The sequence below is a fragment of the Agrococcus baldri genome, assembly GCA_900114805.1.
GTDB classification, from domain to species: domain Bacteria; phylum Actinomycetota; class Actinomycetes; order Actinomycetales; family Microbacteriaceae; genus Agrococcus; species Agrococcus baldri.
The window spans coordinates 500642-556740 of record FOZN01000002.1 but is presented as its reverse complement, the minus strand read 5'-3'; the positions used below and the strand labels follow the sequence as shown (position 1 = coordinate 556740).

Genomic DNA, 56099 nt, shown 5'->3' with positions numbered 1-56099 from the left:
CACAGAGCCCGTCAGCCACCTGGTCGCGCCACCGCCCGGCACCGGGGGCGGCACCGACACCCAGGCCGTCCGCACCGCGATGGCCACCACGATGTTCCACTGGTCGCTGCACCCGTGGGCGATCTACTCGGTCGTCGGGCTGGCGCTCGCCTACAGCGTCTTCCGCAAGCGTCGCTCGCTGCTGATCTCCTCGGCGTTCACCGCGCTGGTCGGCAAGCGCGTGGTCGAGGGGCCGATGGGGCGCGCGATCGACATCTTCGCGATCTTCGCGACCCTGTTCGGCTCGGCCACCTCGCTGGGCATCGGCGCGCTGCAGATCGGCTCGGGCCTGCAGATCGTCGCCGGCCTCGACGAGGTCACCAACGGCATGCTGATCGGCGTCATCGCGGTGCTGACCGCCGGCTTCGTGGTCTCCGCCGTCTCGGGCGTCTCCCGCGGCATCAAGTGGCTCTCGAACACCAACATGGTGCTCGCCGGCCTGCTGGCGCTGTTCGTGTTCGTGGTCGGGCCCACGATCTTCATCCTCAACCTGCTGCCCACCACGATCGCCGGCTACTTCGAGCAGATCGCGGTGATGTCATCTCGCACCGAGGCGGCGGGCGGCGACGTCGTCGCCGACTGGCTGTCGGGCTGGACCATCTTCTACTGGGCCTGGTGGATCAGCTGGACGCCCTTCGTCGGCATGTTCATCGCCCGCATCTCGCGCGGCCGCACCGTGCGGCAGTTCGTCACCGGCGTGCTGGTGGCGCCGACGCTGGTCTCGCTGGTGTGGTTCGCGATCTTCGGCGGGCTCGGCATCGATCTGTCGCTGCAGGGCATCGACCTGGGCACCGACGGGGCAGAGGAGGCCGTGCTCTTCCGCGCGCTCGCCGAGCTGCCGCTCGGACAGATCACGTCGGTCGTGGTGATGGTGCTGGTGGCGATCTTCTTCGTCTCCGGTGCCGACGCCGCATCCATCGTCATGGGCACGCTCTCGCACCGCGGCTCGCTGCGACCCCACCGAGGCACCGTGGTGCTGTGGGGCGTCACGACGGGCGCCGTGGCGGCGGTCATGCTGCTGCTGGGCGGCGAGGATGCGCTCGACGGCCTGCAGCAGATCACCATCATCGCGGCGCTGCCGTTCGTGGTGGTGATGGTCGGGCTGGCATTCGCGCTCGCGCGCGACCTCTCGCAGGATCCGGTGGTCGTGCGCCGCAAGTACGCGCTCGCGGCGGTCGAGCACGCGGTGGTGGCTGGTGTGACGGAGCACGGCGACGACTTCCAGCTCACCATCGAGCAGTCGCCGCCCGGCGAAGGAGTCGGCGAGCTGGTGCCGACGCTGCCGATCGAGGAGCTGCCGGAGCACGAGCGGCACGAGGCGGCGCTGCCTGACGACGGGGCCCTCGAGCGGCACGGGCAGGGGGCGGATGCGTCGGCCGACGGCGGCGACGACGGTGACGACGGGGCGTCCACCGGCGGGCAGCGGCCGCAGCCTGCGCCATAGGATGGCCTGATGCGCATGCGAGTGGCCGCCTACGCCCTGATCACCAGGGGCGAGGGCGCCGACCGCGAGATCCTGCTGCCGCACTGGCGCGACAGCGGCATGAGCGGCTGGACGCTGCCGGGCGGTGGCGTCGAGCCGGGCGAGCACCCTGCTGACGGCGCCGTGCGCGAGGTCAAGGAGGAGACCGGCTACGACGCGCGGCTCACCGGCCTGCTCGGCGTCGACTCCGCCGTGCTGCCCTCCACCGCGCGCGGCGACGACATGCAGGCGCTGCGCATCCTCTACCGCGCCGAGATCCTCGGCGGCGAGCTCACGGTCGAGGTGGACGGCACGACCGACGACGTCGCGTGGCACCGGGTCGCCGACGTGGCGGACCTGCGGCGCGTGCACGCGGTCGACTGGGCTATCAGCCACATCGACGACGCGGGATCCCCGCTGCGCTGAGCCGCGCATCCGTCGCCATCATGCATCCGCTCATCATCCTCGGCTTCTGCCTCATGGTCGCCTGCTGCGTCGTCAGCGCCGTCGACATCTTCCGCACGATCCGCGAGGGACGTGAACCCGAACGGCGGATGCGCGCCTTCCTGCTCTCCGCGGGCCTGCTGGTCGTCGGGGGCATCCTGGTGCTGATCGGCGTCGTCAACAGCTGAGCGGTCGCTCCCGCCGGCACGGCGAAGGGGGCCCGCCTCGCGGCGAGCCCCCTTCGTGCTTCTTGGTCGAGCGTGGTTCGGTCACGCCTGCGGCGCACCGGCCTCCGGGCCGTCTGCGAGGCCGCCCGAGGGCTGGTCGACCGGCCGCGGGGGAGCGTCGACGGCCGAGTCCTCGGCGTCGGGGATCCACAGGTCGTCGTCGGCGCGCAGCGTCTGCCATGCGGCGTAGGCCGCGCTGGCCACCGCCACCGCGCCCACCCCGATGAGCACCCACTGGAAGGCGTTCGGGCCGCTGCGGTGCGACTTGGCCGGCGAGATCTCCGGCACGGTCGCGTAGCGCTGCACGTTCTTGATCGCGTCCTTGACGCGGTCGTCCTTCGCGACCTGCGCCATGGCGGCGAACGAGCCGAGGCCCGTGGCGATCGCCGGGACGACGGCCTTGTTCCAGCCCTTGGTGGCCCTCGAGAGCGTGTCGCGACCTGCGTCGGCGCCGCGGTGCAGAGCGCGCTCCGCGGCCGGCAGCAGCGACTCGCTGCCGTAGGCGCGCGCCTGATCCTTCGCCTGGCGGGCGATCTCAGCGGCGTGGTTGCTCACCACGCGCTGCTCAGCCCAGAGCTTGTCGGCCTTCTTGCGGAGCTTCTTGATCTCCTTCGCGCGCTTGCGCGTGAGTTCGAGCGACATATCTGTCCTTCCGTGGTCGAAGCCTGGGCGTCATCCTTGCAGGTTTTCCTGTGGGCGTCACTCAGTGTGTACGGGTTTCGCTGTCATCGAACCCGGCTGCCGCAGCCGCGTCGCGGCCCCGCTCCTGTGGGAGGATCGAGGCATGGCTCACCACACTGCTGTCGCAACGATCCGCACGTCTCTCGGCGAGATCAAGGTCAACCTCCTCGGCGACCACGCCCCCACCACCGTCAAGAACTTCGTCGAGCTCGCCACCGGTGCTCGCGAGTGGACGCACCCGGCCACCGGCGAGAAGTCGACCGCCCCGCTCTACGACGGCACGATCTTCCACCGCATCATCCCCGACTTCATGATCCAGGGTGGCGACCCGCTCGGGCAGGGCGTTGGCGGCCCCGGCTACCAGTTCGACGACGAGATCCACCCCGAGCTCACGTTCAACGCCCCGTACGTGCTCGCGATGGCCAATGCCGGCATCCAGATGGGCAAGGGCACGAACGGCTCGCAGTTCTTCATCTCGACGGTCGCCACCCCGTGGCTGCAGGGCAAGCACACGATCTTCGGCCTGGTCGAGGACGAGGCCTCGCAGCGGGTCGTCGACCAGATTCAGGCCGTCGCGACCGACGGCCGCGACAAGCCGCTCGAGGACGTCGTCATCGAGAGCGTCGACATCCAGCAGGTCTGAGCCCTCGGTGACAGCTGCAGCGCCCGCTGACCGGTGCTACCGGCACCCAGACCGCGTCAGCTGGGTGCTGTGCTCGCGCTGCGGCCGCACCGTGTGCGGGCAGTGCCAGCAGCAGGCGCCTGTCGGCGTGCGCTGCCCCGACTGCGTGCGCGAGCTCGCGCAGGAGCAGCGCACGCTGCACCGCGAGACGCGCGTCGCGCACGGCGGCCCCCGCACCGCGGTCGGCTCCCGCGTGCGCCGGTGGTTCGGGCAGCCCGCCCCGGTGACGATGACGATCATCGCCGTGACCGCGATGGTCGGCGTGCTGCAGCTGCTGACCGGCGGCTTCGTGACCAACCTGTTCGCCTACCAGATCGGCGCCGGCATCCTGCAGCCGTGGCGCTTCGTCACCTACGCGCTCGTGCACGCCGGCCTGCTGCACTTTGCCTTCAACATGCTCGTGCTGTGGATGGTGGGGCCGTCGATCGAGCAGCGCATCGGCAGGCTGCCCTTCCTCGCCGCCTACATCGTCAGTGCGGCCGGCGCGGCCGTCGCGGTCGCCTGGCTCACGCCCATGTCGGCGGTGGTGGGCGCCTCGGGCGCGATCTACGCGCTGTTCGGCATGGCCATCGGCATGCAGCGCATGCTCGGCCGCGTGCAGCCGGCGCTGCTGCTGGTGGTCGGCATCAACCTGGTGCTGACCTTCGTGCTCGGCGGCATCTCGTGGTCGGCGCACGTGGGCGGGCTCGCGATCGGCCTGGCGCTCGGGTTCGGCATCGGACTCGCGCACAAGCGGATGCGCGGCGATCAGGCGACTAAGGCCGCCTGGCTGGTCATCGCGGCGGTCGCGCTCGCGCTGGCGGCGCTGTTCGCGCTGCGGGTGGGCACCGCCCTCTAGAGGTTATCCACAGTTCTCTCCACAGCTGGGGAGAACTACACCGGTGTGATTCGCGCTACTTCCACCGCGTGGTCATGATGAAGCCGACGAACATGACGCCGAAGCCGATCACGATGTTCCACGGACCGAGGCTCGCCACCGGCAGCGTCTGCGCGGAGATGTAGTAGACGATCACCCACAGGAATCCGAAGAGCATGAAGCCGAACATGACCGGCTTGAACCAGGCCGGGTTCCGCTGCTCGTCGTGCGGGTTGCGCTCTCGACCCTTGGTGCGGCGCGCGGCCGACGCCTTCTCGACAGACTTCTCGCTGGGGCTCATGGAACCCCATGGTAATGCAGGCGGGGCCTAGAATTGGCCCGTGGCCAGGCAGCAGCGGGAGCGCCGGCGTCGACCGCGGCGCCGTGCCACCTTCGCGAGCGTGCTGGGCGAGCTGCTGCTGACGCTCGGTGTGCTCGCGCTCGGCTATGCCGGCTGGCAGTTCGCGCTCGCCGATGCCGTGATGGGCGAGCGGCAGCAGCAGGCCGCGCAGGCCTTCGCCGCAGAGCTCGGTCCGACGATCGTCGCCCCGGTGGATGCGCAGCTGCGCACCGACGAGCCGCCGGCCGAGAGCGCGGCGGCAGAGGGGGCATCCTTCGCCGTCATGTACATCCCGCGACTGGGCGAGTTCGAGCGCGCGGTCGGTGAGGGCACCAGTCGTGCGGTGCTCGACTCGCTCGAGCAGGGGCTCGCGCACTACAGCGACTCGGCGCTGCCGGGCGAGCTGGGCAACGTCGCGATCGCCGGCCACCGCAACGGCCAGGGCGGCCCCTTCACGCATCTCGATGAGATGCGCATCGGCGACCGCATCTACGTGCAGACGAGCGAGGCCTGGTACGTCTACGAGTTCCGCAACCACGAGTACGTCGCCCCCACCGGCGTCGGCGTGGTTGCGCCGGTGCCGCAGCAGCCGCAGACGCCCGCCGACGGCCGATACCTCACCATCACCACCTGCAATCCCGAGTGGTCGCCCGCCGGCCGCCTGATCGCCTACGCGACGATGGTCGGCTGGCAGAGCGCGGCCGAGGGCATGCCGGCCGAGCTCGCGCAGACGCTGGGCAGGGCCTGATGTACGCGGCCATCTGGCGAGCCCTGCCCGGCCCCTGGCCCGTCAGGCTGCTGCTCGCGCTCGCGCTGCTGGCGGGCATCGTGTACCTGCTGATCTTCCACCTCTACCCGTGGATCATGCAGGAGTTCTTCCCCACCCCCGACCCGGTGCTCGGAGCAGCCGGCGCCGGGCACGCACCGATCGAAGGCACCGCATGACCCGCATCCTCGTCGTCGACAACTTCGACTCGTTCGTCTACACGCTCGCCGGCTATCTGCAGGAGCTGGGCGCCGAGGTCGAGGTGGTGCGCAACGACCGTGTCGACGCATCCGCGATCACCGAGTGGGATGCGGTGCTGCTCTCGCCGGGGCCGGGTGCGCCCGCCGACGCCGGCGTCTCCATCCCGATGGTGCACGCCGCCATCGAGACCGGCACGCCGCTGCTCGGGGTGTGCCTGGGCCACCAGGCGATCGCGGAGGCGCTCGGCGGTGTCGTCACGCACGCGCCGGAGCTCATGCACGGCAAGACCAGCCTGGTCGAGCACGACGACTCGATGGTGTTCGCCGGGCTGCCGAGCCCGCTCACCGCGACCCGGTACCACTCGCTGGCGATCGTCGATGGCACGCTGCCGGATGCGCTGCGCGTCACCGCGCGCACGGTGCCGGATGCGTCGGGCGACGCGGGCGCGCACGCGACCGGCGTGATCATGGCCGTCGAGCACCGTGCGGCCCCGCTGTGGGGCGTGCAGTTCCACCCGGAGTCGGTGCTCACCGAGGGCGGCTACCGGATGCTCGGCAACTGGCTCGAGACCGCCGGTCTCTCCGGCGCTGCGGCCCTGGCTTCAGGCAGGGCACCGCTCATGACGCTGGCGCCGCCGCCCGACCACATCGCGTAGCCCAGGCCACGGGCGGGATCAGCCGTCGTCGCCGCCGCCTCCGCCGCCGCCGTTCCCGCCGCCGTTGCCGCCGCCGTTCCCGTTGCCAGGAGAGCTCGGCTGGGGATCTGGCTCGGGCTCGGGCTCGGGCTCCGGCTCGGGCGGGGGCGGGGGCTGGCCGTTGCAGTAGAGCAGCGTGATGGTGCTGCCCTGCGGGTGGTCGCCGGGTGCGAGCGACTGCTCGACCACGTCGCCGCCCATGCAGCGCAGGGTGTAGCGGCGCTCGACGGTGAGGCCGAGATCCTGCATCGTCGTGGCGGCCGAGGCGATCGGCAGGCTCGTCACGTCGGGGACGGTGACGTTGCCGTTGGAGAGCACGAGATTGATGATCGCGCCCTGCGACACATCGGTGCCGGCGCTCGGCTCGGTGCTGAGCACATGGTCGGCAGCCACGGTCGGGGAGGTGGCGCGGGTCACCTCCCCCACGGTGTAGCCCGCGGCCTCCAGCGCTTGGCGGGCGTGCGCCTCCGTCAGGTTGGAGACGCTCATGAGCGGCTCCGGCGGAGGACCGGTCGAGATCACCAGCTGCACCGGGGCGCCGGGCGCGATGTTGACGCCCGCCTCGGGCTCGGAGCGCAGCACGGTGCCGGCGGGGGCGGCGTCGATCGTGCGGCGCACCTCCACCCGCAAGCCGGCGGCCTCGACCGCGGCGATCGCGTCCTCCTCCTGCATGGAGATGACGTCGGGGACGGGCGTGGAGAGGCCCGCGATCGGCAGGTTGCCGAGGCTGAAGGCCCAGACGCCGGCGCCCACCACCAGCACGGCGATGAGCGCGACAGCCGCCCACAGCCAGGCCAGATGCGGCCTGCGGGTGCGCGCGGGCTGCACCTCGTCGGCGGCGGGATCGTCGGAGGCGAGCGCGGCGAACATCGTGGTCGCCGCGCCGATCTCGAGCGGTGCCGTGTGCGTCTTCACGAGCGGCACGAGCACACCGGCGAGCGCGTCGTCCAGTGCCTGCTTGAACTCGGTGGCCGTCTGGAAGCGGTCGTCGCGCGGCTTCTGCAGCGCCTTCTGCACCACCGAGTCCATCTGCGGCGTGACGCCGGGCGTGACCGACGAGGTGGTCGGCGGCTCCTCGGCGACGTGCTGATAGGCCACCCCGACCGCGGTGTCGGCGCTGAACGGGGGCTCGCCCGTGAGCAGCTCGAAGAGGATGACGCCGGTGGAGTACAGGTCGGTGCGGGCGTCGACCGACTCGCCGCGGGCCTGCTCGGGGGAGAAGTAGCCGGCGGTGCCGAGGATGGTGCCGGTCTGGGCCACGTTGGCGCTGGTCTCGCTGACTGCGCGGGCGATGCCGAAGTCCATCACCTTGATCTGGCCGCCGGGTGTGACCATGACGTTGCCGGGCTTGATGTCGCGATGCACGATGCCGGCGCGGTGGGAGTACTCGAGGGCGGTGAGGATGCCCTTCGTGATGCGCACCGCCTCGGCCTCCGGCAACGGGCCCTCAGCGATGATGTCCTTCACCATGCGGCCGTCGACGTACTCCATGACGATGTACGGCACGGCGGCCGGCTCGCCCTCGGCGTCGACCGCTGGCTCCTCGCCGGCATCGAAGACGCGCACGACGGTGGGATGCGACATCCGGGCCGCCGACTGCGCCTCCTGCCGGAAGCGGGTGCGGAACTCCGGGTCCTTCGAGAGCTCGGGCTTGAGCAGCTTGACCGCCACCTGCCGGTCGAGGCGGGTGTCGCGGGCGAGGTGCACCTCCGCCATGCCGCCCTGGCCGATGAGCTCGCCGATCTCGTAGCGGTCGCCGAGGGTGCGCAGCGACGCGATGATGCTGTCGGTCACCGCCGCTCCTCTCCTCGTCCGTGGTCTCCGGCCAGACCCCGGCGCGAGCAGGGATCGGTCGATTCTACGTCACGCGACCGGTCACGGCCCCTCGGGCGGCTCCACGGGCAGCGTCACCTCGGGCAGCGTCGGTTCCGGATCGGGGGTCGGCTCCGGCGTCGGCTCGGGCTCCACGGCGGTGAGCGTGAGCACGGGCGATGCACCGCTCGTGAGCGTCTGACCGCCCTCGATGGCGCAGTCGTAGCTGTAGGAGAAGTCGTTCTCGCCGACCGGCATCTGCGTGATGTTCAGCTGCGCACCGCCGGTGGGCTCGACCTGCTCTGAGCCGTCCGCCCAGTTGATGGTCACGTCGTAGCCGTCGAGCGCGTAGCCCGCCGGGCACGTGGCCGCATCCCACTCGATGACGTAGGCCGTGCCGGGCTCGAGCGCATCCGGGTCGCCGTCGCCCTGCAGCCGCGGCGCAGTCGTCGGGTCCTCGATCGCAGCGACGGGGGCGTGGATGGTGCCGGTCACGGTCGAACCCTCCGGCACCGAGCCGGTCGGGTCGACGGCGTAGATCGTCGCCACGTCGTCGGGGTTCGTCGCCGGGTCTCCCGTGGTCACCTCCGGCACCAGGCCGAGCGCTTCGACGGCGTTCCGGAACTCGGCCTCGGTCATGCCGATGAAGGCCGACTCGTCGACGGCCACCTCCGCCGGCCCGGTCGGCACCTGCGAGGTGTCGGAGGCCTGCGGCGGCACCTGCTGCTGGTTGAGCAGCATCATGACGATCGCGACGCCTGCCGCCACCAGCAGCACGGCCAGGATCACGACCGGCCAGATCCACGGATTCGTGCGGCGACGCTCGCGGGTGCGAGCCGTCGCGGTCGTCGCTGCGGCAACCGGCAGCGCGGCGGTCGCCGGGCTGGACTGCGTGGTGATGACTCGCGTCGCCGCCTGGGTGGGCGAGTCGATCGTCGCGAACGAGTCGGTCGAGGCGATGCCGGGCACGATCGCCGCGGCACCGGCGATGTCGCCTCGCCGCAGCATGGTCGCTGCGCGCGACAGGTGCGCGGCTGAGGTGGGCCGGTCGGCCGGGGTCTTCGCGATGCAGGAGAGCACCAGGTTGCGCACCGGCTCCGGCACCGAGCCGGGCAGGTCCGGCGGTGCGTCGTTGATGTGCGACATGGCGATGGCGACCTGCGACTCGCCCGTGAAGGGCCGCCGGCCGGCGAGCGCCTCGTAGGCGACGATGCCGAGCGAGTAGATGTCGGTCGACGGCGCCGCCTGCTGGCCAGAGGCCTGCTCGGGCGAGAGGTACTGCACCGTGCCCATCACCTGGCCGGTCGCGGTCAGCGGCACCTGGTCGGCGATGCGAGCGATGCCGAAGTCGGTGATCTTCACCCGGCCCTCAGGCGTGATGAGCAGGTTGCCGGGCTTGATATCGCGGTGCACGAGCCCCGCCTGGTGGGCGGCGTGCAGCGCGGCAGAGGTCTGCGCGACGATGTCGAGCACCTTGTCCGCCGAGAGCGTGCGGTCGCGGTCGAGGATCGCGCTGAGCGGCTCTCCGGGCACGAGCTCCATCACGAGGAAGGCGCTGCCCTCCTCCTCGCCGTAGTCGAACACGTTCGCGATGCCCTCGTGGTTGACGAGCGCGGCGTGCCGGGCCTCGGCGCGGAAGCGCTCGAGGAACCCGGGATCGCCCATGTACTCGTCCTTGAGGATCTTGAGTGCGACGGTCCGACCGATGACCTGGTCGGTCGCCTGCCAGACCTCGCCCATGCCGCCGATGGCGATCCGGCTGGTCAGCTGGTATCGCCCACCGAAGGTGAGTCCGCTGGATGGTCTCATGAGTTCAGCACCGCCTCGATCACTGCTCTCCCGATTGGCGCGGCGATCACGTTTGAAGTGTCACCGACGATGTTCTCATCTGGCACGACCACGACGGCGACTGCCACGCTCTGATCGTCCAGTTCTCCGTATCCCGTGAACCACAGGTTGAACGACCGGCCCTCGCCTCGCTCGGCGGTGCCGGTCTTGCCGCCGACCGTCACGCCGTCGATCTGCGCGTTGGTGGCGAGGCCCTCCTGCACGCCGAGCTCCATCGAGGCGCGCACCTGAGCGGCGACCTCGGCGGAGACGGGATTGCCCAGGATGGTCGGCTCCGGCTCGCTGATCACGTCGAGGTTCGGCGCGAGCACGCGGTCGACCATGTTCGGCTGCATCATCGTGCCGTCGTTCGCGATCGCCGCCGTCGTCATCGCGATCTGCATCGGCGTGACACGAACGTCGTGCTGGCCGAAGCCGGTCAGCATCAGGTTCGGCTCGTTCAGATCGCTCGGATAGCTGCTCGCCTGCACGCGGAGCGGGATGTCGAGCGTCTGCCCGTAGCCGAACGCTGCGGCCTGCTGCGCGATGGCGTCCGCTCCCAGCTGCTGCGCGAGCTGGGCGAAGGGGATGTTGCAGGAGAGGATGAACGCCGTCTCGAGCGTCACCGTCTCGCCCGGCCCGCAGGTCTCGCGGGAGGCATTGCGCACGACGTGCGTCGACTGCGGCAGCTGCAGCTCTGCCGGGTTCTCGAACTCGGAGTCGAGCGTGAACTGCCCCGACTCCAGGGCCGCCGAGAGCATGAGCACCTTGAACACCGAGCCGGGGGTGAACTGGTCGCCCTCGATCGTGCGGTTGTGCAGGGGGTCCTGCGGGTCGGCCAGCAGCCGGTCGTAGACCTCGGTGACGGCCGCGGTGCTGTGGCTCGCGAAGGGGTTCGGGTCGTACGTGGGGCTCGAGTACATCGCGAGCACGTCGCCCGTGTCGGGATCGAGCGCGACGACCGCGCCCACCCGGTCGCCCAGCGCATCCGCCGCCGCCTGCTGCGCCTGCGCGTCGATCGTGAGCTCGACCGACGAGCCCGCGGGGCTCTCGCCCGTCAGGGTCGCGAGCACCTGGTCGAAGAACTGGCTGTTGGCGGTGCCCGTCAGCTCCTCGTTCATGGCGTCCTCGATGCCGCGGCTGCCCTGGCCGAGCGAGTTGTAGCCGGTGACGTGCGCGTAGAGCGGCCCCATCGGGTACTCGCGCTGCCACTCGAACTCGTCGTTCGACGGGGTGGAGAGCGCTACCTGCACGCCGTCGACGACGATCGAGCCGCGCTCGACGGCGAACGAGTCGTAGAGCGTGCGGGTGTTGCGGGGGTCGGCCTGCAGCGCATCGGCCTGCACGGCCTGGATCATCGTGGACGAGCCGAACAGCCCGACGAACATGATCAGCAGCAGCGTGCTCACGCGCCGGATGGGCCGGCGCATGCTCTGCTCCCTTGAGGCGTCGGTCATACGATCCCCCTTCCCCGCACCGAGTCGCTCAACCGCAGCAGCAGCGCCACGATGAGCCAGTTGGCCAGCAGCGATGAACCGCCGGCGGCCAGGAACGGGGTCGTCAGGCCGGTGAGCGGGATGAGCCGGGTGACGCCGCCGACGACGATGAACACCTGCAGGCCGATGACGAACGCGAGCCCCACGCCCAGCAGCTTGGTGAAGTCATCCGGGCCCTGGAAGCCGATGCGGATGCCGCGCGAGACCAGGATCAGGTAGAGGCCGAGGATCGCGAAGATGCCGGCGAGGCCGAGCTCCTCGCCGAGCGAGGGGATGATGTAGTCGCTGTTGGCGTAGGGCGTGATATCCGGCCTGCCGAGGCCCAGCCCGGTGCCCAGCAGCCCCCCCTGCCCCATGCCGAACACGCCCTGCACGATCTGGAACGAGCCGCCCTGTGCCTCGTAGACGCTCTGGTCGAAGGCGTGGATCCAGGCGTCGATGCGGCGCTGCACGTAGCCGAGCGAGAGGTAGGCGGCGACGCCGCCGAGCGCGACCAGACCGACGCCGATGACCATCCACGAGCGGCGGCCGGTGGCGACGTAGATCATCACCAGGAACAGGCCGAAGTAGAGCACCGAGGTGCCGAGGTCGCGCTGGAAGACCAGCACGAGCATGCACATCGCCCAGACCACCAGGATCGGGCCGAGGTCGCGCAGCCGCGGGAAGCGCACGCCGAGCACCTTCCTGCCCACCACCGAGAGCGAGTCGCGCGCAGTCATCAAGTAGCCCGCGAAGAAGATCGCCAGCGCGATCTTGGCGAGCTCGCCGGGCTGGAAGGAGAACGGGCCGATGCCGATCCAGACCGTCGCGCCATTGATCGTGCGCCCGATGCCGGGCATCAGCGGCAGGATCAGCAGCAGGAAGGCGATCGCCATCGCGAGGTACCGGAAGCGGGCGAGCACGCGGTGGTTGCGCACCACGATGATCGCGACGATCGCGATGATCAGGGCGACGCCCGTCCAGGCGATCTGCCGCATCGAGGCGGCGTCCCAGCCGGTCACGCCGTCAGCGATGTCGATCCGGTAGATCATCGCGATGCCGAGCCCGTTGAGCGCGGTCGCGACGGGCAGGATGATCGCGTCGGCCTCGCGCGCGACCACCCGCAGCGCGACGTGCAGCGCGAGCGTCAGGACGCCGAGCCCCGCGGCGAGCTGCAGCGGGAAGAGGTCGACGGTCTGCAGCGCGCCCAGCTGCACGAGCACCATGGCGCTGCCCGCGATCACCCACGCGACGATGAGCAGGAACAGCTCGAGGTTGCGCAGCTTCGCGGGGTTGCGGATGCGCACCTTGATGGCCTCGGTCACGTCGCGCAGCTGCACGATGCCGGTCTGGAGCGCGTTGCTGGGAGCGGCCTGGTCGCGCGGCGCCGCCTGGTGCGTCACGGCGACGGCTCCAATCGCTCGACGATGGCCTGCGCGGCGGCCAGGGAGCCGGCGGAGATGGTCTGCTCGACGTTGCGCTGGTTGAACGGCGTGAGGTCGTCGATCGCGATGTCGGTCTCCTCCACCTGGGTGGCGAGCACGATCGGTCCGATCTGCTGCTGGATGCCCTGGTAGATGGCGACGTTGCCGGCATCGTTGACGCCCACGAAGTAGCGATCCTGGGTCCAGGTGTAGAACACCGCGGAGAGCACCACGATGGCGATGATCGCCAGGCTCGCCCCGATGCCCCAGGTGATGCGGCGCATGCGGCGCATGCGGCGCTGCTCGGCGAGCAGCTCCTGCAGGAACTCCTCGCTCTCGGGCTCGAAGTGCTCGAACGCCGGCTGCATGCGCGACTGCCGCGGGTGCAGCAGCAGCTGGCCGAGGCTCACCGAGGTGCGCTCGGGCTCGACGGCCTCGTAGCTGATGGGCGCGGCGGCGGAGCCGACAGTGGTGGGCTCGATCGAGGACGAGTGCCGCTCGTCGATGTCGCAGATCACGACGGTGACGTTGTCGGGGGCGCCGCGCGAGAGCGACTCGTTGACCAGCCGCTGCACGGTGGAGGGGGTGTCGAGCCCCTGGGCGAGGATGGCGCGGATGCGGTCCTCGTCCACGTAGCTCGAGAGCCCGTCGGAGCAGACGAGCCAGCGGTCGCCGGGCAGCGTCTGCTCGATCAGGATGTCGATCTCGGGGTTGGTCTCGACGTTGCCGAGCACGCGCATGACCACGTTGCGCCGCGGGTGGTGCTCGGCCTCCTCGCGGGTGATGCGACCGGCGTCGACCAGCTTCTGCACGAACGTGTGGTCGGTGGAGATCTGCTCGAGCGCGCCCACCCGGTACCGGTAGATGCGGCTGTCGCCGATGTGCGCGATGCCCATCTGGTCGCCGACCCGGATGATGCCGGAGCCGGTCGTGCCCATGCCCGTCAGCTCGGGGTGCTCGAGCATCGCCTGCTGCAGGGCGTCGTTGCCCTCGCGCAGCGCGGTCGCGAGCGCCTCAGCCGCCGCCTGCGGCGTCTCGTACTCCCCGTCGGCCTCGCGGGCCCTGCGTGTGACGATGGCGCTCGCGACATCACCGCCCGCGTGCCCGCCCATCCCGTCAGCCACGAAGCACAGGGTCGCTCCCGCGTAGCCGGAGTCCTGGTTCTCCGTGCGGATCCGGCCGACGTGACTGATCGCGGCCGCGAGCGGTGTGCTCAAGCTCAGCGCCTCAGCTCGAACGTGGTGGTGCCGATGCGCACGGCTGACCCGACCCGCACGGGCGTGGACTCGCTGATGCGTGCGCCCTCGACGAAGGTGCCGTTGGTCGAGCCGAGGTCCTGCACGACCCACTGGTCGCGCCAGCGCACGATCTTGGCGTGCTGGTTCGAGGTGTAGTCGTCCTTGATCTGCAACCCACTGCCGGAGGAGCGGCCGATCGTGAGGCCGGTCTGCGGCAGGTCGAGCTCCAGGCCCGATCGTGGGCCGGAGGTGATGACGATGCGGGTCGCATCACCCGATCGAGCGGATGCGTTGCTCGCGCTCGCGCGCTCGGTCACGGTGGTCGGCGCATCGGCCGACTCCGACGGGGCGGTGGGCGTCGCGCCGCTCTCGCGCGACCTGGCGCTCTGCACCGCCACCCGCTGCAGCGGGGTGAGCTTCGGGCCGAACAGGTCGCTGCGCAGCGAGTACAGGACGATGAAGATGAACAGCCACAGCACGGCGAGGAAGCCGATCCTGATGACGATGAGGGTCAGCTCGCTCACGCTTGCTCCTTCGACTGTGCCAGCACGCGGTAGACGATGCGTGTGGCACCGATGTCGATGATCGAGTCGGGCTCCAGCAGCGCGCTCCCCAGCGCCCTGCCGTTGAGCGTGGTGCCGTTGGTGGAGCCGAGGTCGCTCACCTGGGCACGGGTGCCGTCCCAGATGATCTCGGCGTGCTTACGGGAGGCGCCGGCGTCGTCGACGGTGATGTCGGCGTCCGAGCCGCGACCGATGACGGTGCTGCCCTTGCGCAGCCGGTAGCGCTTTCCCTTGATGTCGACGACCGCCGACCACACGACCTCGCCGGCGGCGGAGTCGGAGGAGATGTCGAGCATCCCCGTGGTCATGCCCTCATCGGGCTCGAGACCGAGGTCGATGGGGCCGGGGAAGGAGTAGCCCGACTGGCGCGCGTGCGTCTGCAGCGTGCCGGTGAGCTCGTCGAGCAGCGAGTCGCCGAGCCGGCGCAGGCGCTCGAAGTCGGCGGGCGCGAGACGCACGGTGAGCCGGTTCGGCACCAGGATGCGGTCGCGGGAGACGACGCTGGCCTGGGTGTCGAGCTCGCGCTTGAGCGCACTGGCGATCTCGACCGGTTCTACGCCGGATCGGAACGTCTTCGCGAAGGCGCCGTTGACGGCCTTCTCAATGCCGCGCTCGATCGAGTCGAGGAATCCCATGTGCGTGCTCACCTCCCATCAGCCGCCGTTAGCGTACCCGGCGAGGCTAGGAACCTGATATTCTCGTTGAGTTGCCCGCTCACCGGCGGGCTTCGCGCGAGTGGCGGAATTGGCAGACGCGCTGGCTTCAGGTGCCAGTGTTCGCAAGAACGTGGGGGTTCAAGTCCCCCCTCGCGCACGATCGGCCCCGGGCTCCACCCCGGGGCCGTTCCTCATTTCCGGGTGCGGGCCCACGGGCCTTGCGCCGATGACCGGCCCCGCGTCGCGAGCGGAGGAGGGAATCGCGATCCGTCCCGAGACGAGGACGAATCGTCCTCATCCTGCGACGCGTCCTCTTTCCGGGACATCGAGCTGAACATGCCGTGGGCCTGGCGGCAGCGGCACGGATGCTGGCGGCAGGGTGGCGAGGCCACGGTGCGCGCGCGCTGTCAGGTGCGATCACGGCGAACGTCGCTGCGACGGCGGCGAGTCTGCGGCTTCTCAAGCTACTCGGGGGCTCGATCCGGGCCGGGCGGCGTCTCGACGTCCTGTCGTGCAGCGTGGTCGCGCTCGCTCGAGCGCACGCGGAACGAGCCGGGTGCCTCGGGGGCGGCGCCGGCCAAGCGCTCGACGTCGTGCTGCTTCGCCAGCCACAGCTCGCGAGCCAGCCGGATGGCGGGCTTGAGCGCGAAGCAGATCGAGCCGAGCAGGAACCCCCACGTGGCGATGCGCATCGTCGACTCGAAGAAGAAGAGGATGCTGCCGACGATGAACAGCGTTGCGGCGGTGAAGTCGGCCACGGTGTGCAGCACCTCGTACAGCGCGTAGCGGCGCGCCGCCGCCGGGCTGATGTCGCGGTCGCGCGGATCGAACAGCGGCCTGCGGGCCTCGCCGCTCACGGCTCGAGCACGACCTTGATGCAGCCGTCGCCCTTCTTCTGGAAGAGCTCGTACATCTCGGGCGCACGATCCAGCGGCACCCGGTGGGTGACGAGGTCCTCGACGCCCAGCGGGTCGGAGGGGTCCTCGACCAACGGCAGCAGCGCATCCCGCCATGACTGCACGTTGCACTGGCCCATCCGGATCGAGACCTGCTTGTCGAACAGCGTCATCATCGGGATCGGGTCGGCCGTGCCGACGTAGACGCCGCTGAGCGACACCGTGCCGCCACGGCGCACGGCATCGAAGGCGGTCATGAGCGCGCTGAGCCGGTCGAGCCCGGCCTGCTGCATCATCGGCCGGGCGAGCGCGTCGGGCAGCAGCCCGACCACGGCCTGCGCTGCCGCCGCACCGGGTGCGCCGTGCGCCTCCATGCCGACCGCATCGACCACCGCATCCGGGCCGCGGCCGTCGGTGGCGTCGCGGAGCGCAGCGACCGCGTCGTCGACCAGGTCGAGCGTCTCGACGCCGTGCCGCTCGGCCATCGCCCGCCGCTCGGGCACCGGGTCGACCGCGATCACGCGGTGGCCGAGGTGGCGGCCGATGCGGGCGGCGAACTGGCCGACCGGCCCGAGCCCGAGCACGGCGAGCGAGCCGCCCTCGGGAACCTGCGCGTACTGCACGCCCTGCCACGCAGTGGGGAGGATGTCGCTGAGGAAGAGGTAGCGGTCGTCGGGCAGCTCGTGCCCGACCTTGGTGGCGTTGAAGTCGGCGAGCGGCACGCGCAGGCGCTCGGCCTGCCCGCCCGGCACCGAGCCGTAGAGGGAGGTGTAGCCGTAGAGGGAGGCGCCGGTGCCCTGCTCGCGGTTCTGCGTCGTCTCGCACTGGGTCGTGAGCCCGCGCGCGCACATGAAGCAGTCGCCGCATGCGATGACGAAGGGGATCACGACGCGATCGCCGGGCGTCAGCCGCGTCACCTCCGAGCCCACCTCCTCGACGATGCCCATCGTCTCGTGGCCGAGCACGTCGCCCTTGGTCAGGAAGGGACCGAAGAGCTCGTAGAGGTGCAGGTCGGAGCCGCAGATCGCCGTCGAGGTGACGCGGATGACGACGTCGGAGGGCTGCTCGATGCGGGGCGAGGGGACATCCTCGACGGTGACGGTGCGCTTGGACTGCCAGGTGAGTGCTCGCATGGCCGCGACGCTACGGCAGGACCGCGCGTAGCAGAACCCTCGATCCGGAGACTCACACCGCGCACCGCATCCATCGAAAGGTTGAGACCAGGTGCAACCGTGCTCACGATGCCCCGGATGCGCGATCTCGATGGGATGGATGCATGACTTCCGTTCGTGGGCGCGTGCCCCTCTCCGATCGCCTCACCTCCCGCCGCGGAGCCTGGGTGAGCCTCGGCCTCGTGCTCGTCGGCTTCGCCCTGCTGCTCGGCCTCTTCGGCCGTGCCGAGCTGCCCGCCGGCAGCGACACGGCACCGGCCGACTCCGAGTCGGTGCAGGTGGCCGAGCTGCTCGAGCGGTTCCCGAACGCCGACCAGCAGTCGGTGCTGGTGGTCGCCTCGCGCGACGACGCGGGCGCGCTGACGGCCGGCGATCAGGCCGCCCTGACGGCGCTCCTGCCGGTGCTGGACGCCGAGACGGACACCGACGCATCCGGCCCCCTGCTGAGCGACGACGGCCGAGCCGCGCTGCTCGTCACGCCGATCACGGTGGGGGAGAGCAACGGCGAGACCGCCGAGGTCGTCACGGGCCTGCGCGAGGCGATGGCGGCCAACGCGATCGACGGCGTGCAGCTGCTGGTGACCGGCGGCCCGGCCTTCGGCGCCGATGTCGCCTCCTCGTTCGAGGGCGCCGACTTCACGCTCCTGGTCGTGACCATCCTGATCGTCGCCGTGCTGCTGATCGTGACGTATCGCTCGCCGATCCTCTGGCTCATCCCGCTCGCGGTGGTCGCCTTCGCCGACCAGCTGGCCGGCAAGGCCACCGCAGCGCTCGGCTCTGCCATGGGGCTGCAGTTCGACGCCGGCATCATCAGCGTGCTCGTCTTCGGCGCCGGCACCAACTATGCGCTGCTGCTCATCTCGCGCTACCGCGAGGAGCTGCTGCGCACCGATGACCACCGGCGTGCGCTGAGCACCGCGTGGCGGCACACCGCACCCGCGATCCTGGCCTCGAACGTCACCGTGGTGCTGGCGCTGCTGACCCTCGTGCTCGCCGTCATCCCCGGCACCCGCGGCCTGGGGCTCTCCTCGGCGCTCGGCCTGCTGATCGCGCTCGCCGCCGTACTGCTCGCGCTGCCGCCCGCGCTCGCGCTGCTCGGCCGCCGCGCGTTCTGGCCGTTCGTGCCGCGACCCGGCACCGCCGCGTCGCACGGCCGCGCCTGGAAGGGGATCGCGACCCGCGTGATGCGCCGGCCGGCGCTCAGCCTGGCGGCAGGGCTGGCCGTGCTCGCCGTCATGGCCGGCGGACTGCTCGGCACCTCGATCGGGCTCGACCAGCTCGAGCGCTTCCGCGTGCAGTCCGAGTCGGCGGCCGGCCTCGAAGTGCTCGCGCAGCACTTCCCCGCCGGCGAGGCGCAGCCGACCTTCGTGGTGGCGGATGCGGACCACGCGGACGCCGTGGTCGCCGCGGTCGCGGGGCTCGAGGGCGTCGTGCGCGCGCACCCGGTCGCCGAGACCGCCGACGGCGCGCTCACGAAGATCATGGTGACCGGGGAGTACGCGCCCGGCACCGAGGAGTCCCTCGCGCTCACCGAGCAGCTGCGCGCGGCAGTGCACGAGGTGCGGGGGGCGGATGCGCTGGTCGGCGGCGCCGTCGCGACCGACCTGGATGCACGGGCCGGCAACCTGCAGGACCTGCTGCTGATCGCGCCGCTCGTGCTCGCTGTGAGCTTCATCGTGCTGCTGGTGCTGCTGCGCTCGATCGTCGCGCCCGTGCTGCTGCTGCTCGTGAACCTGGCCAGCGCGCTCGCCGCCATCGGCGCCGGCTCGTGGCTGAGCCGGGTGCTGCTCGACCAGCCCGCGCTCGATCTGCAGGTGCCCCTGCTGGCGTTCCTGTTCCTCGTCGCGCTCGGCATCGACTACACGATCTTCCTCGTGCACCGGGCGCGCGCCGAGTCGCGGGTGCACGGCACGCGTGACGGGATGGTGCGAGCGGTCGCGTCGACGGGCGGCGTGATCACGAGCGCCGGCATCGTGCTGGCGGCGGTCTTCGCGGCGCTCGGCGTGCTCCCGCTCGTGACGCTCGGCCAGCTCGGCCTCATCGTCGGGCTCGGCGTCGTGGTCGACACGCTGGTCGTGCGCACCGTGATCGTGCCCTCGCTGTTCGGCATCCTGGGGGATCGCATCTGGTGGCCGGGAAAGATTCGTGTCGAGAGCGGAGAATCGAGCCATGAGCATCGTGAACCTGCCGCTGTCTCGGCCTGAGCACGGCGAACCGTCTCGCGGCGGCTCCCGCATCGGCTCACTCCGCCTGGTCTCCGTGGCGCGCGCCATGGCGATCGGGCAGCACGTGATGGCCGCCGCGCTGACCGGCATCGGCGTGATCCGCGCGATCGGCGCAGGCACCCCGGCTGCCGCGGCCGTCGCTGCCGGCCTGGCCATCCTCGCCTGGCACACCGCCGGCGCCATCCTGATCGCCAGGACGGGCTCGCGGCAGGCCACCACCTTGTGGCTGCTCGGCTTCGTGGTGATCTGGATCGCCGCCGTCGCGGTCTCCTCAGAATTCGTCTGGGTCGCGTTCCTGCTGTGGCTGCTCGCCGGCCACCTGCTGCCGGGCGGCTGGGCGATCGTCTTCTCGGTCGCGGTCTTCGCGGTCGTGGCGCTCGCCCCGTTCGTCCACCACGGCGGCACGACCTACGCGAACGTCTTCGGGCCGCTCATCGGCGGTGTCTTCGCACTCGGCATCTCCCGCGGCTACCTCGAGCTGCTGCGCGAGGCCGCCTCGCGCGAGCGACTGGTCGACTCGCTCGCGAAGGCGCAGCGCGAGATGTCCGACCTGCAGGGCGAGCTCGCGCTCGCCCAGCGCCACTCTGGCGCGATCGCCGAGCGCACGCGGCTCTCGCGAGACATCCACGACACGATCGCGCAGTCGCTCGCCTCCATCCACCTGATCGCGCACGCCGCGCACGAGCGCACCGCAGACCCCTCGGCGTCGCGCACGCTCGAGCAGGTCGAGACGCTCGCGAGCGAGAGCCTCGCCGACGTGCGCCGGATCGTGGCCGCGCTCGCGCCCGCCGAGCTCGACGACGCGCTCGCTGCCGCGATCGGCCGCCTGCTCGAGCGCCTCGGCGATGAGACCGGCATCACCACGCAGCTGCACGTCGACCCGTCGCTGCCGCTGCTGCCGACGCCGGTCGAGGTCGCGCTGCTGCGCACGGCTCAGTCGGCGCTCGCGAACGTGCGCCAGCACGCGTCGGCGGCGCGCGTCGTCGTCAGTCTCATCGACGCCGGCGACGTCGTGCGGCTCGACATCATCGATGACGGGCAGGGCATGGATGCGGTGGCCTGGGAGGCCGACGGCGCCGGATCGTCGAGCTACGGCCTACGGTTCATGCGCGCCCGGCTGCGCGAGCTCGGCGGCGGTCTCGACATCGAGAGCGCGCCGGGAGACGGCATGGCGCTCTCCGCGCACCTCCCGCTGCACGTCGCAGACGACGCCCCCGCAGATCGGCCAAGCACCGAGGGACGGCCATGACCATCGACATCCTGCTCGTCGACGACCACCCCGTCGTCCGCAGCGGCCTGCGCGCCGTGCTGGAGGCATCCGCCGGTCTCCGCGTCGTCGGCGAGGCTGCGGCCGGTGAGGAGGCCGTCGTGCTCGCCGAGCACCTGCGACCCGCCGTGGTGCTGTGCGACCTGCGGCTCGGCGCCGGCATGGACGGCATCGCCACGACCGCCGCGCTGCGCGCGCTGCAGCCCGCGCCCGCCGTGCTCATCCTCACGACCTTCGACCGCGATGCCGAGATCATCGGCGCCATCGAGGCAGGAGCGGCCGGCTACCTGCTCAAGGACGTCGCGCCCGCCGCGATCGTCGACGCGATAGGGCGGGCGGCCCGGGGTGACACCGTGCTCGGGCCGGACATCGCAGCCCGGGTGATCCAGGGCATCCGGAACCCCTTGCCGAAGCTCACCGAGCGCGAGCACGACGTGCTGCGGCTGCTCGCCACCGGCGCCGGCAACCGCGAGATGGGCAAGGCGCTGTTCGTCACCGAGGCGACGATCAAGAGCCACCTCGTGCACATCTTCTCGAAGCTCGACGTCGACAGCCGCTCGCGCGCCGTGCACGTCGCGCGCGAGCGCGGCCTGCTCTGACGGGCGCTCGCGGGCGCGACTCCCCGGCCGCGGCGCAGACGACGGATGCTGTCCCGCGGGGGTGCGGGACGGCATCCGTCGGTGTCGCGCCGGTCAGTCGATCGTGCGGTTCGGCCCCGTGCCGTTCGCGCGCGCCTGCACCGCCTCGAGCTCGTTGTTCGGGTCGTGCACCTTGCCGATCAGGTCCTGGCCGATCGCGACCCGGTCGAGGTCGTCCTCGCCCGGCACGACGTCGCCGCGCAGGCTGCGGCCGGCGGTCTCGTTGAAGGTCCAGATGGCGATCAGGCCGATGATGCCGGCGACCGTCATGTAGAAGCCCGGCACCAGCGTCGAACCGGTCCTGTCGATGAGTGCCTCATTGATCAGGCCGGCCGGGCCGCCCAGCAGCGAGGTCGCGACGTTGTAGCCCAGCGCGAAGCCCGCGTAGCGGACCGTGGTCGGGAACAGCGCGGGCAGCGTCGCCGAGATGTTGCACAGCAGCATCACCAGGAAGATGCCGAAGATCGCCAGGCCCAGGATCTGCAGCGCGATCACGCCGGTGTCGAGCAGCATGATCGCCGGGATCGAGAAGAGCGTGAACCCGGCCGCAGCGGTCAGCAGCACCGGTCGCCTGCCGATGCGGTCGGTGAGCGCGCCCAGCGGAATGATGACGACCATCATGATCAGCTGCACGGCGACCAGCATCATGCCCGCCTGCGTCGCATCCATGTCGAGGGATGTGTTGAGGTACGTGGGCATGTAGGTCAGCACCAGGTAGAAGCCGGTGTTGATGAGCACCGTGATGCCCATGATCTTCAGCAGCTGCTTCGGCTGCTGCGTCACGAGGTCGCGCAGCGTCTGCCAGGCGCTCGTGCGGGTGTCCGTCTCCTGCGCCTCCTTGAAGGTGTCGGAGTCGTGCAGGTTCTTGCGCATCAGCAGCGCGACGATGCCCAGCGGCAGGGTGAGCAGGAACGGCAGGCGCCACCAGCCGGCCTCCATGCCGTCGGAGCCGACGATGAACTCGAGCGCGGTGACGAGGATCGCCGCCATCGAGAAGCCCAGCAGGGTGCCGAACTCGAGGAACGAGCCCCAGAAGCCGCGCCGGTCGTCGGGCGCGTGCTCAGCCATGTAGACCGCGGCGCCGGCGTACTCGCCGCCGGCCGAGAAGCCCTGGATGATGCGCAGCAGGAAGAGCAGAGCCGGCGACAGCCAGCCCACCATGTCCCAGGTCGGCAGGATGCCGATGCAGGCGGTGGAGACGGAGATCAGCAGGATGGTGAACACGAGCACCTTCTGGCGCCCGATGCGGTCGCCGAGGGGCCCGAGCACCGCACCGCCGATGGGGCGGATCAGGAACGAGATCGCGAAGCCGAACAGCGCCCACAGCACCGAGTTCTCGGAGCCGCCGAAGATCTGGTTCGACAGGTGCACCGTGAGGTAGCCGTAGATGCCGTAGTCGAACCATTCGATGGCGTTGCCGGCCATCGCGCCCATCACCGACTTCTTGACGGTCTTCCGCTGGATGGACGAGAGGTCGTTCTCACGGGTGATGGGGGGCGGCTCGTGCGCTGGTCGCGCCCCTCCTGCTGCGTGCTCGGTCATGGCCGTGTCCCTTCTGGATGGTGCCTGGGGGTCGTGCTTCAGGATCGTGCTTCAGGTTCGTTCAGCTCGTGCTTCCGGTCGTGCTGCTGGTGCTGTGGAGCTGTATAAGCATGCGAGTGTACGCGCGTGCGGCTGTGGCGAGGTCGGCGATGCGGACGCGCTCGTCGGGCTGATGGGCCTGCGCGGTGATGTCGCCGGGGCCGAGGATGATCGTGGGGCAGCCGTGGTGGCGCGCGATGAAGCCGCCCTCGCACGCGGCCGTCCACGCCTCCACCGGCGCCTCGGCGCCTTCTGCGGTGAGCGCTCCCACGGCAGTTCGGACAAGCGGATGCGTCGGCTCGGTCTCGAACCCGGGCATCTCCATCTGCAGCCTGGCCTGCGCGGTGCAGCCGGGGATGCCCGGCAGCCCGGCGATGCCGGTCTCGAGCTGCGCGAGTGCCTGCTCGCCCGTCTCGTCCGGCATCAGCCGCCGGTCGACCAGCAGCGTGCAGCGGTCCGGCACGATGGAGGTGCCGTGGCCGCCCTCGATGCGTCCGACGCTCCAGGTGGCGGAGCCGAGCAGCCCGCCGGCGCCCGCGCGCATCCGGTCGTGGTCGTCGGCGATCCAGCTGGCGATGCGCGCGGCGGTGGTGATGGCGCTCGCGCCGTCCTCGGGCCGGCCGGCGTGCGCGGCGCGGCCGGTGACCTCGACCAGCAGGTTGGCGGCACCGCGGCAGGCGATCACGACGGCGAGGTCGGTGGGCTCGGCGACGATGCAGGCGAGGTAGTGGCCGGGCGGCTCTGCGATGTGGGCCTGGATGCCCGTCGCGAGATCCTCCTCGTCGACGGTGACGAGCAGCTCGAGCGGCAGCTCGGGCAGCACCTGGTGCACGGCGCCCATCGCCTGCAGCGCGGCGGCGATGCCGCCCTTCATGTCGGTGGCGCCGCGGCCGGTCAGCCAGCCGTCGGCGACGCGCGGGTTGAAGGGGTTCGCCGTCCACCCCTCGCCCGCCGGCACCACATCGCTGTGGCCGAGCATGAGCACCGCCGGTCGCTGGGCGGTCGCATCCGGGCCGAAGCGGATCGACAGGTTGGGGCGATCGGGCGCCACCGTCGTGCGCGCGGTGCGGCCGCCCAGGCGCGAGGCGATCGACTCCAGCACCCGCACCGTGTGCAGCTCGGTGCCGCCGGGGTTCTCGCTCGCCGCGAGGATGAGCGAGGAGGCGTCGGCGACGATCGTGGCATCCTCGACGAGCTCGAGCGCCCGTCGCAGGTCGTCCGCGACGTCCGCGGCCGCGGGGCTCTGTCGTGCATCCGTCACTTTCACTCCTTCACGATGAGCTCGCGCGGCGCGGAGGTGAGCACCTCGGCGCCGGCCTCGGTGACCGCCACCGATTCGCTGATCTCGCAGCCGTACCCCGACATCCACATGCCGGCGATCACGTGCAGGCACATGCCCGCCTCGATGATGTTCTGGTCGTCGCCGCGGATCGAGACCGTGCGCTCGCCCCAGTCGGGCGGGTAGCCGATGCCGATCGAGTAGCCGAGCCGTGAGGACTTCTCGACGCCCTCCTTGGCGATGTGCGACTGCCACAGCCCGTGCACCTCGGCCACCGTGCGGCCAGGCCGCAGACCGTCGAGCACGAGCTGCAGGCCTTCGGCGGCGACCTCGGCGATGCGCTGCAACCGCGGCTCCGGGCGGCCGAGCGACAGGGTGCGCGCGAGCGGTGCGTGGTAGCGGCGGTGGGCGCCGGCGAGCTCGATCGAGACGGTCTCGCCGGCATCGAGGCGGCGGGAACTGAAGGTCATGTGGGGGGTGTCGGCGCTCTCGCCGGCCGGCAACATCGGCACGATCGCCGGGTAGTCGCCCTCGGCTCCCTCGACGCCGGTGGCCTGCGCGAACTGGATGGCGGCGGCGATGTCGTTGAGCCGCGCGCCGCCCGCGACGGCGTCGATGCCAGCCCGCATGGCGGCGGAGGCGACCTTGCCGGCGGCGCGCATGAGGTCGAGCTCATACGGGCTCTTGACCAGCCGCACCCAGTTGACGAGGTCGTGCGCGTCGACCAGCTGCCACTCGGGCATGCCGCGCTGCAGCGCCAGGAACGAGCGCACTGACAGGAAGTGCGCCTCGCCCTCGTAGCCGACCCGGCCGCGCTTGCCGAAGCCGCGGGCGCGCAGCTGCTCGCAGGCCCAGTCGAAGGGATGCACGTTGCGCTGGTGCACGAGCGACTCGGGGTAGCCCAGGATGCGCTCGGCGGGCATGGTGTCGGCGGTGCGGTGGGCGCCGCCGGCGTCCATCTCGCGCATGATGAGGAAGGTGTCGCCGTGCAGCGGCACGAACAGCAGCTGCGGCATGTAGAACGACCAGGCGTCGTAGCCGGTGAGGTAGTGCAGGTTCGCCGGATCGACGATCACGAGGCCGTCGAGGCCGTTGCGGATCATCCGCGCGCGGGTGCGCGCGAGACGTGCCTCGAACTCCTCGGCGGTCGCGGGCATCCGGCCTCCTCACATCCGTTCGCACACCCTACGACAGCGAGCCCGCGCGGGAGCCGTTCGCGAGCGGGCGCACACGGTGCGTCTTCGCGCTCGATCCGCACGGTGTACGCCATCTCGAGCGCAGGCTCGACCGGACCGCGGTGAGGCCGCTCACTCGCGCAGCGGCACGAAGGCGTATCCGGTGCCGTCGATGCGGTTGCGCGCTGCGCCGCCGTGCATGTCGATCACCTGCATCGCGCCGGCGACCGGCGCCACCATGCGCCCGCCCTCGGCCAGCTGCGCCACGAGCGCGTCGGGTGTGCGCCCGAAGTCGGCCGAGACGAGGATGCGGTCCCACGGCCCCTCCTCGGGCAGGCCGAGCACGCCTGGGATGGCCGGGCGGATGCGCGCGGTGGTCCCGCCCGTCGGCGGGCCTGAGGAGCGCCGGGTGGCCGCGTGGTCGGCGAGGTTGGCGTTGCCCCGCTCGACCAGCTGCGGCACGAGCTCGACGCCCACCACCTCGGCGCCGAGCTCCGCGAGGATCGCGGTGGTCCAGCCGGAGCCCGCGCCCACGTCGAGCACCCGCTGCCCCGCCCGCACGTCGAGCAGCTCGAGCATGCGCGCGACGGTGGAGGGCTGGGAGTTGGTGGCGTCCCAGCCGATGCCGACCGGCCGATCGACGCCGGCGAGCCGCCGCACGCTCGCGGGCAGGAACGTGCGGCGGTCGGCGGCGCGCATGGCGGCGCGCACGCGGTCGGCTGCGTCCGGGGCGACGGGCAGCTCTCGCATGCCCCGGACGCTACGCCAGAGCTCAGGCGAGCGACACCCTGCGGTTCCAGGAGTGCACCGTGCGCCACAGCAGCAGCGGGATAGCCAGCGCCATCGCCGGCAGGAATCCCACCGGCATGACGTTCGCCGAGGTGTTCTGCAGCATCGCCGTCAGCATGTCCACCGGCACGACGCCGAACTCGCCGGAGGCATCCACTCCGAGCCCGAAGGGGATCGCGAGCACCGCCACGAACATCACGACCTGCACGATCGCGTAGAGCACGAACCACACCAGCACCGGGCCGCCCCATCCGAGCCGCTGCAGCCGGCGCTCCGAGCCGATCGACGCCGCGGCGAACAGCATGACGAGGTTGAACCCGTACATGACGATGCTGATCACGGGTGCTCCGACCGCGACCAGCAGCGGCGCGGCCTGGTACGCGGCGGCGAGCACATCGCCTACCTGCCCCAGCAGCATCGTCGGCGTGGTGGCGAACAGGCTCTGGGCGCTCGCGACCATGACGAGCAGCCAGAGCACGACGGTCAGCACCAGGCCGACCAGCAGCATGAGCGACGCCCAGGCGAACTTCGTCCAGAAGATGCGCGAGCCTCGCACCGGCAGCGTCTGCGTGAAGTAGCCGACGCGGCCGTAGCTCGTGCGCCAGTAGTCGACCGCCGAGGCGAGCAGCATCGCGGGGACCAGCCCGAACGCGCCGATGAACCCGAGCACGGTGCCGAAGACCGCCAGCACGGGCCAGCCGGTGATGGCCATCAGTGAGCCGACGGCACCCAGCGCGACCGCCGCGCCGAGGATGACGAGGAGGAACCCTCGGGTGCGGATCGCCTCGTGCTTCATGAGGATGGCAGTCATCGGTGGACCTCCCGGAACAGCTGGTCGAGCGACATGCCGTGCTCGGCGCGCAGGTCGTCGACCTGCCCGGCGAGCACGACCCGTCCGCGGCGCATGAAGACGGCGCTGTCGAGGATGGGCTCGAGATCGTGGATCAGATGGGTGGAGACGACGAGCAGCGATTCCTCGTCGATGGCGCGCAGCACGCCCTGCAGGATGACGTCGCGAGCTGCCGGATCGACGCCGGAGATGGGCTCGTCCAGCAAGTGCACGCGGGCGCGGCGCGCCATGGCGAGCGAGATCTGCACCTTCTCGCGCATGCCCTTCGACATCTCGCGCAGCCGCTGCGATGCATCGAGGCCGAAGAAGCCGATCAGATCGCGCGCCCGTTCGGCGTCGAAGTCGCTGAAGCAGTCGTCGTAGAGCCCGATGCAGTAGCTCGCCCTGGCGCCGTCGGGCAGGAACGAGACGTCGGGGAGGAAGGAGACGCTTGCCTTCGACTCCGGTCCGGGTGCGTGGCCGGCGACGCGCACATCACCGGTGTAGTCGGCGAGCACGCCCGCCAGCACCTTCAGCAGGGTGGTCTTGCCGCAGCCGTTCTCGCCCAGCAGGCCCACGACCTGCCCGTAGGGCAGCTGCAGGTCGAGCCCGTCGATGGCGCGGAGCGGTCCGTAGGTCTTCGTCAGGCCGCGGACGTCGATGGCGCGTGTCACGGTGTCATCCCTCCGCTCGGTGGCTGACGTGGGTGTCGTGCTCGTCAGGGTTTTCGTGGTCATGCTCGCTCCATCGCTCTGCCAGAAGTGCCTGGGCGTCGGCAAGTGGGAGGCCGACTCCTGCGGCGCGCCTGGCGTAGGCATCGGCCGCATCGGCGACGAGGCGCCGCCGGAGGGTGCGGATCAGCGTCGCGTCGTCGGTGACGAAGCGGCCGCTCGTGCGCTCGGAGCGCACCAGCCGATCGCGCTCCAGCTCGCCGAAGGCGCGCTGGACGGTGTTCGGGTTGACCTGCAGCTCGGCCGCCAGGTCGCGCACCGCGGGGATGCGCGCGCCCGGCCGCCACTCACCGGCGCCGATGCGCCGCGAGAACTCGCCGACCAGCTGGAGCCAGATCGGCTGCGTGCTGTCGAAGTCCACGCCGCCCCCTTATCTCACTGTACTAAGTACGTAACACAATAAGACAGACGGATGCGTTGCGCAAGGTGTGCGCGGGTGACGCTTCGACACCGTGTGCGGCCGCGCCGCGCACCGGCTCAGCGAGCGGGGTGGGCTCCTGCGCGGCTCCGCGCGCGAGTTTGGTCCCTGAGCCGCTCCACGCGGAGCGCTGAGCGTGTCGAGGGGCAGAGAAGAAGCGATGCGGACTGGCTCAGTGGCGCTTGCTCAAGTGCAAGAACTGGTGAAGGCGCCTGGTCGGTCCGCATCGCTTGCTTGCCCGGAACTGTACGCCGGGCCCGACGCATCCGCAATGGTCGGGCGGGTGCCTGTGGACAACCTGCGCCAGCGGCGCGGATTCACTCCGCCAGCGCCACCTGCGGCTTGCGGATGCCGGGGTGCGCCTTCGGGATGGCCGCGAACAGCACCCAGCCGGAGACGGCGATGCAGGCGATGATCAGCGGATAGGTGAGCGCGGCGCGCATGATCGCCAGCCAGGTCGTCTCGTTCAGCAGATAGAGCACGGTGAAGACGACGACGCGGATCACGTACTGCAGCACCCAGACCCACGAGGCGCGCTGGTAGGCGCGCAGCAGCGCGGGGTCCCGGTGCCAGCGCGTCTTGGTGCCGATCAGGCCGCCCACGATGAGCCCGAGGAACGGCCAGCCGATCACGATCGAGACCATCCACGCGAGTGCGCTCGCGGCGTTCGAGAGCAGCTGGATGAGGAAGAAGTTGCGCGCCTCGCCCGTGTAGTAGGCGATCATCGCCGCGATCACGGTCATGAGCATGCCGATGAGCACGGCGCGCGGCTTGCGGCGCTGCACGAGCGCGACGACGAGCGTCGCGGCGCTCGCGGCCAGCGACCAGATCGCGGCGGTGAGCAGATCGCCGCCGCTCGCGAGCCAGCCGATGAGGAACGCCACCGGCGGCACGCTGCCCTCGATGGCGGCCCTGCCGCCGCCGAGCAGCCGTGCCAGGGACTCCTCGCGGGTCGGGTCGCCGTCGGCGTCGTAGCGGCCGTCGACGAAGGCGGCGGGTGCGAGGCCCTCGGTGTCGTCGTCGTGCTGGCTCGGCACCGCGCCGGTGTGCGCGCCCACGGTCATGCCACCATCGCCGCCTCGTCGGCCAGCGACGCGTGCACGGCGTGCGAGGCGGCGTAGGCGCGCGCCGCCTCGTCGAGCAGCGCGAGCTCGGCGGCAGAGTCGAGCCCTGCGGCATCGAGCTTCGCCCGGTACTGCTGCTTGAACGCGTCGAGGTCGTCGATCGCGAAGCGGTAGAAGCTCGTCGTCGTCGCGCCGAAGCGGCGCGAGAGCGCTCGCCCGATGTGCTGGCCGCCCGAGAGGTCGCCGAGGTAGCGGGTGTAGTGGTGCGCCGCGAGCCGCACCGGGTCGGCGGCGAGGCCGGCGAGGAGCTGAGCGTAGGCGACCGTCGCCGGGGTCGGCTCGACCGGCCCGCCGAGGGCGGCGAGATCGGCCTCGATGGCTGTGACGCGCTCGAGCGCCGGGTCGTGCAGGCTCGCAGCCAGGCCGTCGCCGCTCGCGGCGACGGCCGTCTCGAGCGCACGGTAGATGACGAGGTGCTGCGAGGCGAGGCGCGCGTAGTAGTGCACGCCCCGCTCGCCGCGCAGCAGTCCCTTGAGGAACGCGTCGCCCGCGGCGGCCTGATGCGCCGACCAGGTCGCAGCGCGGAGGCGGGCGGCGAGATCGGGCGAATGGGGCATGAAGTAAGGCTACCCTTACCGCGTCGCGCCGCGCCAGCGGATGCGAGGGATCGTCAGTCGGTGTTCTCTCGCGGCATGAGCGCCACCACCGCCCTGCGGATGTCGGCGCGCTCCGCGATCGGCATCGGCCACGCCACGGTCACGCGCTCGGTGACCAGCTCGGGACCCTCCGGCACCTCGACGTCGAAGCCCAGCCCATCCGCCCCCAGCGTCACGAGCGTGGCGGATGCTGCGTCGGGCCGAGCATGCTCGCGGACGATGGCGAGCTGGTCATCGCCGTGGTCGCCGTTCATGTGATGCACGACGGCCTCGATCACGTCGTCGGTGTAGCGGAAGGTCATTCGGGGGCTCCTGGGCTCGGTCTGCGATGCGCGTCGTGGACAAGGGTGCACGGCGAGCCTTGGGAATCGCCGCGACCTCAGCAGCGGCGGGCCGCGGCGCTCAGCTCGTGCGCCACCCGGCGGGGCCGGAGGAGCCGGCCGGGTACTCGTCGAGCGGCACCGTGCCGGCGGTCCAGGCCTCCAGCACCGGCTCGACGATGCGCCAGCACTCCTCGGCGGCGTCGCCGCGCACCGCCAGCCGCGGATCGCCGTCGAGGATGGAGGCGAGCACCTCGCCGTAGGGCTCGAGCTGCGCACCGCCGAGCTCGCCGCGCAGCACGGTCTGCTCGAACGTGAAGGGGTCGCCCCGGCCGTTCGTCGTCAGGTGCAGCTCGAAGCCGTCGGGCCGGAAGTCGATCACCAGCCGGTCGCCGGTGTCGCGGCCCCCGAAGCCCTCCGGGATGTGGGCCGGCGGCCTGAAGTGCACGATCGCCTGCTTGCGGATGGCCCCCATCGCCTTGCCCGATCGCAGCACGAACGGCACGCCCGCCCACCGGTGGTTGGCGACCTCGACCTGCACCTGCGCGAGCGTCTCGGTGCCGCGCTCGGGCTGCACGCCCTGCTCGGCGACGTAGTCGGGCACCTCCCGCCCGTCGATGGCGCCTGCCGTGTAGCGGCCGCGCCGGGTGTCGCGCACGGGGTCGACCACGCGGGCCGAGCGCAGCACCGCGCCGATGGCGTCGCGCAGGTCGCGCTCGTGGATCGAGCGGATCGGGTCCATCGCGATCATCGCCATGATCTGCAGCAGGTGCGACTGGATCATGTCGCGCAGCGCCCCTGCCGTGTCGTAGTAGCCGCGACCCTCGAGCGTGACCGTCTCGTCGTAGAGGATCTCGACCCGCTCGATGGAGTCGCGATCCCACACCGGCTGCAGCAGCCGATTGGCGAAGCGCAGCCCGATCAGGTTGAGCACCGTGTAGAGCCCCAGGAAGTGGTCGATGCGGAACACCTGCTCCTCGGGCACGATGCGGGTGACGAGCGCGTTGAGCTCGCGAGCGCGCTCGAGGCTGTCGCCGAAGGGCTTCTCGAGCGCGAGGATCGTGCCCTCGGGCGCCCCGACCTGCTCGAGCGTCGCGCAGACGAGGGCGGTCACCGTCGGCGGCAGGGCGAAGTAGATCACGAGCCGCTCGCAGTCGATCGAGTCGATCAGCGCACGCAGCTGCTTCGCGTCGGTGGCGTCGCCGGCCACGTAGCGAGTGGTGCGCAGCACCTCCGTGGCAGCAGCGCCCTCCGGGTCGCCGGCTGCCATCGCCGTCTCGACGCGCGAGCGCCACTCGTCGTCGTCGAGCTCGCGCAGGTCGGTGCCGACGATCTCGACGCGTCTGGCCGGGTCAGCCGCCAGCAGCGTCGCGATGCCCGGCAGCAGCAGCCTGCTGGTCAGGTCGCCGGAAGCGCCGATGATGAGCAGGGTCGTGGAGGGGGCTGCCATGCCCTCGATACTCGCACCCCTGCCCGGCCCGTGGGACCCCCGGCCCGTGGCGCACTCCCCGTGCCGTGCCGACGCATCCGCCCACAGACGGACCGCGGACCGGTCGTAGATTGGGGGCATGCTCGCCCGCGCCACCCGCCTGATCCTGCCGGCCGTCTGGCTCGGCCTCATCATCGGCATCTCGCTGATCGAGACGCCGCTGAAGTTCCAGGCGCCGGGCATCACCATCCCGCTCGGGCTCGGCATCGGCCGGCTCGTCTTCGCGGCGATGAACATCGTCGAGGGGGTGCTCGCGGTGCTGCTGCTGCTCGCCGTCTTCCGCTCGCGCGCGCGGCGGCCCGAGCGCGCGCTCGCCATCGCCCTGGCCGTCGTGCTGGCGCTCAAGGCGCTGGTGATCCGGCCGATGCTGCACGGCACGACGGATGCGGTGGTCACCGGCGCGAGCGAGGGCGGCTCGGGGCTGCACTACCTCTACATCGCCGCCGACGGGCTGCTGCTCGTGGGGCTCGTGGCGATGCTGGTGCTGGCGGCGCGGTCGTTGCTGGGCGACCGCAGCGTCACCAGATGACGCCGCCGCCGATCGAGATGCCGCCGTAGGTCAGCAGCACGAACACCGCGGCCAGGATGGCCGGCGCGATGCCGCGCCCGCCGGCGTGCCGCGACTTGAACAGTGCGATGACGGCGAGGATCGCGGCGATCGCGCCGAGGCCGCCGCCGAGGATCAGGCCGATGAAGAGCGGGATCGGCATGAGGATCAGGCCCAGGAGGCCGACCCAGAACGCCCACCACGCCCAGGGGTTGGAGCGCTTCGTCTGCATGGCTCCATTCTCGCAGGCGCGGGCTTCGAGCCCGCTGATGCGTGATTCCTGCAGGCTTGCTCAGCATCGTCATAGCAAAGGAAGCGCTGTTCCATAACCTTGTCAGAGTTTCCGCCGGGCACCTTGCGCCAGTGGTGTCGCAAGGCTTTATCTGATCGGCAAGGTGCGTGAGCAGTCCCGCAGTCCGGAGCGGATCGGCGCCCCCAGCCGTCACGGCGGTGCATGCACGAGGAGCTGACCATGGACGGGCGGGCGAAGCACCACAGGGCGTCGATGCCGGCGGCACGACGCATCGCAGCGATGACCGCCGCGCTTGCGCTCGGCTTGTTCGCTCCGCTCATCGCGCTGCCCGCCGCACATGCGACGACGGTCGACACCTCCACAACCACTTCCGAGGTCGGCGATCCCACGACCGAGCTCGACGATGTCACGACTGAGGTCGAGGACGTCGCGCCGGCGGGCGAGGACGTCGCGCCAGTCGTCGAGGAGGTCGTGCCCCAAGTCGAGGAGCCCGCGCCGGCGGTCGAGGAGGCCGCGCCCGCGGTCGTGACGCCCGCGGTCGAGGCCGTCACGACTCAGGCCGCGCCGGCCACGACGGGGCCGGTCCATGGCGCCGACGGGCAGGATCGCTGCGAGGACGGCGACCGGCCGGACTCGCAAGCCGCCACGAGCGGGGACCACCGAGGCGGCGGCGGTGGTGACGACGGCGACCGCTGCGATGACGCGGAGGATCCCTGCTATCCCGGCCACGGGTCGGACTCGTATGTTGCCACTGGCGACGACCGGTGCGATGACGGTGACGATCCTTGCTACCTGGTCCACGGTTCGGATTCGTATGTCGCGACGGGCAGCGACCGCTGCGACGACGGGCAGGAGCCCTGCTACCCGGGTCACGGTTCGGACTCGCATGCCTCCACCAGCGGTGACCGCGGTTGGGGCGGCGACGGCGACGGTGACCGCTGTGACGACGGCGAGGAGCCGTGCGTCCCGGGTCACGGTTCGGACTCGCATATGACCACGAGCGGTGACCGCGGTTGGGGCGGCGGCGGCGATGACCGCTGCGATGACGGCGAGGAGCCGTGCTCCTCGGGCCATGGCGACCGGTGCGATGACGATGAGGAGCCTTGTGTCCCAAGGCATGGCGACCGGTGCGACGATGACGAGGAGCCTTGCGTCCCCGGTCATGGCGACCGGTGTGATGACGATGAGGAGCCCTGCGACGACGACCACGGCGACAACGGCGACGAGTGTGACCGCGGCGCGACGCTGACCTTGGACAAGATCGTCGTCAACAACAATGGGGGCACCGCGACAGCGGCTGACTTCAGGCTGACGGCCAGCAGGAGCAGTGGCGCCGCGCTCACCGGCTTCGACACGATCTCCGGCGTGGGCAGTTCGCTCACCGGTTCCATTCCGGCCGGCTCCTACACGCTCCACGAGACCAGCCTCGACGGCTACAGCGCGAGCAGCTGGACGTGCACCGGCGGGAAGGTCGTCGGCAGTGTCGTCACGATCGCGAAGGGCGCGACAGTGGTCTGCTCGATCACGAACGACGACAGCCCTGCGCACCTCACGCTGCTCAAGCGCCTCGTCGCCGACAACGGCGGCAGCGCTGTCGACACCGACTTCACGCTGACGGCGACCGGCCCGACCTCGCTGAGCGGCGTCGAGGGCAGTGCCGCGGTGACGAACGTCGCCGTCTCGGCCGGCACCTACACTCTCGGAGAGGTCGCGGTGGCCGGCTGGGCGCTGACCGGCATCGCCTGCTGGTCCGACGCGAACGGCCAGCAACCGATCAGCATCCTGAACGCGCAGATCGAGCTCAGCAACGGCGACCGCGCGTACTGCGAGCTGACGAACGACGACCAAGCGGGCTCGCTCACGCTCATCAAGAACGTCATCGTGGGCGACGGCGGCACGGCGACGGCGAGCGACTGGACGCTCTCCGCCGCCGGCCCGACGCCGGGCATCTCCGGCGCAGGTGGTGTCGCAGCCGTGCCGGTGATCCCCGGCGACTATGTGCTCTCGGAGTCCGCTGGTCCTGCCGGCTACGCGGCGAGCGAGTGGGTCTGCGACGGCGCGTTCGATCCTGCCACCGACACGGTCACCGTTCCCCGCGGCGTGCACGTCACCTGCACGATCACCAACGATGACATCGCGCCACGACTGACGCTGCGGAAGGTCGTCGTCAACGACGACGGCGGCAACGCAGCGGACGTCGGCTGGACGCTGACGGCCGCTGGCCCCACCGTTGGCGTCACCGGCACGCACGGTGCCGACGCGATCACGAATCGCGCGGTCAGGGCCGGCGTCTACCAGCTCTCCGAGTCGGGCGGCCCGACCGGCTACACAGCCAGCGGCTGGGTCTGCGATGGCGGTGCGCTGCAGGGAGGTGCGCTCACTCTGGGGGTGGGCGACGAAGCGACCTGCACCATCGAGAACAATGACGCGCCGGTCGACCTTGCGCTCGACAAGGATGACGGTGGCGCCATCGCAGGCCCAGGCGCGCAGTTCGACTACACGATCACCGTGACGAACGTCGGCGATCGAGATGTCGACGGCGGCGAGCCGGTGACGGTGACCGATCAGCTGCCCGCCGGCCTGACCTACGTGAGCGGCCCCGCCGGCTGTGCGGCTTCGGGCCAGACGGTCACCTGCTCCGTGAACCCCCTCGCTCTCACCGCCGGCGCCAGTGTGGTGCTGGTGCTGAAGGTGAGCGTGAACGCGGATGCCGAGCCCGGCGTGCGCGTCAACCTCGCCACGGTCACCACCGAGGACGACCTCGCCCCGACCGACGGCACCTGTGAGACCGACACCAACAACATCGACTGCGAGGAGACGCCACTCGTCAGCGGCAGCCTCGCGGCCGAGAAGTCGGTCTTCGAGTGGGTGAACGGCGGATGGGTCGCGAGCGACGGAGTCGTCGACTACGGCAACACCGTGCAGTACCGCGTCGTGGTCACCGCGGGTGGCACAGCCGCGACGACGGGTGTGGTCGTGACCGACACGCTGCGCGACGGCCTGATGCCCGACGGCCTCGCCACGTGCTCGGTGACCTGCACGGCGACGCTCAACGGGCTCGTGCACCGCATCGAGATCGCCTCGATGGCGCCGGGCGAGATGGTGACGATCACCTTCACCGCGAAGGTGCCGGCTGCTCCGGCGCACGCGCCCGGCACCACCGTGAGCGACGTCTTCGCGAACACGGCGGCGGTCGCCGGCGATGGCTCGCCAGAGACGCCCACCAACACGGTGACGGTATCGGCGACGCACGTGCTCCCGGTGCCCGGTGTGGTCACGCCGCCCACGGTGGTGACGCCGCCCGGCGTGACGGCGCCGACGCCGACCCTGCCACGCACGGGCGGTGAGCTCCCGATGTCCATGATCGCGGCCGGGCTCGCGCTCCTCGCCGCCGGTGGGCTGCTCCTCGTCAGGCGCCGCGAGCGCGACGCCTGATCCCTCATCCCCGCGCCCCCGCCTGTCGTGACCAGGCGGGGGCGCGGCCCTGCGCGGCCGCAGTCGGACGTGGTCGCGGAGGACGCGGCGTGGCACCCTGGAGCCATGACGCGCGAACTCCACATCACGGGCGACGAGGCCGCCGACCGACTGCGCTCCGACGACGACTTCGCGCTGCTGACGGGCATGCTGCTCGACCAGCAGGTGCGCTGACCGTGGGTACAACACCTGCCACTACTTGCGTGCATCTTGTACAAGTTGTAACGTCTAGGCATGGCTTCCATCACCCTTTCTGAGTTCCGTGCACGGCAAAGCGACTACATCGCTGCAGCACAGCGCGAGCCCGTCGAGATCACGTCTCGTGGTGTCGGCCGCCGGGCTGTCGTTGTGTCACCGGATTTCTTCGACCGGGCACTGCAAGCCCTGGAGGATCAGGCAGATATCCGGGCCGCCGACGCGGCCCGGAACGAGGCCGAGCCGCGCGTGGCGCACTCCGATGTGATGGCCGAGTTCGGGCTCTGACCGCGGCCCGTGCAGTACGAGATCACCTACGCGCAGTCTGCCCTCAAGGCAGTGCGAAAACTCGACCGTGGGATTGCGCGCCGCATCCTGATCGCAATCGACGCACTCGCAAGCGACCCGAGACCTCACGGTTGCAAGCAGCTCAAAGGCGGCAGCGGCGAGATGCGCATCCGTGTCGGCGACTACCGCGTGATCTACGACGTCAATGATGGCGAGGTTGTGATCCTCGTGCTGGCGATCGGTCAACGTCGCGAGGTCTACCGCTGAGCCCCCACACGAACGGACACACAACAGGGTGAAAGAACACACGCTCTCGGGTGGGAACGCGACTGACCGGGTCCTGCGCGTCGGAGAGACCGTGCGCAAGCCATGGACTGCCGCCACACCCAGCGTGACGGCATTCGTCCGGGCAGTTCGTGCGGCTGGTGTGGATGCTCCCGTACCTCTCGGGCAGGACGAGGACGGACGCTCGGTTCAAGAGTTCATTCATGGGTGAGCGCCATGGAACTTGGCCCTCTGTCCCGCGGCGACTTGAGGCGAGCCGGATCGATCGTGCGTGCCATCCACGTTGCGAGCGCGCGGTTCACACCGCCCGAGAATGCACAGTGGGAGAGCGCCGTACCCGCGCCGGGGAGTGATCTTGTGTGCCACAACGACCTCGCACCGTGGAACCTCATCATCGGCGAGCGCTGGGTCTTCATCGATTGGGATGCCGCGGCTCCCAGCACACGCCTGTGGGACCTGGCGTATGCGGCACAGTCCTTCACCCTGAACGATCCGAGTCACTCGCCGCATGCCGCCGCTCGCAACCTTGCCGCGTTCGTCGATGGCTACAGTGCGGACAAGGCAACTCGAACGGCACTGCCAGCGGAGATGGGTCGACGAGCAGCGGCGATGCACGCACTGTTGGAGGATGCCGCCTCCGCTGGCCGGGAGCCGTGGGCATCCATGCACGTCAATGGTCACGGCGCGCACTGGGCGGCAGCAACACGCGTCGTCAAGGCACATCAGGACGCCTGGCGGAACGCAATGGCAAACTGAACTCATGCACGAGCTGCACATCACTGGCGACGAGGCCGCCGACCGACTGCTCTCCGACGACGACTTCGCGCTGCTGACGGGCATGCTGCTCGACCAGCAGGTGCCGATGGAGACCGCCTTCGCCGGGCCCGCGAAGCTGCGCGACCGGCTCGACGGCCTCGACGCATCCGCCATCGCCCGCATGGATCCGCAGCGTTTCGCCGCCGCCTTCGCCGCGAAGCCCGCAGTGCACCGCTTCCCCGGCTCGATGGCGAAGCGCGTGCAGGAGCTCGCGGGCGTGATCGTGCAGGAGTGGGGCGGCGACGCCGGCGCCATCTGGCGACAGGCCGACGCCGACGGCAAGGCGCCCAGCGGTGCGGAGGTGCTGCGCAGGCTCAAGGCGCTGCCGGGCTTCGGCGAGCAGAAGGCGAAGATCTTCCTCGCGCTGCTCGGCAAGCAGGCCGGCTTCGACGGCGCGGGGTGGGCGGATGCGTCGGCTCCGTACGGCGAGCAGGGCGCGAAGCGGTCGGTGGCCGACATCGTCGACCCGGCGTCGCTCGCCGAGGTGCGGGCCGCGAAGCAGGCCGCCAAGGCCGCCGCGAAGGCCGCGAAGGCCGCGAAGGGCTGAGGGGCAGGCGCAGCGAGTCATCCCGCAGGCTGACGCCGGCGCGATGGCGCACGGCTAGCGTGAGGCCATGAGCTCGCTGCCCGCCCGCGCCATCGCGCCGCTGCGACCGCTGCCTGCGCCCGCCGACCCGGTCGCGCTCGAGCGGCTGCAGGCGGATCGCCGACGCAGTGCGCTCGGCTGGCTCGCCGGTGGCGTTGCCGCGGCGCACCTCGCCGGGCTCGCACTGCCCTGGGCGAGCGCGTCGGGCGCACGGGTGCTGCCGGGTGGGATCGCGCTCGCGCTGATCGTGCTCGTCGGGCTCGGCATGCTGCTGGCAGGGTGCGCGCAGTTGGTGCTGCTCGTGCGCGCGCAGCCTCGGCGGCTGGGCTCGGCGCTGGGGGTCGGCGCCCTGGTCGCACTCGGTCTCCTGCTGGCGCCGGCTGCGGGACTGCTGGCGATCGTGTTCGGCCTCGCTCACCTGCTCGCGCCGGTGGCCGCTGCGGCGCTGGGCATCGTGCTGCTCTCGTTCGACCCGTCCATGCGCGCGGGAATGCCGCGCCCGCGGCTCGGCACGGCGCTGGGCGCGACGGCCGCGCTGCTGGCGATCGCGGTCGGCGTGCTCGACGCGCTCGTGCTGCTGCCGATGACGCTGATGCCGGGCATGCCGCTATCGGAGCTCTACGCGGGGCTCGCCGCGGCGAACGAGGATGGCGGGGTGTGGGTGCCGCTGGCCTGGGCGGGCCTCTGGGTCGTCGGCATCGCGCTGCTCGCACTGGGGCTGCTGCGCAACCGCCGCGATCAGCGCGAGGCGGCCGGCATGCTGCTCGCCGCGGCATTCTTCGCGCTGCTCGCCGTGCCGATGACGCAGTTCTCGATCGGCATGGGCGTGGCCGACACGTTCATGACCGGCGGCGGGCTCTCGGCGGCGTTCCCGGCGCTCATGCTGGCGGCCGCGCTCGCGGTGGTGCTCGGGACCGGCCTGCTCATCGGCGCCGCGCGCCGCTAGGACTCAACCGCTCTCGCGGCGGGATGTGGCGTGACCGATCGCCTACGCCGCCGCGCCGATCGATCGGAGGAAGGCGGCCACCGCCGAGCTCGCATGCGTGCGGCGCTTCGCCGGGGTGGGGATCGCCTCGTCGCCCAGCAGCATCGCGGCGTTGAGCGGACCGCCCATCACGAGCCAGTTGTACTGCTGCGCGGCCGCCTGCACATCGTGCGCCGGCAGCGCCCCGCGCTCCACCCAGGTCGTCAGCCGCTGCTCGACGCCCTCGATCGCCCGCGCCGGACCGTGCTCGAACAGCGCCCTCCCGTCGAGATCGCGAGCTAAGCCCCGCGGCGCTTCGCCCGCCCGCGCGGCAGCAGCTGCGCCGTGGGCAGCCGCGGTGCGGCGAGCGGCGGGTTCACGTCGTCGACGACCGTGCCGAAGCGCGGCCGGGCGTCCGCGCCCGAGTCGCGCTCGCGCATCCACTCGTCTCGTGCCGCGGAGACCTCGTCGTGGTCGGTGCCGATGAAGTTCCAGAACATCACGACCTCCTCGGCGAACGGCTCGCCGCCGATGAGGATGGCGACGGCATCCTGCGCCGCCGAGACGATGACCGCCTCGCGACCAGGAGCCGCGTAGGCCATCGAGCCGCGACCGGCCGGCACGTCCTCGACCGCGATGCCGTCGGTGAGGGCCAGCACGCCGTGCTCGAAGCCCGCCTGCAGCTCGAGCTGCGCCTCGCTGCCGCCGCGCATGCGCAGCTCGACGCCCAGCAGCGGCGTGTAGGCGCCGACCTGGCTCGAGGCGCCGGCGTGCTCGCCGACGAAGACGCTCGCGGTCACGCCGGGCGCGAGCTCGACCGTCGGCACCGAGTCGAGCCCGTCGAACCACGGGTCGCGGTCGCGCTCGCCGCTCGGCAGCACCGTCCACAGCTGGACCCCGTGCAGCACCTCGGTGTCGGCGGTCGAGTACTCCGAGTGGGAGATGCCGCGGCCGGAGGTCATGATGTTGAGCCCGCCGGGGCGCACCGTGTGCGAGAAGCCCGCCGAGTCGCGGTGCTCGATCGCGCCGTCGACGAGCCAGCTCCAGGTCTGCAGACCGGTGTGCGGATGCGGCGGCACGTCCATGCCCGGCCGCCCGACCAGCGAGGTGGGCCCGAAGGCATCCGCGAAGCACCAGGCGCCGATGAAGTGGCGGTGCTTGTTGGGCAGCACGCGCTGCACGGGCATCGCCCGCGGGCCGCCGAGCGGCACGTCGCGCGGCAGCAGCAGCTCGAGGCCGGCGGCGGCCGCCTCGTCGTGACAGGCCTGCTCGCTGTTCTCGACGATGGTCGCCTCGTCGTTGCTCATGGACCCACGCTAGCCGTCGGCGACTCGCTCGGGCGGGCGGCGTCATAGCCGCGCGCCGTACGATCGAGGGGTGAACGAGCAGCCTGCCGGGTGGTACCCCGATCCCTTCGCCGCCGTCCCCGGCGCAACCCGCTACTGGGACGGCGCCCGCTGGACGACCCAGGCGCAGGAGCCGGCACCCGAGCCGCAGCCGATGCTGCGAGCGGATGCGGGGCACGGTCTGGGCGCGCCGGACGCGGCTGGCCCGCCTGCGGTTGCGGGCGGAACCGGCTGGGGCACGGCCGGCCAGCACGGCGCCGCGCAGCAGGTCTCCGGTCACCCGGAGGGCATGCCCTTCGCCCGCCCCGACCGCAGCGGCGAGCTCGCCAGCTGGGGCGCACGGCTGGGCGCCTACGCGATCGACGTGATCCCGGTGGTGGTGGTCACGATGGTGCTGCTGTGGATGACGGGCGTCTCCGACGCGATGAGCGCAGCGCTGGCGGCGCAGGACCCCGCAGCGATCGACGCGGCGAGCGCGATGATGGCCCCCACGCATCCCGCCGGCTTGGCCATCACGCTCGCCAACCTCGTGTTCGTCGCGCTCTACAACATCGGCTTCCACACCTCGCGGGGCCAGACACCGGGCAAGATGCTGGTCGGCATCCGCGTGCGCCGGGTCGACGAGGATCGCAACCCCGACCTGCGGGGCGCCGGCCTGCGCTGGCTGGTGCAGTTCGGCCCCAACCTGGTCAGCGGCGTGGCGCTGCTGGGCATGCTCGCGAGCATGTTCTCGATCGCCGACCACCTGTGGCCGATGTGGGATCAGCGCAACCAGGCCTTCCACGACAAGGCAGGCCGCACGGTGGTGGTGCGGGCGCGCTGAGTCAGCCGCCGAAGATGGCGTCGCCGAAGACGATCACGACGATGCCGCCGAGCGCCAGCAGCACGCACACCAGCATGAGTGCGGCGCTGACGGCGTTCGAGCCTGGGCGGCCGCTCTCACGCGAGCGCACGCCGAGCGCGTAGATCAGCGGGATGCCGGCGCCCAGCAGCAGGCCGACGCCCAGTACCGAGCCGACGGCCACGAGCAGCACTTCGAGGTCGAACATCACTTGCCTCGCTTCCGACCGTTCTTGCCGCGCTTCTTCTTGCGCTTGCGGGGGCGCGAGATGGGCGCGATGTGCGAGGCGACCGCGCTGAGCTCGCGGTCGATCGTGCGCTTGTGCTCGCCCTTCGGCGCCTCCCAGTCGTCGGCGACGTTGTGGTGGCCGACGGGGTCGAGGCGCGAGCGCAGCCACATCGCGGTGCACGCGACGACGAGGATGGTCGTCACGACGACCGCACCCCAGAAGTGGTCGAAGAGGTTGGTGAGCAGCAGGCAGGCGGCGCCCACTGCGCCGGCGGCAGGCAGGGTGATGATCCAGGCGATCAGCATGCGCCGCGCGACCGACCAGCGCACCTTCACGTCGTCGCGGGCGAGGCCCGATCCGATCACCGAGCCGCTCGCCACGTGCGTGGTCGACAGCGGCAGGCCCAGGTGGCTGGAGGTGAGGATGATGGATGCGCTGGAGAAGTCGGCCGACATGCCCTGGCGCGGGGAGATGTCGACGATGCCCTTGCCGAGCGTGCGGATCACGCGCCAGCCGCCCATGTAGGTGCCGGCGGCGATCGCGAGCGCGCACGTGACGCGCACCCACAGCGGCATGTCGGCGTCGGGGTCGATCGTGCCGTGCGCGACGAGGGCGAGGAAGATGACGCCCATCGTCTTCTGCGCGTCGTTGGTGCCATGCGCGAGCGACATGAGCGATGCCGCCCCGATCTGGCCCCAGCGGAAGCTGCGCTTCTCTGCCCGCTCGCTGATGTTGCGGGTCACGCGGTGCACGAGCCAGGTGCCGATGAACGCGACGAAGCCCGCGATCACGGGAGCGAAGAGCGCCGGGATGAGGATCTTCTGGCTCACGCCGCCCCACAGCACGCCGCTGAGGCCGAGCGCGGCGATGGTGGCGCCGATGAGCCCGCCGAACAGCGCGTGGCTGGAGGAGGAGGGCAGGCCGAACAGCCAGGTCAGCACGTTCCAGACGATCGCGCCGGTCAGGCCGCACAGCACGATGAGCATCAGCTGCTCGCCGTCGACACCCGTGAGGTCGACGATGCCGCTGCCGACCGTGCGGGCGACCTCGATCGACAGGAAGGCTCCCACCAGGTTGAGCGAGGCCGAGAGCGCGACCGCCGGCTTCGGCTTCAGCGCGCCGGTGGCGACCGATGGCGCCATGGCATTGGCCGTGTCGTGGAAGCCGTTGGTGAAGTCGAACGCGAGCGCGACGATCACGACGATCACGAGAATGGCGAGTTCCACCGCGCCAGTCTGCCACCTCGCGGGCCCGGCGCCCTACTGCGGGCTCAACCCCAGCCAGTAGAAGGACTGCGTGCCGAAGGTGAGCGAGAAGCGGCCATCCGCAGCGATGGTCGGGAATTCGCCGCCCCCGAACAGGTCGTTCAGGCGGGATCCGGCGAACTGCGGCGCGTCGAGCGTCACGTGCACGGGGTTGTGGCTGAACGAGAACACGCACAGCACCTGCTCGGGCCGCGCGCCGCCGTAGCTGCCGTCGCCCTCGTAGGAGCGCACGAACGCGAGCACCGCGTCGTTGTCGGTGTCGAGCACCGTGAGACGTCCGAGCCCGAACACCGGGTGCTGCCGCCGCGCGTGCAGCACCGAGCGCATCCAGTTGAGCAGGCTCGAGGCCTGCGCCATCTGCGACTCGACGTTGACGGATGCGTAGTTGTAGACCAGCGACTGCACCACCGGCAGGTAGAGCTTGCCGGGGTCGGCGCTGGAGAAGCCGGCGTTGCGGTCGGGCGTCCACTGCATGGGTGTGCGTGAGGCGTCGCGGTCGTCGAGCCAGATGTTGTCGCCCATCCCGATCTCGTCGCCGTAGTACAGAAAGGGCGATCCCGGCAGCGACAGCAGGAGCGCGTTGGCGAGCTCGAGCTCGGCGCGCGAGTTGTCGAGCAGCGACGCGAGACGGCGGCGGATGCCGACGTTCGAGCGCATCCGCGGGTCGTACGCGTACCAGCCGTACATCGCCTGCCGGTACTCCTCGCTGACCATCTCGAGCGTGAGCTCGTCATGGTTGCGCAGGAACACGCCCCACGCCGCGCCCGGCGGCACCTCCACCTGCTCGGCGAGGATGCGCTTGAGCTCGAGCGCGTTCTGCGCCCGCAGCGAGTAGAAGATGCGCGGCATGGTCGGGAAGTCGAAGGCCATGTGGCACTCGGGCTGCTCGGCGGAGCCGAAGTAGGCGGCGGTCTCCGCCGGCCACTGGTTCGCCTCGGCGATCAGCACCCGGCCCGGATACTCGTCGTCGACGATGCGGCGCAGCGTGCGGAGGTAGGCGTGCGTGGCGGGCTCCGACTCGCCGTTGCCGTCCTCCGACTCGTACAGGTAGGGGATGGCGTCCAGCCGGATGGCGTCGACGCCCATGTCGAGCCAGAAGCGCAGCACGGCCTCGATCGCCTCGTGCACGGCCGGGTTCTCGTAGTTGAGGTCGGGCTGGTGCGAGAAGAAGCGGTGCCAGTAGAACTGCCGGCGCACCGAGTCGAAGGCCCAGTTCGACTCCTCCGTGTCGACGAAGATGATGCGCACGTTCGGGTAGCCGTCGTCCGTGTCGCGCCAGACGTAGAAGTCGCCGTAGGGGCCCTCCGGATCCTCGCGGGAGGCGAGGAACCACGGGTGCTGGTCGCTGGTGTGGTTGATCGGCAGGTCGATCATGACCCGCATGTTGCGCGCGTGCGCCTGCGCGACGAAGTGGCTGAAGTCGTCGATGGTGCCGTACTCGGGCAGCACGCCGGTGAAGTCGCTCACGTCGTAGCCGCCGTCGCGCAGCGGCGACGGGTAGAACGGCGGCACCCAGACGCCGTCGACGCCCAGCCACTGCAGGTAGTCGAGCTTCGAGGTGAGGCCGTCGAAGTCGCCGAAGCCGTCGCCGTTCGAGTCGACGAACGAGCGCACCATCACCTCGTAGAACACGCTCTTGCGGTGCCAGTCGCGGTCGAGCGACAGCCCGGGGGCATGCGAGGGCTGCATCGGGATGGGCGAGGTGAAGCTCACGTGCGCTCCTTGACGGGGGCGGATGCGATGGGTCGCGTCGACCGTCCGGCCACGCTACCGGGCGGGCGGGTCACGGGCGCGGCGGGGCGGTCGAGGCGCGCACCACGAGCTCTGGCGCGTAGCCGGTGTGGCTGCGGTCGGGCTGGCTCGCATCGCCCCCGCGCCGCCCGCGCGAGCGCATCGCACCCATGATCCAGGCGACGACGTCCTCGCCGTGCTGGGCTGGATCCTGCCGGATGGTGGTGAGGCCGAAGGGCGCGGCGCTGGGCACGTCGTCGACGCCGACGACGCTCAGCTCCTCCGGCACGCGGATGCCGAGCTGGTGCGCCGCGAGCATGACGCCGAGCGCCACCTCGTCGGTGCCGGCGACGATGCCGGTCGGGCGATCGGGCCGGTCGAGGAAGTGGAGCGCGACGGCGTGCGCGCCCTCCAGGGTGGTCGGCACGGTGCGCACCGGACGCATCCGCAGCCCGTGCTCGGCCGAGACGGCCTCGAACGCGCGCTTGCGGCGGTCGGAGGAGGAGGCGTCGAAGGGCTGCACCTCGGTCTGGCTCGCGATGTGCAGCAGGTCGGTGTGGCCGAGCTGCACCAGGTGCTCGGTGGCCTGCGCGCCGGCGGCGTCGTCGTCGAGGCAGAACGAGCGCGTGTGGGGGGTCGGCTCACCCACCGTCGCGACCGGGATGCCGAGCTCGGCCAGCCGCGTGAGGTCACCGCCGACGAGGCTCCAGGTGATGGTGACGAGGCCGTCGACCTCGCCGCGGCGCATGAAGCGCTCGAACTTCTCGTGGCCGCCGTGCCCGAAGGCGCCCAGATCGTAGAGCAGCACGTCGTGCTCGTGGAGGTCGGCGGCGTGCGCGATGCCGTGCAGCACGCTGCCGAAGTACCAGCGGTCGACGGAGGGGGTGAGCACGCCGATGGTGCGGGTGAGTCCGGTCGCGAGCCGCCGGGCGGCACCGGAGGCGCGGAAGCCGAGCTCGTCGGCCACGCGCTGCACCTTCGTCCTGGTGGCGGGCGAGACGCCGTCAGCGCCCGAGAGCGCGCGGGACGCGGTCGCCTTCGAGACGCCGGCGGCGCGGGCGACATCGTCGAGCCGTGGCATCGTGCCTCCTCGCGCCGGGGCGGGCGGGTGCGCCGCCGGTCCATCGTTGGAACCGGTTCCGAGCGTAGGCCCTGGAGACCCCCCGGCCAAGACGCCCGTGCTGGGATCGTTGCACAATCGCAACCTGATGCCCGATGGCAAACCGGTGCGCGGTGCGCTAGCGTCGCTGGCAATGGAACCGGTTCCGGTTTCGAGTTCGGCACGACGCTGTGCGCCTCGCCTGCGGCACGTGCCCAATGCACTGAGCGAAGGAGTTCACGTGAAGCACGCACGCAGGATCGCGATGCCGCTGGGCATCGCGGGTGTCGCAGCGCTCGCCCTCACGGGCTGCGTCGGCGACGCACCGGCCGACCCCTCTGCCGAGCCGGGCGGCTCCGAGGCCCCCACGGCCGCGGGCTGCGAGGCCTACGCCGACTACGGCACCTTCGACGGTGAGGAGGTCGACCTGTACGGCACGATCCTCGACGTCGAGGCCGATCGTCTCAACGAGTCGTGGGCCGAGTTCGAGGACTGCACCGGCATCGACGTGGTCTACGAGGGCTCCGGCGAGTTCGAGGCCCAGATCAACGTCCGCGTCCAGGGCGGCAACCCGCCCGACCTCGCGATCTTCCCGCAGCCGGGTCTGCTGGCGTCCGTCGCCGGCACCGGCTCCATCCTGCCGGCGCCCGAGTCGGTCGCCGCGAACGCGCAGGAGTTCTGGAGCGAGGACTGGCAGAACTACGGCACCGTCGACGGCGAGTTCCTCGCCGCGCCGCTCATGGCCAGCATCAAGGGCTACGTCTGGTACTCCCCCTCGGTCTGGGAGGAGAACGGCTGGGAGGTGCCGACCACGCTCGACGAGCTCGATGAGCTGACGGCGACCATCGCCTCCTCCGACACCATGAAGCCCTGGTGCGTCGGCTTTGGCTCAGGTGAGGCGACCGGCTGGCCGGGCACCGACTGGGTGGAGGATTACGTGCTCCGCACGGCGGGACCTGACGTCTATGACCAGTGGATCACGCACGAGATCCCGTTCGACGACCCGGCGATCGTCGATGCGATGAACCGCGTCGGCGACCTGATCAAGAACCCCGACTACGTCAACGGCGGCTTCGGCGACGTCTCGACCATCGCGACCCAGGACTTCGGCCAGGCCGGCTGGCCCGTCACCGAGGGCGAGTGCGCGATGCACCACCAGGCGTCGTTCTACGAGGGCCTCTTCCCGGAGGGCACGACGGTCGCTGAGGACGGCGACGTGTGGGCCTTCATCCTGCCCGGCACCGAGGCGGGCGCGCCCGCCGTCACCGGTGGCGGCGAGTTCGTCGGCGCGTTCAGCGACGACGAGGCGGTCGTGGCGGTGCAGACGTTCCTCTCGAGCGCGGAGTGGGCCAACAGCCGCGTCTCGCTCGGCGGCGTGCTCTCGGCCAACAGCGGGCTCGACCCGGCGAACGCCTCCAGCCCGCTGCTGGTCTCGGCTGCCGAGACCCTGCAGGACCCGAACACCACCTTCCGGTTCGACGGGTCCGACCTGATGCCCGGCGCTGTCGGCGCAGGCACGTTCTGGGTGGCGATGGTCGACTGGATCTCGGGGGCCGACACGGAGACCGTGCTCGGCCAGGTCGAGTCCAGCTGGCCGTAACAGTTCGCTGATGCCTGATGTGGGGGCCGCACGCGCGGCCCCCACATCAGCATCCACCGGAGGTGACGAATGACCACGATGGATCTGCTCGGCAAGCTGCTGCAGGGAGTCGTAGGGCTCGGAGCGTTCGGCGTCGTGATGGCGCTGCTGCTGGCCTTCCTCGACCGACCCGATGACCAGCCGGGGGGCTGGCGCGGTTCGATGAAGCAGGGGCTGCGTCCCCGCCTGATCATCATCGGCGTGCTCGTGCTGCTCGCGCTGCTCGCCAGGCTGCTCTACGGCGCCGTGCCGTGGATGACGCAGGGGATGACCAACGCGCTGATCATCCTGGCCGTCGCCGGCATCGCGGTCGTCGTGCTCCAGTGGCTGCTCGACAGGCTGCTGCGGCCCGCGACACCAGCCGTCCGCAGCGCCGTCCTTCGACTGGTCGGCGCGGCCATCGCGGTCGCGATCGTGCTCGTCGCGCAGGTCGCCGAGAGCATCCCGTCGCTCGAGTGGGTCACCCCCGCGCTCGTCCTCGCGGGCGTCATCGTCGGCTGGCCCGTCGTGGGCGTGCTGCTGGCGACGGCGGCGCTCGCATTCGCGCCCCACCGCATCCGTCGTCAGGGCCGCCTGCTCGTCTGGCTGCTGGCCGCCGTCGCGGTGGTCGTCATCGCGCTCGTGCTCGAGCAGGGGCGGGAGCAGCCGATCGGCGTCTGGCCGTGGACCGGCGCGCTCGCGCTGAGCGTCATCGGCGTGCTCGGCTACCTCGCCGATCGCGACGACGACTCGAAGCCGATGCTCGTCTTCCTCATGCCGGCGGCGCTGCTGCTGACGGTCGGCCTCATCTACCCCGCGATCCGCACGACGATGCTCGCGTTCACCGGCCGCGCGGGGGAGTACGTCGGCATGGAGAACTTCGTCTGGATGTTCACCCAGCGCGAGGCGCTCATCACGCTCGGCAACACGATCGCGTGGGTCATCCTCGTGCCGCTGCTCTCGACCGCGGTCGGCCTCGCCTACGCGGTCTTCATCGACAAGAGCCGCGGCGAGCGCGTCTACAAGATGCTCGTGTTCATGCCGATGGCGATCTCGTTCGTGGGCGCCAGCATCATCTGGAACTTCATGTACGCCTACCGCGGTCCGGAGCAGGATCAGATCGGCCTGATCAATCAGCTGATCGTGCTGGTCGGCGGCGAGCCGCAGCAGATCCTGCAGAACAGCCCGTGGAACACGCTCGCCCTCATCATCGTCATGATCTGGATCCAGACCGGCTTCGCGATGGTGGTGCTCTCGGCGGCGATCAAGGGCGTGCCGACCGAGCAGCTCGAGGCGGCCGAGATCGACGGCGCCAACCCCTGGCAGCGGTTCCGCAACGTGACCGTGCCGAGCATCCGCACCTCGATCGTGGTGGTCGTGACGACCATCTCGATCGCGACGCTCAAGGTGTTCGACATCGTGCGCACCATGACCGCAGGCAACTTCGACACATCCGTCATCGCCAACGAGATGTACACGCAGGCGTTCCGCTCCGGCGAGCCCGGGCGCGGTGCCGCACTGGCGCTCGTCCTGTTCGTCATGGTGCTGCCGATCGTCGTCTACAACATCCGCGTCCTGAACCAGCAGAAGGCGATCCGATGAGTCAGAGTCAAGCCGCAGTCACCCCTGATCCCGAGGTCGACCCGGACACCGCGGCGCCGGCTGTCACGACACGCGCCGACCGCGTCAAGCGACGGCTCACGAGCCCGTGGGCGACGATGGCCGCGCTGGTGATCGCCGTGCTGTGGACGATCCCCACCTTCGGGCTGCTCCTGTCGTCGTTCCGGCCGGCCGACCAGATCGCCTCGACCGGCTGGTGGACGTTCTTCTCGAACCCCGAGCTGACGCTCGACAACTACACCGAGGTGCTCTTCTCGGGCTCGGACACGTCCGCGCAGCTGGGCGAGTACTTCGTGAACTCGCTCATGATCGCCATCCCGGGCTCGATCATCCCGCTCGTGCTCGCGTCGCTCGCGGCCTACGCCTTCGCGTGGGTGAAGTTCCGCGGCTCGTCGACGCTGTTCGTGATCGTGTTCGCGCTGCAGATCGTGCCGCTGCAGATGGCGCTCATCCCGCTGCTGCAGCTGTTCGTCACGTTCGTGCACCCGTTCCAGCGCGCGCTGCACGAGGCGGTGCCGTTCATCAGCGACCAGCAGTTCCCGCCGGTCTGGATCGCGCACGCCATCTTCGGCCTGCCGCTGGCGATCTTCCTGCTGCACAACTTCATCTCGCAGATCCCCGGCGAGGTGATCGAGGCCGCGCGCGTCGACGGCGCCGGGCACGGGCAGATCTTCTTCCGCATCATCCTGCCGCTCGCGATGCCCGCGATCGCGTCGTTCGGCATCTTCCAGTTCCTCTGGGTGTGGAACGACCTGCTGGTGGCGCTGGTGTTCTCGTCTGGCACTCCCGATACCGCGCCGATCACGCAGCGGCTGGCAGAGCTCGCAGGATCCCGCGGCGAGAACTGGGCTCGACTGACCGCGGGCGCGTTCGTGTCGCTCATCGTGCCGCTCATCGTGTTCTTCGGCCTGCAGCGCTACTTCGTGCGAGGGCTGCTGGCGGGGTCGACGAAGGGCTAGGGCTCCTGCGGCGCGGGCGCGCTCGTCACCAGGCGCAGGTGCGCCCGCCCGCGGGGCTCGGGGTGTGCGCGCGCCTGCGCGTTGATCTCGATCGGCTCGGGTGCGCTCGGCGGCACAGCCGTGAGCAGCCGCTCGGTCTCCCTCGGCGGCTCGGCGCCGGCCGCAGCAGTCAGGGCCATCGAGACGGGCACGACGGATGCGGCGCTCCAGGCCCGCAGGCTGCAGGCACCCGGGTAGGGGATCGGCGTGGGCGTCTCGTCGAGCCCGAAGCCGCTGTAGAGCTCCGGCATGCGGCCGCCGAACGCATCCGCCGCCCGCTCCAGCTGCTCGGCGAGCGCGCGCGCCTCCGCGCGGAAGCCGGAGCGCAGCAGCCCCTCGATGGCGATCGCCGTCTCGTGCGGCCGGATCGCGCCGCAGTCGTGCACGAGCGGCCAGTAGCGCTCGGCATCGGTCGCCATGGTGCGCAGCCCGAAGCCGGAGGAGAGCCGCTCGTCGAGCAGCAGCCGCGCCACCTCGGCCTCCTCGACGCGGCTGAGCAGCGTCGTGCCGATCAGCTGGCCGACGCCGCCGACGAGGGTCGCATCGGGGTCGTCGTCGGCATCGAGCGCCATGGCGGGGTAGCGGATGCCGCCCCGCTCGACCCAGAAGCGCTCGCGGAACCGGGTGCGCAGCTGCCCGGCCCAGGTCAGCCAGCCACTGCCGTCGTCTCCCAGCGCATCCAGCAGCGCCGCACCCGCCACCGCTGCGCGGCAGGCGAGGCCCTGCGCCTGCGCGGTCGCCGTGCCGGATCCCTCCTGCCCGGCCTCGTCGGGGCACCGGAGGAACCCGTCGCCGGTGTGCGCACGCAGCCAGAACAGCGCTGCGTGCAGCGCCATGCGCAGCTCCCGCACCGCGTCGATCGGCAGGCCGGCCCGCCAGGCGTCGTGCAGCAGCACGATCCACAGCGGTGTCGGCTCCATCGACCCGGCGTAGACCGGTGGCGCCTCGACGCCGGGACGCAGCGCATCCGTCGCGCCCTGCCGCATCGCGTGCAGGATCCGACCGGGCTCCTCGCCCGTCGCTGATTCGAACTGCACGCCCTGCCTGGCCGCGAGGGTGCGCAGCGTGCCCTCGGCGATCCGCCCGCCCAGCGGCAGCAGCAGCCGGCACGTGATCAGCGCATCGCGCGCGACCATCGTCATGTGCCAGGGGCCGCCGGCGGCCGGAAAGGCACCGTGTCCGGCATCCAGCATGAGCTGCTCGAGGTCGTCCATCGCGCGTGCCGTCCAGCGGTCGAGCGCCGGTCGCCCGCTCGGCTGCAGCTCGTCGCACGGGCGCTCATGCTCGGCGCCGCGCACGGCGAGCGTCGGGTCGTCGATGTCGAGCGCGAGCGTGATGCCGCCCCAGTCGTCGGGCACGACGTGCACCTGCTGCGACACGATCACCCGATCGCGGTCGATGCGCACGCGCGCGCCGCGGCCGCTCGCGCGCAGGGTGCGGGTGCCGTCGGTCGCGACCGCCCCGTCGCCCTCGAGCGCGAGCGCGATCGCCGCCGGCTCCGCCTCGCCGGTGCGCACCGCCGAGACGGGCGCGAGCTCGATCTCGCACACGAGCTCGAGCACACAGTCGATCGGCTCGTCGCCGCTGTTGATGAGCGTCACCCGCTCGACCATCCCGCCCGGGTGGACCCCACGCATCCGCTCGACCCAGACGCGGGGGATGGGCCGGCCCGTCGCCGGGTCGAGGACGACGGCGCGGGCGACGGTGCCCTCGGGTTCGTCGGCAGTCGAGATGTACGCGGTGGGCACCCCGTCGAGCAGCAGATCGATGCCCCGCACGTAGCGCCAGTCGCCGTGGAAGAGCCCGTGCGAGCCGCCGACCGGCATCGTGCCGTCCTGGGCGCACCACACCTGCGTGGGGGCGGCCAGGCCGACGAGCTCTGTGTGGGGGAGCGGCCGCTGGGTGGCGTTCCTCCGAGGCTCATCGTGCATCGATGCACTCCGATCGTTCACTGGACGCCATTCACGCTAGCCCGCGAGCCGCGGGACGCCCGCAAGGCGGCCTGAGCCTTGCCTCACAGGAGGCTCAGCCCGCGGCGAGTCCTCCTGTCAGGAAGCTGTGCCTGCCGCTACGGCGTGGGCGTCCTCGCGTCGTAGTCGAGGAAGGTGCGCTGCGCGCGCGTGAGCACCGCGATCAGCACGATGATGACGAGGCCGCCGAACAGCGGCGGCGCCCAGAGCGCGATGAGGGTGGCGGCGGCACCCGCGTACAGGTCGCCGATGCGCGGGCCGCCGGCCACCACCACCATGAACAGGCCCTGCGTGCGCCCGCGCATGTCGTCGGGCGCCGCGGTCAGCATCATGGTGGAGCGGAAGATCGCGCTGATCTCGTCGCTCGCGCCCATGCCTGCGAAGGCGAGGCACGCCACGCCCAGCGCCACCCATGACACCTGCGACCAGTCCTGGCCGACCGGCCCTCCCCAGCCGAGGGTCATCGCCAGGATGACCAGGCCCAGCAGGGCGACGAAGCCGCCGTAGACGGTGATCGCGCGCGAGACCGCCAGGCCGTGCCGGTGCACGTGCGCGACGGGTCCCGAGAACAGGCTCGCGAGCAGCGTGCCCATCGCCGCCGCCGCGGTGAGGACGCCGACCGTCACCGGGCCGCCGCCGATGGCGACCGCGCCGACGGCCGGCAGCAGCGCGAACGGGCGGCCGAACGTCATGGCGACGATGTCGACGATGAACGACATGCGGATGTTCGGCGCCTGCCGCATGAAGGCGACGCCGTCGAGCAGTGAGGCCAGGCCCGGGCGCGCGACCGTGCCCAGCGGCGGCAGCTTCGGCAGGCCGACGATGCCGAGGAAGCCGGCGGTGAAGAGCACCGCGTCGACCGCGAAGGTGATCGGCAGGCCGATGGTCGCCACCAGCACGCCGGCGGCGGCGGGGCCGACCGTCAGCATCACGCCCATCGCGATGCCGTTGAGGGCGGCTGCGCGCGAGATGAGATGCGTGGGGAGGATGCGCGGGGTGACGGCGCTGCGGGTGGCGCCCGAGATGGTGGCGGCGACCGTGTTGATCGTCGTCAGCACGTAGAACGGCCACACCTCGGCGCGCTGGCCGTCGGCGATGAGCGCGGCATCCCAGCTGGACAGCGCGAACAGCCCCAGCACCGCCAGCCAGCCGGTGAGGCTCGAGAGCATCAGCACCAGTCGCCGGTCGAAGGCGTCGGCGAGCATCCCGCCCCACAGGCCCGCGACCACCATCGGCAGCAGCGCGACGCCGCCCACGAGCGCGACCATCATCGTGCTGGCGGTCATGTCGAAGACCTGCAGGCCGACCGCCACGATGGTCATCTGCGCGCCGATGCCGCTGATGGCGTTGCCGATCCACAGGCGCGCGAACGCCGGGGAGGCCGTCAGCGGTGCCAGGTCGACGAAGCGGCGCTTCTTGCCGGGTGCCGCGTGCGGATCGGTGCCGCCACCGATGGGCGGCAGGATGCCGTGCGCGCCGGTGGTGGGGTCGCCGCCCGATTCGAGCTGCGGCTCCGTCACGCGACGTCGTCGGCGGCGATGCCGTAGAGCGCGTCGATCGCCGACAGGAAGTCGTCGTGGCGGCCCTCGGCGGCGAGCTCCCGGGCGCGCACGGTCGGCTTGTGCAGCAGCACGCCGGCGAAATGGCGCAGTGCCTGCTCGGCGAGTCGGCGCTCATCCTCGGTGCCGCGCTTGCCGATGCGCTCGAGCTCTGCCTCCATGGCCTCCTGCACGTGCTGGCGCAGCGCCGCGATGGCAGGCCCGACCTGTCGCTCGGCGGTGCCGCGCTCGAAGCGCTCCGCCGCCTTGCGCACCAGGTCGCGGGCATCAGTGGTGGCGGTGAGGTGCTCGAGCGGGGCGTGCAGGCGGATGGTCTCCAGGTCGAGCACCTCGACGCCGTGCACGGTCGCCACATCGGGGTCGACGTTGCGCGGCATCCCCATGTCGACGATCAGCTGCGCCGAGCGGCCGTGCTCGACGGGGCAGCGCGGCTCGTCGGTGATCGCGGCGTGCATGGGGCAGCCGGCGGGAGCGGACAGTGCCGGTGTGGACAGAGCCGGTGCGGACAGTGCCGGTGCGGGTGCGGCAACGGCGCTCGGCGCGGCCCCGGTGTGCGCGCCCAGATGCACCGGGCATCCGGCCGCGCGGGAGGCGTCGGGCTCCGAGCCCGGGAAGGCGTGGGTGGCGGCCAGCTGCTGGCGGCCGGCGCGCAGGAGGGCCGCGTCGACCACGAACTCCTCGGTGCTCGTGCAGGTGACGATGATGTCGGCGCTCGCGGCGGCCAGCGCGGCGTCGCGGCCGTCGACGTGACCGATCGCGTGGCTGCGGGCGAAGCCGTTGCCGCGGCCGGAGGGGCTCCAGACCTCGACGTGCCGGGCTCCGCGGCGGCGCAGCTCGGCGAGCGAGACGCCGGCGAAGCGGCCGGTGCCGACGAGCAGCACGCGCGCGTCGGCGATGTCGATGCGGGCGCTCGCCAGATCGAGCCCGAGCCGCACGATCGAGCGGCCCGCCTCGCCGAGGCCCGTGCGGTTCTTGATGCCGCGCTGCGTCTCGGAGGCGCGCTGGAACAGGCGCTCGAGGTGCGCGCTGGTGGTGCCCGCCTCCTGCGCGATCGAGAGCGCGCGCCGCACCTGACCGGCTATCTCACCCTCGCCGACCACGACCGACTCGAGCCCGGCGGCGACCGCGAACAGGTGCTCGGCGGCGCGAACCTCGGTGAGCGGCTCGAGCGACTCCGGGTGGTGGAAGCCGAGCGCATCCGCCGCTGCGGTCTGCGCGATGCCCGCCGCCGAGCGCTCGTCGGCCTGCACGTCGAGGTAGACCTCGAAGCGGTTGCAGGTGGAGACCACGACCGCGCCGTCGACCGCCGGATGGGCGGCGAACGCGATGGGCAGCTGTGCCGCGTCTGCCGTCGACAAGGCCTCGAGGGCGGTAAAGTCGGCGTTCTTGTGACTCGCCGTGAGGCAGATCAGCACTGACCCATCCTACCGTGTCCCCCGTCCCTCTCGGGCTCCCAGCGGGCGATCGCGGCGGGCTGGCCGATGGGGCCGGGGAAAGTGGGAGAATGGGGGCGATGCCTGCGCTCCGTGAAGACCACCCGCTCAACTCGCGCACCAGCGACTCCCGCCTGGTGCGCGCGTACCGCGGCGACCGCCCCGAGGTCACCCCCGTCTGGTTCATGCGGCAGGCCGGTCGGTCGCTGCCCGAGTACCGCGAGCTGCGCGCCCGCACCGACTCGCCCGCCCGCGACATGCTCGAGACCTGCCTCGTGCCAGAGCTCGCGAGCGAGATCACCCTGCAGCCCGTGCGCCGCCACGGCGTCGACGCGGCCATCTTCTTCAGCGACATCATGGTGCCGCTCAAGCTCGCCGGCGTCGACGTGCGGATCGAGCCGGGCGTCGGGCCCGTGGTGGCCCAACCCATCCGCACCCCGGACGACGTCGAGCGGCTGATCGCCAGCGACCCGGCCGGCCTCGACGTCGCGCTCGAGCCGGTGCGCGAGGCGGTGCGGCAGACGGTCGCGGGTCTGACCGAGATCGGCGACGGCACGACGCCGCTGATCGGCTTCGCCGGCGCCCCCTTCACGCTCGCCGCCTACCTGGTCGCCGGTCGCCCCTCGAAGGATCACCTCGAGGCCCGCACCCTCATGCGCTCGTACCCGGAGTCCTGGGATCGGCTCACCCGCTGGGCCGCCGAGGTCACCGGCCGCTTCCTGCGGGCGCAGGTCGTCGAGGGCGCCAGCGCCGCCCAGCTGTTCGACTCGTGGGCCGGCTCGCTGCCGCTCGACCAGTACCAGGAGCACGTGGCACCCGCCTCGCGACTGGCGTTCGAGCACGTGCGCGACCTCGCCGACGCCTCCGGCCGCCACGTGCCGCTCGTGCACTTCGGCGTCGGCGCGGGCGAGCTCTACAGCGCCATGAACCTCGACGTGGACGCGGTGGGCGTCGACTGGCGCGTGGCGCTCGACGTCGCCCTCGAGCGCATCGACGGCGACGTGACCGTGCAGGGCAACCTCGACCCAGCGGTGCTCGGTGCGCCGTGGGAGATCATCGAGGCGGC

56 protein-coding genes, 1 tRNA gene and 2 pseudogenes (2 of these 59 running past the window's edge) are annotated in these 56099 nt (G+C 71.3%); 26 read left to right on the top strand and 33 right to left on the bottom strand.

Annotation, left to right across the window (positions count from 1 at the left end):
* The 3 genes in view from BM288_RS06880 to BM288_RS06870 are tightly spaced (at most 20 nt apart) and all read left to right on the top strand, a layout consistent with a single transcriptional unit that may run on beyond the window.
* Window positions 1-1483, top strand: partial view of a BCCT family transporter gene (locus tag BM288_RS06880; protein ID WP_092917194.1) — the 3' portion only. It extends 440 nt beyond the left edge of the window; the window shows 1483 of its 1923 coding nt (coding positions 441-1923); its start codon lies beyond the left edge, outside the window; it ends in the stop codon at window positions 1481-1483.
* A 9-nt stretch (window positions 1484-1492) separates the two neighbouring features.
* Complete coding sequence (locus BM288_RS06875; RefSeq protein ID WP_092917192.1) at window positions 1493-1927, top strand: NUDIX hydrolase; 435 nt, start codon at window positions 1493-1495, stop codon at window positions 1925-1927.
* Window positions 1928-1947: 20 nt separating this feature from the next.
* Window positions 1948-2133, top strand: a complete 186-nt coding sequence (locus BM288_RS06870) for a hypothetical protein (RefSeq protein ID WP_092917190.1) — start codon at window positions 1948-1950, stop codon at window positions 2131-2133.
* 81 nt (window positions 2134-2214) lie between these two features.
* On the opposite strand, the gene BM288_RS06865 is transcribed toward BM288_RS06870, so the two are convergent.
* Window positions 2215-2814, bottom strand: coding sequence for a hypothetical protein (locus BM288_RS06865; RefSeq protein ID WP_092917188.1), 600 nt, complete (start codon window positions 2812-2814; stop codon window positions 2215-2217).
* 142 nt (window positions 2815-2956) lie between these two features.
* On the opposite strand from BM288_RS06865, the gene BM288_RS06860 reads away from it, so the two are divergent.
* A complete protein-coding gene (locus BM288_RS06860) occupies window positions 2957-3496 on the top strand; it encodes a peptidylprolyl isomerase (protein ID WP_092917186.1) in 540 nt (179 codons plus the stop codon).
* A 7-nt stretch (window positions 3497-3503) separates the two neighbouring features.
* A complete protein-coding gene (locus tag BM288_RS06855) occupies window positions 3504-4373 on the top strand; it encodes a rhomboid family intramembrane serine protease (RefSeq protein WP_143103055.1) in 870 nt (289 codons plus the stop codon).
* Window positions 4374-4428: 55 nt separating this feature from the next.
* Here the strand turns inward: BM288_RS06855 and BM288_RS06850 are convergent, their stop codons facing one another.
* On the bottom strand, window positions 4429-4692 hold the full coding sequence (locus tag BM288_RS06850; RefSeq protein WP_092917182.1) for a cell division protein CrgA: 264 nt from the start codon (window positions 4690-4692) through the stop codon (window positions 4429-4431).
* A 40-nt stretch (window positions 4693-4732) separates the two neighbouring features.
* Between BM288_RS06850 and BM288_RS06845 the strand changes: the two genes are divergently transcribed.
* From BM288_RS06845 to BM288_RS06835, 3 genes are read left to right on the top strand one after another with little or no spacing between them, the layout of a single operon-like run.
* The gene (locus BM288_RS06845; protein ID WP_092917180.1) at window positions 4733-5479 is read left to right on the top strand and encodes a class E sortase; all 747 of its coding nucleotides are present in this window, start codon (window positions 4733-4735) and stop codon (window positions 5477-5479) included.
* The gene (locus BM288_RS06840; protein ID WP_092917178.1) at window positions 5479-5676 is read left to right on the top strand and encodes a hypothetical protein; all 198 of its coding nucleotides are present in this window, start codon (window positions 5479-5481) and stop codon (window positions 5674-5676) included. Before BM288_RS06845 ends, BM288_RS06840 begins: the two co-directional genes overlap by 1 nt.
* The gene (locus tag BM288_RS06835; RefSeq protein ID WP_092917176.1) at window positions 5673-6353 is read left to right on the top strand and encodes an anthranilate synthase component II; all 681 of its coding nucleotides are present in this window, start codon (window positions 5673-5675) and stop codon (window positions 6351-6353) included. Before BM288_RS06840 ends, BM288_RS06835 begins: the two co-directional genes overlap by 4 nt.
* An 18-nt stretch (window positions 6354-6371) precedes the next feature.
* Here the strand turns inward: BM288_RS06835 and pknB are convergent, their stop codons facing one another.
* From pknB to BM288_RS06800, 7 genes are all read right to left on the bottom strand, one after another.
* Window positions 6372-8186: a Stk1 family PASTA domain-containing Ser/Thr kinase gene (gene pknB, locus BM288_RS06830; RefSeq protein WP_143103054.1), complete on the bottom strand. Its 1815-nt coding sequence runs from the start codon at window positions 8184-8186 to the stop codon at window positions 6372-6374.
* 81 nt (window positions 8187-8267) lie between these two features.
* Window positions 8268-10013 (bottom strand): protein kinase domain-containing protein, encoded by a 1746-nt coding sequence (locus tag BM288_RS06825; RefSeq protein ID WP_092917174.1) that lies wholly within the window; start codon window positions 10011-10013, stop codon window positions 8268-8270.
* On the bottom strand, window positions 10010-11461 hold the full coding sequence (locus tag BM288_RS06820) for a peptidoglycan D,D-transpeptidase FtsI family protein (RefSeq protein ID WP_092917810.1): 1452 nt from the start codon (window positions 11459-11461) through the stop codon (window positions 10010-10012). Before BM288_RS06820 ends, BM288_RS06825 begins: the two co-directional genes overlap by 4 nt.
* Window positions 11462-11484: 23 nt before the next feature.
* Window positions 11485-12849: an FtsW/RodA/SpoVE family cell cycle protein gene (locus BM288_RS06815; RefSeq protein WP_092917808.1), complete on the bottom strand. Its 1365-nt coding sequence runs from the start codon at window positions 12847-12849 to the stop codon at window positions 11485-11487.
* 56 nt (window positions 12850-12905) lie between these two features.
* Window positions 12906-14147 carry a PP2C family protein-serine/threonine phosphatase gene (locus BM288_RS06810; RefSeq protein WP_092917172.1) on the bottom strand — a complete coding sequence of 414 codons (1242 nt, stop codon included), beginning with the start codon at window positions 14145-14147 and terminating at the stop codon, window positions 12906-12908.
* A 2-nt stretch (window positions 14148-14149) separates the two neighbouring features.
* Window positions 14150-14692: an FHA domain-containing protein FhaB/FipA gene (locus BM288_RS06805; RefSeq protein WP_092917170.1), complete on the bottom strand. Its 543-nt coding sequence runs from the start codon at window positions 14690-14692 to the stop codon at window positions 14150-14152.
* The gene (locus BM288_RS06800; protein WP_092917168.1) at window positions 14689-15366 is read right to left on the bottom strand and encodes an FhaA domain-containing protein; all 678 of its coding nucleotides are present in this window, start codon (window positions 15364-15366) and stop codon (window positions 14689-14691) included. Before BM288_RS06800 ends, BM288_RS06805 begins: the two co-directional genes overlap by 4 nt.
* 94 nt (window positions 15367-15460) lie before the next feature.
* On the opposite strand from BM288_RS06800, the gene BM288_RS06795 reads away from it, so the two are divergent.
* Window positions 15461-15544: transfer RNA gene (locus tag BM288_RS06795), tRNA-Leu, on the top strand.
* A gap of 307 nt (window positions 15545-15851) precedes the next feature.
* Here BM288_RS06795 and BM288_RS06790 read toward each other — a convergent pair.
* Both BM288_RS06790 and BM288_RS06785 read right to left on the bottom strand, forming a co-directional pair.
* Window positions 15852-16244, bottom strand: coding sequence for a YrhK family protein (locus BM288_RS06790; RefSeq protein WP_318255387.1), 393 nt, complete (start codon window positions 16242-16244; stop codon window positions 15852-15854).
* Complete coding sequence (locus BM288_RS06785; protein ID WP_092917166.1) at window positions 16241-17416, bottom strand: alcohol dehydrogenase catalytic domain-containing protein; 1176 nt, start codon at window positions 17414-17416, stop codon at window positions 16241-16243. Before BM288_RS06785 ends, BM288_RS06790 begins: the two co-directional genes overlap by 4 nt.
* A gap of 143 nt (window positions 17417-17559) precedes the next feature.
* Here BM288_RS06785 and BM288_RS06780 point away from each other — a divergent pair, with 143 nt between their 5' ends.
* From BM288_RS06780 to BM288_RS06770, 3 genes are read left to right on the top strand one after another with little or no spacing between them, the layout of a single operon-like run.
* A complete protein-coding gene (locus BM288_RS06780) occupies window positions 17560-19659 on the top strand; it encodes an MMPL family transporter (RefSeq protein WP_092917164.1) in 2100 nt (699 codons plus the stop codon).
* Window positions 19625-20929, top strand: a complete 1305-nt coding sequence (locus BM288_RS06775) for a sensor histidine kinase (RefSeq protein WP_092917162.1) — start codon at window positions 19625-19627, stop codon at window positions 20927-20929. Before BM288_RS06780 ends, BM288_RS06775 begins: the two co-directional genes overlap by 35 nt.
* Entirely contained in the window at window positions 20926-21546 is a 621-nt protein-coding gene (locus tag BM288_RS06770; protein WP_092917160.1) for a response regulator, read from the top strand. Before BM288_RS06775 ends, BM288_RS06770 begins: the two co-directional genes overlap by 4 nt.
* A 93-nt stretch (window positions 21547-21639) precedes the next feature.
* Here BM288_RS06770 and BM288_RS06765 read toward each other — a convergent pair whose 3' ends face one another.
* The 11 genes from BM288_RS06765 to BM288_RS06715 form a co-directional block, all read right to left on the bottom strand.
* The gene (locus BM288_RS06765; protein WP_092917158.1) at window positions 21640-23127 is read right to left on the bottom strand and encodes an MFS transporter; all 1488 of its coding nucleotides are present in this window, start codon (window positions 23125-23127) and stop codon (window positions 21640-21642) included.
* A gap of 61 nt (window positions 23128-23188) precedes the next feature.
* Window positions 23189-24427: a M20 family metallopeptidase gene (locus BM288_RS06760; RefSeq protein ID WP_318255386.1), complete on the bottom strand. Its 1239-nt coding sequence runs from the start codon at window positions 24425-24427 to the stop codon at window positions 23189-23191.
* Between the two features lie 2 nt (window positions 24428-24429).
* On the bottom strand, window positions 24430-25602 hold the full coding sequence (locus BM288_RS06755; RefSeq protein WP_092917156.1) for a M24 family metallopeptidase: 1173 nt from the start codon (window positions 25600-25602) through the stop codon (window positions 24430-24432).
* 150 nt (window positions 25603-25752) lie between these two features.
* The gene (locus BM288_RS06750; protein ID WP_092917154.1) at window positions 25753-26370 is read right to left on the bottom strand and encodes a protein-L-isoaspartate O-methyltransferase family protein; all 618 of its coding nucleotides are present in this window, start codon (window positions 26368-26370) and stop codon (window positions 25753-25755) included.
* A gap of 22 nt (window positions 26371-26392) precedes the next feature.
* Entirely contained in the window at window positions 26393-27220 is an 828-nt protein-coding gene (locus tag BM288_RS06745; protein ID WP_092917152.1) for a hypothetical protein, read from the bottom strand.
* Complete coding sequence (locus tag BM288_RS06740) at window positions 27217-27912, bottom strand: ABC transporter ATP-binding protein (RefSeq protein ID WP_318255385.1); 696 nt, start codon at window positions 27910-27912, stop codon at window positions 27217-27219. The genes BM288_RS06745 and BM288_RS06740 overlap by 4 nt, the downstream gene beginning before the upstream one ends.
* 4 nt (window positions 27913-27916) lie before the next feature.
* Entirely contained in the window at window positions 27917-28330 is a 414-nt protein-coding gene (locus BM288_RS06735; RefSeq protein WP_092917148.1) for a GntR family transcriptional regulator, read from the bottom strand.
* Between the two features lie 374 nt (window positions 28331-28704).
* Window positions 28705-29451, bottom strand: a complete 747-nt coding sequence (locus tag BM288_RS06730; RefSeq protein WP_092917147.1) for a DUF3159 domain-containing protein — start codon at window positions 29449-29451, stop codon at window positions 28705-28707.
* Complete coding sequence (locus tag BM288_RS06725; RefSeq protein ID WP_092917145.1) at window positions 29448-30068, bottom strand: biliverdin-producing heme oxygenase; 621 nt, start codon at window positions 30066-30068, stop codon at window positions 29448-29450. Before BM288_RS06725 ends, BM288_RS06730 begins: the two co-directional genes overlap by 4 nt.
* A 53-nt stretch (window positions 30069-30121) precedes the next feature.
* Window positions 30122-30409: a DUF2470 domain-containing protein gene (locus BM288_RS06720; RefSeq protein ID WP_092917143.1), complete on the bottom strand. Its 288-nt coding sequence runs from the start codon at window positions 30407-30409 to the stop codon at window positions 30122-30124.
* A gap of 100 nt (window positions 30410-30509) precedes the next feature.
* Entirely contained in the window at window positions 30510-31877 is a 1368-nt protein-coding gene (locus BM288_RS06715) for a glucose-6-phosphate dehydrogenase (protein ID WP_092917141.1), read from the bottom strand.
* 118 nt (window positions 31878-31995) lie between these two features.
* Between BM288_RS06715 and BM288_RS06710 the strand changes: the two genes are divergently transcribed.
* Window positions 31996-32445, top strand: a complete 450-nt coding sequence (locus BM288_RS06710) for a hypothetical protein (protein WP_092917138.1) — start codon at window positions 31996-31998, stop codon at window positions 32443-32445.
* Here BM288_RS06710 and BM288_RS06705 read toward each other — a convergent pair.
* Together BM288_RS06705 and BM288_RS14290 are read right to left on the bottom strand one after the other, a co-directional pair.
* On the bottom strand, window positions 32435-32695 hold the full coding sequence (locus BM288_RS06705; RefSeq protein WP_092917136.1) for a hypothetical protein: 261 nt from the start codon (window positions 32693-32695) through the stop codon (window positions 32435-32437). The two genes, BM288_RS06710 and BM288_RS06705, sit on opposite strands and share 11 nt — an antisense overlap.
* A 210-nt stretch (window positions 32696-32905) precedes the next feature.
* The gene (locus tag BM288_RS14290; protein WP_143103053.1) at window positions 32906-33925 is read right to left on the bottom strand and encodes a hypothetical protein; all 1020 of its coding nucleotides are present in this window, start codon (window positions 33923-33925) and stop codon (window positions 32906-32908) included.
* 33 nt (window positions 33926-33958) lie between these two features.
* On the opposite strand from BM288_RS14290, the pseudogene BM288_RS14625 reads away from it, so the two are divergent.
* The 8 genes and pseudogenes from BM288_RS14625 to BM288_RS06670 all read left to right on the top strand — a co-directional run.
* Window positions 33959-34228: pseudogene (locus tag BM288_RS14625) on the top strand (hypothetical protein); the annotation flags it as partial.
* Window positions 34226-36151, top strand: a complete 1926-nt coding sequence (locus tag BM288_RS06700; protein WP_318255428.1) for an LPXTG cell wall anchor domain-containing protein — start codon at window positions 34226-34228, stop codon at window positions 36149-36151. The pseudogene BM288_RS14625 and the gene BM288_RS06700, both read left to right, overlap by 3 nt.
* Before the next feature lie 105 nt (window positions 36152-36256).
* A pseudogene (locus tag BM288_RS06695) lies at window positions 36257-36358 on the top strand (HhH-GPD-type base excision DNA repair protein); the annotation flags it as partial.
* A gap of 66 nt (window positions 36359-36424) precedes the next feature.
* Complete coding sequence (locus BM288_RS06690) at window positions 36425-36673, top strand: type II toxin-antitoxin system prevent-host-death family antitoxin (RefSeq protein WP_092917132.1); 249 nt, start codon at window positions 36425-36427, stop codon at window positions 36671-36673.
* A 9-nt stretch (window positions 36674-36682) separates the two neighbouring features.
* Complete coding sequence (locus tag BM288_RS06685) at window positions 36683-36940, top strand: type II toxin-antitoxin system RelE family toxin (protein ID WP_092917130.1); 258 nt, start codon at window positions 36683-36685, stop codon at window positions 36938-36940.
* A gap of 285 nt (window positions 36941-37225) precedes the next feature.
* Window positions 37226-37714, top strand: coding sequence for a phosphotransferase (locus BM288_RS06680; protein WP_318255384.1), 489 nt, complete (start codon window positions 37226-37228; stop codon window positions 37712-37714).
* A 4-nt stretch (window positions 37715-37718) separates the two neighbouring features.
* Window positions 37719-38321 carry an HhH-GPD-type base excision DNA repair protein gene (locus BM288_RS06675; protein WP_092917128.1) on the top strand — a complete coding sequence of 201 codons (603 nt, stop codon included), beginning with the start codon at window positions 37719-37721 and terminating at the stop codon, window positions 38319-38321.
* A gap of 67 nt (window positions 38322-38388) precedes the next feature.
* Complete coding sequence (locus BM288_RS06670) at window positions 38389-39306, top strand: hypothetical protein (RefSeq protein ID WP_092917125.1); 918 nt, start codon at window positions 38389-38391, stop codon at window positions 39304-39306.
* 42 nt (window positions 39307-39348) lie between these two features.
* Here BM288_RS06670 and BM288_RS14465 read toward each other — a convergent pair whose 3' ends face one another.
* Both BM288_RS14465 and BM288_RS06660 read right to left on the bottom strand, forming a co-directional pair.
* Window positions 39349-39600 carry a TetR/AcrR family transcriptional regulator C-terminal domain-containing protein gene (locus tag BM288_RS14465; protein WP_092917802.1) on the bottom strand — a complete coding sequence of 84 codons (252 nt, stop codon included), beginning with the start codon at window positions 39598-39600 and terminating at the stop codon, window positions 39349-39351.
* Between the two features lie 23 nt (window positions 39601-39623).
* Window positions 39624-40631 (bottom strand): pirin family protein, encoded by a 1008-nt coding sequence (locus BM288_RS06660; RefSeq protein WP_092917123.1) that lies wholly within the window; start codon window positions 40629-40631, stop codon window positions 39624-39626.
* A 70-nt stretch (window positions 40632-40701) separates the two neighbouring features.
* Here BM288_RS06660 and BM288_RS06655 point away from each other — a divergent pair, with 70 nt between their 5' ends.
* Entirely contained in the window at window positions 40702-41493 is a 792-nt protein-coding gene (locus BM288_RS06655) for an RDD family protein (protein WP_092917121.1), read from the top strand.
* A 1-nt stretch (window position 41494) separates the two neighbouring features.
* On the opposite strand, the gene BM288_RS06650 is transcribed toward BM288_RS06655, so the two are convergent.
* From BM288_RS06650 to BM288_RS06635, 4 genes are all read right to left on the bottom strand, one after another.
* A complete protein-coding gene (locus tag BM288_RS06650) occupies window positions 41495-41719 on the bottom strand; it encodes a hypothetical protein (protein ID WP_092917119.1) in 225 nt (74 codons plus the stop codon).
* Complete coding sequence (locus BM288_RS06645) at window positions 41719-42966, bottom strand: inorganic phosphate transporter (RefSeq protein ID WP_318255383.1); 1248 nt, start codon at window positions 42964-42966, stop codon at window positions 41719-41721. The genes BM288_RS06650 and BM288_RS06645 overlap by 1 nt, the downstream gene beginning before the upstream one ends.
* Window positions 42967-42999: 33 nt before the next feature.
* Complete coding sequence (gene treS / locus BM288_RS06640) at window positions 43000-44694, bottom strand: maltose alpha-D-glucosyltransferase (protein ID WP_177220312.1); 1695 nt, start codon at window positions 44692-44694, stop codon at window positions 43000-43002.
* A gap of 94 nt (window positions 44695-44788) precedes the next feature.
* Complete coding sequence (locus tag BM288_RS06635; protein ID WP_092917115.1) at window positions 44789-45817, bottom strand: LacI family DNA-binding transcriptional regulator; 1029 nt, start codon at window positions 45815-45817, stop codon at window positions 44789-44791.
* A 283-nt stretch (window positions 45818-46100) separates the two neighbouring features.
* Between BM288_RS06635 and BM288_RS06630 the strand changes: the two genes are divergently transcribed.
* The 3 genes from BM288_RS06630 (at window position 46101) to BM288_RS06620 (ending at window position 50032) form a co-directional block, all read left to right on the top strand.
* Entirely contained in the window at window positions 46101-47435 is a 1335-nt protein-coding gene (locus tag BM288_RS06630; protein ID WP_318255427.1) for an ABC transporter substrate-binding protein, read from the top strand.
* A gap of 687 nt (window positions 47436-48122) precedes the next feature.
* A complete protein-coding gene (locus BM288_RS14460) occupies window positions 48123-49055 on the top strand; it encodes a carbohydrate ABC transporter permease (RefSeq protein WP_404799694.1) in 933 nt (310 codons plus the stop codon).
* Entirely contained in the window at window positions 49052-50032 is a 981-nt protein-coding gene (locus BM288_RS06620; RefSeq protein ID WP_092917111.1) for a carbohydrate ABC transporter permease, read from the top strand. Before BM288_RS14460 ends, BM288_RS06620 begins: the two co-directional genes overlap by 4 nt.
* Here the strand turns inward: BM288_RS06620 and BM288_RS06615 are convergent.
* The 3 genes from BM288_RS06615 to BM288_RS06605 all read right to left on the bottom strand — a co-directional run bounded on the left by BM288_RS06615 (window position 50029) and on the right by BM288_RS06605 (window position 55015).
* Entirely contained in the window at window positions 50029-52002 is a 1974-nt protein-coding gene (locus BM288_RS06615) for a glycogen debranching N-terminal domain-containing protein (RefSeq protein WP_092917108.1), read from the bottom strand. The genes BM288_RS06620 and BM288_RS06615 overlap by 4 nt on opposite strands.
* A 137-nt stretch (window positions 52003-52139) precedes the next feature.
* Complete coding sequence (locus tag BM288_RS06610; protein ID WP_318255382.1) at window positions 52140-53561, bottom strand: MFS transporter; 1422 nt, start codon at window positions 53559-53561, stop codon at window positions 52140-52142.
* A complete protein-coding gene (locus BM288_RS06605) occupies window positions 53558-55015 on the bottom strand; it encodes a glutamyl-tRNA reductase (RefSeq protein ID WP_092917106.1) in 1458 nt (485 codons plus the stop codon). The genes BM288_RS06610 and BM288_RS06605 overlap by 4 nt, the downstream gene beginning before the upstream one ends.
* A 98-nt stretch (window positions 55016-55113) precedes the next feature.
* Between BM288_RS06605 and hemE the strand changes: the two genes are divergently transcribed.
* Window positions 55114-56099, top strand: partial view of a uroporphyrinogen decarboxylase gene (gene hemE, locus BM288_RS06600; RefSeq protein ID WP_318255381.1) — the 5' portion only. 127 nt of this gene lie beyond the right edge of the window; 986 of the gene's 1113 nt are visible here — the first part of the coding sequence; the start codon lies at window positions 55114-55116; its stop codon lies off the right edge, out of view.

Coding starts and splice junctions, on each gene's coding strand:
- BM288_RS06875 (WP_092917192.1), top strand. CDS start 1,493: ATGCGCATGCGAGTGGCCGCCTACGCCCTGATCACCAGGGGCGAGGGC.
- BM288_RS06870 (WP_092917190.1), top strand. CDS start 1,948: ATGCATCCGCTCATCATCCTCGGCTTCTGCCTCATGGTCGCCTGCTGC.
- BM288_RS06865 (WP_092917188.1), bottom strand. CDS start 2,814: ATGTCGCTCGAACTCACGCGCAAGCGCGCGAAGGAGATCAAGAAGCTC.
- BM288_RS06860 (WP_092917186.1), top strand. CDS start 2,957: ATGGCTCACCACACTGCTGTCGCAACGATCCGCACGTCTCTCGGCGAG.
- BM288_RS06850 (WP_092917182.1), bottom strand. CDS start 4,692: ATGAGCCCCAGCGAGAAGTCTGTCGAGAAGGCGTCGGCCGCGCGCCGC.
- BM288_RS06840 (WP_092917178.1), top strand. CDS start 5,479: ATGTACGCGGCCATCTGGCGAGCCCTGCCCGGCCCCTGGCCCGTCAGG.
- BM288_RS06835 (WP_092917176.1), top strand. CDS start 5,673: ATGACCCGCATCCTCGTCGTCGACAACTTCGACTCGTTCGTCTACACG.
- BM288_RS06825 (WP_092917174.1), bottom strand. CDS start 10,013: ATGAGACCATCCAGCGGACTCACCTTCGGTGGGCGATACCAGCTGACC.
- BM288_RS06820 (WP_092917810.1), bottom strand. CDS start 11,461: ATGCGCCGGCCCATCCGGCGCGTGAGCACGCTGCTGCTGATCATGTTC.
- BM288_RS06800 (WP_092917168.1), bottom strand. CDS start 15,366: ATGGGATTCCTCGACTCGATCGAGCGCGGCATTGAGAAGGCCGTCAAC.
- BM288_RS06785 (WP_092917166.1), bottom strand. CDS start 17,416: ATGCGAGCACTCACCTGGCAGTCCAAGCGCACCGTCACCGTCGAGGAT.
- BM288_RS06780 (WP_092917164.1), top strand. CDS start 17,560: ATGACTTCCGTTCGTGGGCGCGTGCCCCTCTCCGATCGCCTCACCTCC.
- BM288_RS06775 (WP_092917162.1), top strand. CDS start 19,625: ATGAGCATCGTGAACCTGCCGCTGTCTCGGCCTGAGCACGGCGAACCG.
- BM288_RS06770 (WP_092917160.1), top strand. CDS start 20,926: ATGACCATCGACATCCTGCTCGTCGACGACCACCCCGTCGTCCGCAGC.
- BM288_RS06765 (WP_092917158.1), bottom strand. CDS start 23,127: ATGACCGAGCACGCAGCAGGAGGGGCGCGACCAGCGCACGAGCCGCCC.
- BM288_RS06755 (WP_092917156.1), bottom strand. CDS start 25,602: ATGCCCGCGACCGCCGAGGAGTTCGAGGCACGTCTCGCGCGCACCCGC.
- BM288_RS06750 (WP_092917154.1), bottom strand. CDS start 26,370: ATGCGAGAGCTGCCCGTCGCCCCGGACGCAGCCGACCGCGTGCGCGCC.
- BM288_RS06745 (WP_092917152.1), bottom strand. CDS start 27,220: ATGACTGCCATCCTCATGAAGCACGAGGCGATCCGCACCCGAGGGTTC.
- BM288_RS06730 (WP_092917147.1), bottom strand. CDS start 29,451: ATGACCGTGGGCGCGCACACCGGCGCGGTGCCGAGCCAGCACGACGAC.
- BM288_RS06725 (WP_092917145.1), bottom strand. CDS start 30,068: ATGCCCCATTCGCCCGATCTCGCCGCCCGCCTCCGCGCTGCGACCTGG.
- BM288_RS06720 (WP_092917143.1), bottom strand. CDS start 30,409: ATGACCTTCCGCTACACCGACGACGTGATCGAGGCCGTCGTGCATCAC.
- BM288_RS06715 (WP_092917141.1), bottom strand. CDS start 31,877: ATGGCAGCCCCCTCCACGACCCTGCTCATCATCGGCGCTTCCGGCGAC.
- BM288_RS06710 (WP_092917138.1), top strand. CDS start 31,996: ATGCTCGCCCGCGCCACCCGCCTGATCCTGCCGGCCGTCTGGCTCGGC.
- BM288_RS06705 (WP_092917136.1), bottom strand. CDS start 32,695: ATGCAGACGAAGCGCTCCAACCCCTGGGCGTGGTGGGCGTTCTGGGTC.
- BM288_RS06690 (WP_092917132.1), top strand. CDS start 36,425: ATGGCTTCCATCACCCTTTCTGAGTTCCGTGCACGGCAAAGCGACTAC.
- BM288_RS06675 (WP_092917128.1), top strand. CDS start 37,719: ATGCACGAGCTGCACATCACTGGCGACGAGGCCGCCGACCGACTGCTC.
- BM288_RS06670 (WP_092917125.1), top strand. CDS start 38,389: ATGAGCTCGCTGCCCGCCCGCGCCATCGCGCCGCTGCGACCGCTGCCT.
- BM288_RS06660 (WP_092917123.1), bottom strand. CDS start 40,631: ATGAGCAACGACGAGGCGACCATCGTCGAGAACAGCGAGCAGGCCTGT.
- BM288_RS06650 (WP_092917119.1), bottom strand. CDS start 41,719: ATGTTCGACCTCGAAGTGCTGCTCGTGGCCGTCGGCTCGGTACTGGGC.
- treS (WP_177220312.1), bottom strand. CDS start 44,694: ATGCAGCCCTCGCATGCCCCCGGGCTGTCGCTCGACCGCGACTGGCAC.
- BM288_RS06635 (WP_092917115.1), bottom strand. CDS start 45,817: ATGCCACGGCTCGACGATGTCGCCCGCGCCGCCGGCGTCTCGAAGGCG.
- BM288_RS06630 (WP_318255427.1), top strand. CDS start 46,101: ATGCCGCTGGGCATCGCGGGTGTCGCAGCGCTCGCCCTCACGGGCTGC.
- BM288_RS06620 (WP_092917111.1), top strand. CDS start 49,052: ATGAGTCAGAGTCAAGCCGCAGTCACCCCTGATCCCGAGGTCGACCCG.
- BM288_RS06615 (WP_092917108.1), bottom strand. CDS start 52,002: ATGCACGATGAGCCTCGGAGGAACGCCACCCAGCGGCCGCTCCCCCAC.